Consider the following 42,605-nt stretch of genomic DNA (forward strand, 5'->3'; position numbering starts at 1 on the left):
ACTATGATTGCGGATGAGCGCACGAAATAGCAGGTGAGTTCACCGGACGGTTACGATGCGACTGCTGAACAATATAGAAGTCGGCACCATTAGCGGCTCTGTCGCAGAAAGTGTCCTCAATGACCCGAACTGTTCACCCATTGACGGCAATGGCAGTGTGTATCTTTACGACGGCGACCTGAACGCTGCAGAGCAAACGCCCGACGATTATTATGATCCGGAAGGCAATGGCACTGGGGATGAGTCAACCAACCGGCCGATTGCCAGCGCTGAAGTGCTGCAGAATGACAGCGGCGAATACCGATTCACCATTGGCTTTGTGGCCGAGACCGAGGAAGGGTACAGCGTTGCCTATACCTGCGAACCCGGCAACGACGCTCCTGAGAGTGACGACGATATCGCATTCACTGAAGTGATTGCGGTCGGCGTGATAGCCGGCGAAACCAGCGAGGTCTCGTTTACCGAAGCACCTGCGGCGCCGATCGAGGAGGAACTGCAGGAGACGGTTGAGCAATTGCCCGAGTCTGAGCAAAATCCTGCATAAGCAGATAGTTACCGAGGCAGTGGCGATGGCCGCTGCCTCGGCACTCCCATCGAAGTTAGCCAGACTTTTTCACGTATTTGCTGATAATCACAATACGCGTGCCGTTGACACGACCTTCAATATGCTCGGGGTTATCACTCAGGGAGATATTACGCACGGCAGTTCCACGCTTGGCTGTAAAACTGGTGCCCTTCACGTTCAGGTCTTTGATTAGCGTCACCGTGTCGCCAGCCTGTAAAGCTGCACCGTTTGCGTCCAGCGTAGGCTCCACATCGCCGTCGGCACTGCCCGCATCAGCCCAGGCTTTAAGCTCTTCATCGAGGAACACAATATCCAGCGTATCCTGAGCCCAAGGTTCACCGGCCAGCCGCTTGAGCATGCGGTACGACAGCACTTGTACCGCCGGTTCGGGACTCCAGACACTCTGGCTCAAGCAGTGCCAGCGCGCCGTCTCCAGTGCTTGCGCCTCAGTCACCTGCCCGTAGCAGGTCTCACACAGCGCGACGTCAGCCGCCGCTGCACCGCCATCTACCTCGTATGCCTTTAATGGCTCACTGGCGCCACACAGTTCACACTGGCCCTGACTGCGCGCTTGGAGTTGCTGATCGATTGCCATACTGCCCTCCTGGCAAAACCGACATTATAAACGACCAGGGCACCGCCGCGGGGCATTCTCGCAAATCAAACGGTGGCAGGATTCGAGGCCGGCTCGGTTTCTGCTTCAGTCTCGGCCTTGCCTCCGACTTGCTTCAACTGGGGCGCATCATGTTTTTTCACCTGACTGGCGCCGACAAACTGGCCACCTGACTCAATCACCAGCTCCCGCACCTTAACTTCTCCACTCACCTGCCCCGACGCGACAATCTCCAGGCGGTCCGCATCGACTTTACCGTCCAGCACGCCGCTGACCAGTACACGCTTGGCCTGAACATCGCCTTTAAAGCGACCGCTGCGACCGATGGCGACATCCCCCTGCGAGACCAGCGATCCATCCATCTTGCCGTCCAGATGAAAGTTGTCTTTCAGCTTGATGTCGCCGACAAGTTCGGTACCAGCTGCGACCACCGTCGTTCGGGCAGCGCCGTCTGCTTTCTTAGTGTTTTTGCCAGTGAATCCCATTTAATCCGTTCCTCGCGCGTAAACAACACATCGTAATTTTCGAGAGACCACTCCATAAACGGCCCCGGAGACAGACGCCGATACAAGTGCCGAACTTCGTAGTGCAAATGTGGCCCGCTGGACAGGCCGGTGTTACCGCTATAGGCAATCACATCACCTTGACGAACGTAATCGCCAGCATTGACCAGCGTTTTACTTAAATGACCATACAAGGTGGAAAAGCCAAAATTGTGGCTGAGCTTCACCATCCGCCCCAAACCACTGTCGTGCATACCGGACCATTCCACCACCCCATCGGCCGTGGCATAAACCGGAGTCCCGATGTCGGCACGCAGATCAGCGCCACCGTGCAGAATATTTTTCCCCAACACGGGGTGCTTGCGCATACCAAAGTGGCTGGTCACCGACGCGTCCTCCAGCGGATAGCCACTTGGAATCGCCGTCAGCATGTAGCGCTTTTCCTGTATGGTTTGCGTTGCCGTATCCAGCCGCTCATACAGCGCCTCTTCCGGCGCAGGCTTCAGGCCAATCATCACTTCAATGCTGTCCAGCTCTTCACCCATCACCGCCAGCGCGGTCACTTTTTCCTCAACCGAGGACTGCAGGCGCTCCTGCTCTGCCAGCAGCGCAATATTTTCACTTTTGATCGCATCCTGCAGGCTGCGGAGATCCACCAATTCGCCATTCAGCGAATCCAGTTTGCCGCTCAACAGGTAGATAGAAAGGAAGCCACCGAGAAACAGCAAGGCCAGCAGACCGGCAATACCGGCGAGAAAACGCCGTGCGAGCTGTGTCAGGGTGTAGTGCCGCGATCCCTCGAAGCTTGTAATCGTAATGCGGTAGTGATCGCGCATAAACCAACCGTGCTGCCGTGCCTGTTATGATTGCCGACTATGCAGAAAATGTACCGTTGTCGTCAGGGCGCAACCGCCCGCACAACGGAAGTACATACCGGCAATGTCGAATTAATTATCGCGATACTATACAAGGCAAGGCGGTCGATACAATCTTTACGGCCTCAAGGGCTCACAGGCCACCCCGGAACAATGCCCTTCATTGAGACATCGTCGCAGTCAGCGCACAGCAAAAGAGCAGTCCCCAGCAGGAGAATCACCACAATGCGATTGCCCCCTATGGTCAGCAATCCCGCTTACAGCTATCCCTTTGAGCGGCGACACCGCTTCCCCATGGAGAAATTCGGGCTCCTTAACCAATATTTGAGCGAGCGTTCTTTGCTGACAGAGACAAATCTGTTCCGCCCCGGCCGGGCCAGAGCCGATGTCCTCGCCCAGGCGCATTGCCCTGACTACATCACCGCCATCAGCGAAAACCGTCTCGACCCCAAAGCCGCCCGACGCTTGGGGCTACCGTGGAGTGAGGGGCTGATAAAACGAAGCTGGATATCCCCCAATGGCACCCTGCTGACGGCTCAGCTGGCTCTGCGTCACGGTATTGCCTGCCACCTCGCCGGCGGAACGCATCACGCACACTATGACTTTGGCTCGGGCTTCTGCGTTTTTAATGATCTGGCCGTCGCGGCCAGCACCTTGCTGTCTTCAGGGCAGGTATCACGCGTACTGGTGTTCGACTGCGATGTCCACCAGGGCGATGGTACGGCGACCATTCTTCGCGATACGCCCGGTGCTTACACCTGTTCACTGCACTGCGAGAAAAATTTTCCCGTTCGAAAAGCCGAGAGTGATCTCGACATCAATATCCCCAAGGGCGTCGAGGATGTCCGCTATCTGGAAATACTCGCCGAAGGGCTCGCTCAAGCGATCGCAGCCGCCAAGCCTGAGATTGTGCTCTACGATGCCGGCGTGGACATCTATGCCGGAGATCCTCTCGGATTGTTGAATGTCAGCGAAGGCGGCATTCGCCAACGCGACCGGTATGTATTAACGCAGTGCGCGGAGGCGGGCATCCCCGTTGCAACCGTCATTGGCGGCGGCTATGACGATAACCGCCTGGCGCTGGCGGCACGCCACGCCATTGTTGTCGAAGAAGCCCAGCGCTGCTACGCGCAACTGGGCTAAACGGGGCATAAATAAAAAAGGCGGCCCAAAGGCCGCCTTTTATCGTGAGGGACGTGTCAATCAGCCGGGAAGCAGCAGACCGAGTACAGACTCAATAACGCCAGTCAATGTACCCAGCAGATCACCACCGCCACCAGACGCCACCTGATTTTCGAACTCGCTCACCAGGTCACACAGCGATGACAGGGGGGTATCGGCCAGAGGACAGCTACCAGCACCGCCTTGCAGCAGGTCAGCGATGGGGTCCAGGATCAAATCCAGCGGAGTGCCCGTCAGACCGCCTTCACCACCGCCGCCACCGAGGCCGCCGGTCAGCGCTTCAGCAACGCCTTGCAGCGGGGCCAGCAGGATGTCCAGAGGTGTGCCAGTCGGGCCTGCACCACTGCCGCCACCTGAACTCAGGCCACCAGTAATAGCCTCACCAATCGGCGTCAGCAACATGTTCAAACCACCGATCAATTGCTCGGTCGCCGAGCCAAAGAGTGCGTCAAAGGCAGGATCGAGTACCGCACCCAAACCACTGCCCAGCTGCTCGGTGATCGCCGCAATACCCGCTTCGATCTGACTGCTGAATACGCCGCCCTGACCAGCTTGCTCTTCAATAAAGCCAACTGGCACCACATTGATCAACAGATTGCTCAGCAGGTTATCCAGCGTACCGGCAATCGCACCTGCGGTTGCCGCGCCGTCACCGGCATCCAGTGCCGCGACTGTCGTGTTCAAATCATTGAATGTGGTTTGCAGTGTCACCAGCAGGCCACCCAGCACCGGGGCATCAGCCACTTCAGCAGGCAAGTTGCTCAAGCCGTCGTTAAACGCCGCTGAGAGTTGATCTGTGAGGGCTTGGAGCGCAGTCAGGTCCAGTGTTTGACCGCCTTCGCCACCGAATCCACCGCCGAAACCACTACCGGCTGCAAACAGCGGAGCAAGGGCATCACCCAGCGGAGCCAGCGGCGTACCAGCCAACGGGTTGCTGCCATCGGAAGCACCACCGCCAGTACCCGTGCAATCGCCCTGGCCTGCCAGAGAGGTCAGCAGCACAGGCAAGTCAGCCAGCAGCTCATTAACGGCCGCCTGAATATTCTCAGCAGCGGCAGCAAATGCCACTTGAGGATCATTCATGGACGTCGGATCCACCGCACCCAAAATACTGTCCAGCACGTCGATAGTGTCCTGCACCACCACCTGATCAACACAGCTCACGGCACCTTCAAGAGGCGTGCCCGCAGCGGCTTCACTCAGCGGTGTCAGTACTTGTGTAGACAGCGGCTCTTGCACCGCATCGAGAGGCCCTGCAACGCCCTGATAAGCAGCAGTTTCACCGCCGCCACTGCTGCTACCGCCACCACCGCCGCCACCGCCACCGCAGGCGGTCAACAGAAGTCCCGCGCCCAGCCCGAGTAGGGCTGAACGACCAAAATTGTAGTTATTCAGTCTGAACATGGTGTCACTCCGTTTGCATATTAGGGGTACGTTGGCGGTGAAGGTGAACAACCCAGACCGTCTACGACCATGCCTGCGCGCCTGCAGCGCTTATTTCCCTTCTGAGTCGGCATGTGCTGAACATTGAACCAGCAGTGGGAATTAGGCGAACTAAGGGAAAACCGAAATGACTAAGGCGCGACCATGACATTTTCGTGACATACATCACATCCCACAGATTCTCCTCGCCGTCTTGCGTCACAACGCGCCGTCAGTAGGCAATTAACGTCGCACCACAATCAATTGACCCTTTCGGGAGACTCGTTACACTGCGGTTCCATTGAGTGTGAGGATGAATTTTGACAGTACAGGATTGGGACTATCCGTCGCCGTTTGTCTACCCGGTGGCCATTCAGCAAGAACACATCGACGGCCTCGGCCACGTTAACAATGCGGTCTACGTTAATTGGTGTCAGGACGCGGGCTGGGCGCACTCACTGGCGCTGGGCTTGAACCTGGACGATTACCGCGAACTGGACGCCGCCATGGTGATCCGCCGCGCCGACTACGATTATATTGGCGCAGCCTTTCTCGGCCAGCGCTGTGAAATGGCGACCTGGCTGACCGGCAGCGACCAGCGCCTGACCATGGAGCGCCGCTTCCAGTTGCGCAGGGTCGACGACGGTCAGATTCTGCTGCGTGCCCGCTGGCAACTGGTATGCATACGCCTGAGCAGCGGCAAAGCGCGGCGTATGCCCGAGGTATTTAATGCCCAATACGGTGCGGCGGTTATCGATCCCTGAAGGCCGACATGCCCGGATCAGCAAGAATGTGTAGAATGCAGGCATCAGCCAATAACAGAGAGCCCTGCAGTGAGCCAGAACTACGCTGAACACCCCTCGATGTTTCGCAACAAACCCTTCGGATTCATTCTCAGTCTGCTACTGATTCCCGTGGTGATTGGCGTGATTATTCTGGTGGTCTGGTACCTCAAGTGCCGCAGCACCAAACTGGAAATCAATGGGGACGAAATCATTCTCGAACAAGGGCTGCTCAGTAAGGACCGCACGGAACTCAACACCAGCAGCATCCGCACCGTCAAAATCAGCCAAAGCCTGATGAACCGCCTGTTCGGCGTTGGCACACTCAGTATTTTCACTGCGGGCGACACCCCGGAAATTCAGGTCGACGGCATGCCTCGTCCCGAGGTTTTCAGGGAGCTGGTCAAGGCCCGCCAGGATCAAGCCTGAGTGCCAGCCATAGTCCGCCACTGTAACGCCGATGTTGTCGCTCGCTGATCTGGCATTCCTCGCGCTGCTCTGCGTGTGCTGCTATCACATCTGGCAATCACAGGGCGTAAAAGAACGCAGCAAGCGCGCGGTAGAAAACTACCTCAAAACGCAGCAATTACAGCTGCTGGATGACAATATCGCGCTTCGCGCACTCTGGCTGAAACGCAACTCGCAGGGGCAGTTGTCATGGTGGCGCCGCTATCACTTTGAATTCAGCGCACAGGGCGACGAGCGTTACCAGGGCAGAATCATCACCCTCGGCAACACAATAGAAACGATCCAGCTCCAGGCCCACCGAATGCCCGAAGACAGGCTTCACTGACCATGCACGGCAATACGACCTATAACGAGCAGCAAGCCGTCAACAGCCGAACGCTGCTGGAACTGCTCCCCTACCTCCGACCGCACCTGCCGCGAATCAGTCTTGCCCTGCTCTGCCTGATCGCAGCCAAACTGGCTAGCGTCGGTCTCCCCTTTGCGCTGAAAAAAATCGTCGATTATCTGGATACCAGCAGCGCCAGTGCACTCACCCTGGTGCCAATTGCCCTGCTACTGGCCTACGGCGGCCTGCGCTTTGCCAATGTGCTGTTTGGCGAACTGCGCGACACCCTGTTCGGCCGCGTCACCGAACGGGCAATGCGGGAGATCGGCCTGACCGTCTTTCGCCACCTGCATCAGCTCGATCTGGACTTTCACCTCAATCGCCGCACCGGCGGCCTGTCGCGCGATATCGAGCGCGGCACCAACGGCATCAGTTTTCTGCTGCGCTTCATGGTCTTCAATATCGTCCCCACTTTCATCGAAATCGGCATGGTGCTGGTACTGCTGGGCTGGAAGTACAGTGTTTACTACGCCTTGATCGTGTTTCTGGCGGTACTGGGATATGTGCTGTTTTCCGTGTTCGCCACCGAGTGGCGCACCGGCTTCATCCGCCGCGCCAACGCTGCTGAATCGCGCAGCAGCAGTCGTGCGGTCGACAGCCTGCTGAATTTCGAAACGGTAAAATACTTCGGCAACGAAGAGTACGAGGCCCGCTGCTACGACCAGGAGCTGGCGCAGTGGGAGCAGGCCCGACGCCAGAATCGCCTCAGTTTATTTGCCCTGAACGGCGGGCAGGCACTGATCATCGCCCTATCCATGACCGCCGCCATGCTGCTGGCCGCCCACCATACGCTGAGCGGTGCAATGAGCCTGGGTGACTTTGTCCTGATTAACGCCTTTATGATGCAGATTTTCATGCCACTCAATTTTCTCGGTTTTGTCTACCGTGAAATGAAAGGCTCCATGGCTAACATCGAAGCCATGTTTGGCCTGCTGCGCCAACGCGCCACCGTCAGCGATCACGCCGAAGCACCGGACTTGAAAATCCATCGGGGTGAGTTGGTTTTCGAACAGGTCAGCTTCGCCTACCACGTCGACCGGCAAATTCTCAGTGAGATCAGCTTTACACTGCCGCCCCGCCAGAAACTTGCCATCGTCGGCGGCAGCGGTGCGGGAAAATCCACGCTGCTTAAACTGTTGTTCCGGTTTTACGATGTTGGCAGCGGCCAAATCACCATCGACGGACAGAACATTGCCGAGGTCAGTCAGGCCTCCCTGCGCCATTGCCTGGGTATCGTCCCGCAAGACACAGTGCTGTTTAATCAGAGCATTCGCGACAACATCCGCTACGGACGCGTTGACGCCAGTGACGCCGAGGTCGACGAGGCGATCCGTCTTGCCCACCTCGACCATTTCGTGGCGCGCTTACCCGAAGGCGCCGACACCCTGGTCGGTGAACGCGGCCTGAAACTCTCCGGCGGCGAGAAACAGCGCGTCGCGATCGCCCGGGCACTGTTGAAAGGCGCTCCGATACTGGTATTTGATGAGGCCACCTCATCGCTGGACAGCGCCTCGGAACAGGCCATTCTGGCGGCAATGCGCGATATCGCAAAACAGCACAGCATGCTGGTCATCGCTCACCGGCTGTCGACGGTGGTCGATGCCGACCAGATACTGGTGCTGGATGAGGGAAAAATTGTAGAGCGCGGCAGCCATCAGCAATTACTCGCCCAGCAAGGTCGCTATGCCACCCTGTGGGCCCTGCAACAACGACAGCGAAACGACAACGCATAACAAAAAATCGTCAAGAGGACGCAGTATGCAACAGCTTTCCGGCCAGGACGCCATGTTCATTCACACTGAGGCAGCGGGCATTCCGCAGCACATCAGCAGCCTGAGCATTTACGACCAGTCCACCGCCCCCGGTGGCCTGGTGCGTTTCAAACAGATTATCGATTTGATCAACGCGCGTGCGCCACTCTCACCGATCTTCAACCGGCGACTGCGCAAACTGCCCTGGGGCGTCGACCAGCCTTGGTGGGAGCCCGTGGACCAAGCCGATGTGGAACGGCATATCCACCATATGGCCCTGCCCAAGCCCGGTGACTGGCGGCAGCTTTGTATTCTGGCCGCCCGTCTGCACGCGAGACCGCTGGATATACATCGTCCGCTCTGGGAAATGTATGTCATTGAAGGCCTGGACAAGGTGCCGGGACTGCCAGAGCGTTGCTTTGCGGTAATGATCAAGGTCCATCATGCCGCGATGGACGGCATGACCGGTGCCCGATTCCTGCCCCTGCTGCACGACCTGAGTCCCGAGGTGCGCAGCCTGCCCATACCCGAGGGCAGCGACGAGGAAGTGTTCAAGCGCGGCAAACTGCTGCGCGCCGCGCTCATCAACAATCTGAGCAAGCCGGGCAAAGCCATTAAGCTGACAGGCAAGCTGCTGCCAGCCTGGCAGCGCATTCGACGCGGCAAAAAAGAGCAGGACTTTCGCAGCCTGGACGACAAACAGCGCTCACGTTTTCAGGGTAAATTATCGCCGCACCGGGTGGTCGACTCCGTCAACATGGACTTTGCAGAGGTCCGCGCCATCAAACAGCAGATTCCCGGCGCCACCATTAACGACGTCATGCTGGCTATCGTGTCAGGTGCGCTGCGCCACTACCTTCAAGGCAAAGACCAGTTGCCGGAAAAAACCTTGGTGGCAGGCTGTCCAATTGATGTACGCGGCGGCGAAGCCAGCAGCAGCGGCAATATGGTCGGCTTCATGACCTCCTCGCTGTGCAGCGACATTGCCGACCCGGTCGAGCGCTTGATTGCTATCCAGCAGGCCTCACTGGAAAGCAAGGCCTACGCCGATGCCCTCGGGCCACGGGTGGCCGTTGACGTGACCGACGTTCTTCACGGCGGGGTGCTGCAACTGGCCCTGCGCGCAGCCTCCAGCACCGGCTTGTCGGAAGCTGCGGTGGTCTTCAATACGGTCGTCACCAATGTACCCGGCCCAACGGAGCAACTGTATTTCTGTGGCGCCCAGCGGGTCGATGGCATGAACTTCGGTCCCCTGCTACCCAATGTGGGGCTATTCCATATTGTGTACAGCAGCGTGCAGAACAAGCGCGGCACCATCGCCATTTCCTTCACTGCCTGTCGTGATATGCTGCCCGATCCCGATGTTTACGCGGACTGCCTGCGCCAGTCATACCAGGAATTGCGTGACGCGGTACTGAGCCAATAACGCCAAGAATACCAGCCACGACCTGCGCCTGATCATTGAATCCCATATTCCCATCGTGGTGATAGAAACTTGGGAAGAGCAGCGTGCGCTCACACTGCTCTGCAAGCTTGGCGTGCAATTGGCGCTGCCGGTGCAGGCCTGGTCGGTCACCGAAGGTCTGCGACGGATTGATTTGTCTCATGGTGCAAGCCTGAACCACACCGCCGAACCCGAAGCGGCCCTCAAGCATATTCTCCACAGTGAGCAGGCGGGCTTGTTTGCTCTCTGTGATATTCACCCCTTCCTCGATGAACCCCGCTGCGTGCGGCTCATCAAGGAAATCGCCATGCGCGCAGAGGACAGCGGCCAGCGACTGGTTCTTATCAGCCACGCCCTCAGCATTCCCCCAGAGTTCAAACGTTTCTGCGCTCGCTTCTCACTGTCCATGCCCGAAGACCACAAACTTCTGGCAGCCGTGCACAGAGAGGCTCAGCAGTTCACCAAGGACAAGGGACGCAAAGTCCGCACTGACCGAGACGCGCTCAACAAACTGGTGGCGAATCTTCGCGGCCTGCCGCTGCAGGATGTACGCAAGCTGGCACGAGGTGCGATTTATCAGGATGGCGCCATCACCCACAGTGACATCCCCGCCATCAATAAAGCCAAGTTTGAGCTGCTGGATATGGACGGCCTGCTCAGCTTCGAATACGACACGGAATCCTTTGCCCGTGTTGGCGGCCTGCGCGCGATGAAAAGCTGGCTGGAACAGCGCCGGGATGCTTTTCTCGGCAAGCAGAGCGACTGTCCCAAGGGCATGATGCTGGTGGGCGTGCAAGGCGGCGGCAAAAGCCTGGCCGCCAAAGCAGTTGCCGGGCTATGGGGACTGCCCCTGCTGCGTCTGGATATGGGCGCGCTGTTCAATAAATTCTTCGGGGAGTCTGAACGCAATGTTCGTGAAGCGCTAAAGCTCGCCGATACTATGGCGCCCTGTGTGCTCTGGATCGATGAAATAGAAAAAGGCATCAGTGGCGACAGCCACGACGGCGGCACCGCCCGGCGCGTGCTGGGCAGCCTGCTGACCTGGATGGCAGAACAGCAGAGCGGCGTCTTCGTCGTTGCCACCGCCAACGATATCTCGCGCCTACCACCGGAACTGATTCGCAAAGGCCGTCTCGACGAGATCTTCTTTGTCGACCTGCCCGATGCCGAGGTACGCAGGGAGATTTTCCGTATTCACCTGGAAAAACGCGACCAGGACAGCCAGGCCTTTGAACTGGATGCACTGAGTGAGGCAAGCGACGGGTTTACCGGCGCCGAAATCGAACAGGCGGTGGTCTCTGCCGGCTACAGTGCCCGCGCCCGCGACGAGGCACTGCAAACCGCGCATATTGTTGGAGAACTCGGCAATACCGTGCCGCTGTCCGTGACCATGAGCGAGCATCTGCAAGCCCTGCGGCAGTGGTGCCAAGAGCGAGCCGTTCCGGCAAATTAGGCGGCTATAACCCCGGTTCTTTGGCCGCCACCTCGCGCACCACAGGCATCAGCTCGTAGGCGTCAAACACCGCTTTAATCTGCTCGTCATTGCCGCTGCGCTTGCTTTTGTTGCGGCGCTTCAGCGACACCTCCTGGCTGCCGGCGATGACCGGGAAGCGCTGCATCCACACGCCGCGCCCCTCCAGCATGGTGCACACCGTGCCTTTTTTCAGACTCATGGCCTTCAGCCAGACATCGTCGGCATTGGGCGCCAGGCGCTGAAACGCGTCAACATTGGCAATGTCGTCGTCAAAACAACCGGGGAAATACAATACGCCGCCGACGCCGGTAGGAAAAATCATCAGTGAGCTGTCGCGATCATCGTTGCGACGCCACCACTGTTTGTATGGCAGTAGCTCGCCTTTTTCGTCCAGACGAATACGGTGACCACGGGTGCAGTGAATCTGGTCCGGCGCATTGAGGTGGGCGCGGTAGAGTTGGTCAACCATATCCTGCGGATAAAGAATATCGTCATCCACCGTCAGCAGCAGCGCCTCGGGGTACTTCTGCAAGGCATAGAAAAACTTGGTGTACGGGCCGAGATCCTTCTCCACAAATTCGATGTCCAAGCCGCGCTCACACTGGCGACGCAAAATCGCCGGGATATCTCCCTCGCCAAATTCCTCAGCCGACAGCCACAGCACAATACGATCGGGCGCGTGAGACTGCTGCAACAGACTTTCTATCGTCAGGTAAACATCGTGGATACGCTTGCTGAAGCTGGTCAGCGACACCACCAGTTCACGCGGGGCATTGCGCTGCACACCCGACTCCCGGCGGTGCAGGGCATCGGCCTCGAAACGCTGGGTAAGCGCTTCGACCCGACGATCGATGGCCTCGGCCAGCGCCCGTCGCTGCCGTTTTTCCTGACGAAGTTTTTTAAACATGTGCCGAAATTATCCTTAATGGTACAGGCGTAGCCGATTGATGCCCGGTCGCGTTATGCTGCGCACTGTAACAGACCGCGAGACACCATGCCTTTACTCCCCTTACGCGACCTCCGCTGCCCACTGGACGGCGATGCCATGCAACGGCAATCCAGCCACTGGCAGTGCCCAAAGGGTCACAGCTTTGATATTGCCCGTCAGGGCTACGTTAATTTGCTGCCGGTGCAGCACAAAAAATCCCGCGATCCCGGCGACAGCAAAGCGATGGTGACCGCCCGCAAAGCCTTTCTCGACAGCGGTTTCTACGCCCCTATCGCCACCGCAATCAGCCAGCTATGCACTGACCATCTCGACACGGCTGCTCCGCTGGCAATACTGGATGCAGGCTGCGGCGAGGGCTATTACCTGCAGGCACTCTGCGCGGCACTGGATACACCGGAGCGGGAGATTATCGCCACTGGGCTGGATATTTCCAAGTGGGCGCTGCGCGCCTGCCTGCAACGCAACCGCCAACTGAACGGTATTGTCGCCAGCAATCGTCAAGTGCCGCTACCGGACCACAGTCAGCAACTGCTGCTCTGCGCCTTTGGTTTCCCGGTCTATCGTGAATTCGCTCGCCTATTGGCGCCAGGCGGGCTGTATCTGCAAGTGGATGCCGGCCCCGATCATCTGCTGGAAATGCGCGAGCACCTCTACCCGGAGTTGCGCCGCAGTGAGGCGCCATCTATTCAGGAAGGTATTGATACGATTGGCCCCGTACTCAATGAACAGCGCCTGCAATTTACTATCGACGAACTGACGCGCCAGCCTCTTGAACAGCTGTTAATGATGACGCCACACTACCACCGCGCCAGCCCGACCGCACAGCAGCGTCTGCTGAACAGTGCCCCACTGCCGGTGACAGCCGATCTTGTATTGCGACTATTGCGAGTCGACGGGCCATAAAAGCCTGCCCGCTGAGGAAACATTTTCTCCGCAGCCGGTCTATGCAATGTCATGGGCCACGGCTTGAAAACGCCGGTACGCTCCCCCACTACATAGGGAGACGCGCCTAAAAAATGAAACAGGGAATTCCCGATGAGTGAGATTGAGCAGCTCAGCCAGTTACGCGACTGGTTGAACACCCAGATTATTGGTCAACATACCCTTACCGAACGTCTGCTGCTGGCCCTGCTGGCCGATGGTCACCTGCTGGTAGAAGGCGCTCCCGGACTGGCAAAGACCCGAGCCATCAAAACACTGTCCGACGCCATCGAAGGCAGTTTCCAGCGAATCCAGTTCACGCCCGACCTGCTTCCCGGCGATGTCACCGGCAGCGACATTTACCGGCCCGAAACCGGCGTTTTCGAATTTCAGCGCGGCCCGGTGTTTCACAACCTGCTGCTGGCGGATGAAATCAACCGCGCCCCCGCAAAAGTCCAGTCGGCCCTGCTGGAAGCCATGGCCGAACGCCAGGTCAGCGTCGGCAGCCACAGCTACCCGCTGCCCCAACTGTTCCTGGTTATGGCGACCCAAAACCCGCTGGAACAGGAAGGTACGTATCCGCTGCCGGAGGCGCAGCTCGACCGCTTCTTACTGCACGTTAATGTCGACTATCCTGATGCCGACGCCGAGCTGGCAATCCTGCGCAGCGTTCGCGCCGAAGCCACAGGCGCTTCCAACCCGCCCCCCATCATCAGTCAGGACACGCTGTTTGCGGCTCGTCAGCAAGTCCTCGCCATGCATATGGCCGAGCCTGTGGAGCAGTATCTGGTACAACTGGTCGTCGCAACGCGTAACCCCGGCCAGTGGGACAGTGAACTGAATGAGTGGCTGGACGTCGGCGCCAGCCCCCGAGCCACCATTGCGCTGGACCGCTGCGCCCGCGCCCACGCCTGGCTGCAGGGCCGCGACTTTGTCAGCCCTGACGATGTGCAAGCGGTAGTTCACGATGTCCTCCGTCACCGGCTGATCATGAGCTTTGCCGCTGAGGCCGAGGGCGTCTCCCGCGACCAGCTTATTGATCGCCTGCTGCGCTGCGTGCCGGTAAGCTAATGAGTCGAGCGTCTCGACAACGCAGCAATGATGACTGGCGCGCTCGCGGCGCCAGCATCGAGACTCGCCAGTTGATTGGCCTGCGTCTGGCAGCACGGCAGCTGCGCCTCGCCCAACAACATCGCCACTACGCTCGCCAGAGCGGCAGTCATATCGCACCGTTCAAGGGGCGTGGCCTGAGCTTTCAGCAATTGCGCGCCTATCAGGGCGGCGATGAAATCCGACACATCGACTGGCGCGTTACTGCGCGAACCACGCAGCCTCACACCCGCCTGTTTGAAGAAGAACGTGAACGGCCCGTGGTGCTGTGTGTCGATCAGCGACAATCAATGGCCTTTGGCAGCCGACAGTGTTTTAAATCGGTACTGGCCTGTCACACCGCCGCGCTGCTGGCCTGGAATGCGCTGGAGCACAACGACCGCGTCGGCGGCTTTGTCTTCAGTGATCGGCAACATGCCGAGAGCCGCCCGCGACGCAGTCAGCGCGCGGTGCTGCATTTTTTGCAGCAGCTGACGGATTTCAACCAACAGGCGCTCGCGCCTGCAGGCGACGAACCACCGCAAGCGCTTTCAGCAGTATTTGAAGAATTGCGCCGCATTACCCGTCCTGGTTCCGCCGTGTTTATCCTCAGCGATTTTCACGATATGGACGAGGCCGCCGAACGCCAACTCGCGCTGCTGGCCCGGCACAATGATGTCCTCGCGGTGGAAATCAGCGACCCCATGGAAGCGAAGCTGCCACTGCGTGGACATCTAGCCCTGAGCGACGGGCGTCAGCGACTTGCCGTCGATATCGATGGCAAGCTTCAGCAGCGCTACCAGCAGGGTTACCAACGACGCCAGGAAGCACTGCACAGCACTCTGCGCAAACTGGGTATCGTCAGACTCAGCCTGCAAACCAGCGACGATGTGCAGGCCATACTGGGACGGGAGCTGCGATTGCAATGAATCCGCAAGGCAGCGATCCACTCGCGCAACTCGCCGACATCCACCTACCGCCGCCGGTGCCGAGCTTTCCCTGGGGCTGGGGCGCATTTGTCCTGTTGACGATCGCCCTGCTGCTTCTGGCGCTGGCGGGGGTTCTGATCTGGCGGCATCGCAGCCAGAATGCCTACCGGCGCGCCGCCCTGGCAGAATTGGAACAGATCCGCACTCTGGACGATGACCATGCCTTTGCCACCGCATTGGGGCAATTGCTGCGCCGGGTCGCCCACCACGCCTATGGCAACAGCGGCCTCTCTTCACGTGGCGATGTCTGGCAGGACAATCTGAATCAACATTGCAAACGGCCGGTATTCAGCGAAGGTCGCATCCGGGCGATGGAAGCCGCGATATATCAACCCGCTGGCCGAATCGACGACCGTGAGGCGCTGATCGCCGAGGCCCGCCAGTGGCTGCGCAAGCACCGGAGGGCGACATGATTCATCTCGACTGGCCCTGGTTATTGCTGCTTCTCCCCCTGCCACTGTTAGTCCGGCTGCTGTCCAAGCGACAGACCCGCAGCGCCGGTGCCGCCTTGCGCGTTCCCTTTCTGCAGCAACTGCTTAAGCTGCAGAGCGAACAGACGGCAACGCTGATTACCGGCTCTCGCGCCGCGCTCTGGCTGATGACAGTCGCTTGGCTGGCATTGCTGTTGGCCGCCGCTCGCCCCCAGTGGGTCGGGGAGCCGCAGGCCCTGCCCAGCAGCGGTCGCGACCTGATGCTCGCCGTCGACATTTCCGGCTCAATGGCGCAGCAGGATATGAAAATTCAGGGCAATGCCCTGCCGCGCCTGACGGTGGTCAAAGCCGTGGTCAATGAATTTGTCCAACAGCGCCAGGGCGACAAGCTCGGCCTGATTCTGTTTGGCAGTCGCGCCTATATTCAGTCGCCACTGTCTTTCGATCTGCAAACCCTCGGTGTGCTGATGGACGAAGCTCAGGTGGGCTTTGCCGGCAAGCAAACCGCGATTGGCGATGCCATAGGCTTTGCCATCAAGCGCTTACGACAACGCCCGGAAAACAGCCGAGTGGTGATCCTGCTCACCGATGGCGCCGACACCGCCAGCACCCTGCCGCCGCTGGAAGCGGCATCGGTCGCCACCCGCGAAGGTATTCGCATTTACACCATCGGCGTCGGGGCCACCGAGATGGAGGTGCCCGGACTATTCGGCAGTCGTCTGGGCGCCCGTACCGTCAATCCCTCGGCAGACCTGGACGAAAAAACCCTTCGGGAAATCGCTCACCGCACGGGTGGCGAATACTACCGAGCACGGGATACAGAAGAATTACAGGCCGCCTACGCCGCCATTGCCGCACTGGAACCGGTGGAGCAGGAAGCAGAAAGCATTCGCCCTCGGCGCTCGCTGCTGCACTGGCCACTACTGGCTGCCGCCCTTTTTGCGACGCTGAGCCTGTTGCTGAGAAAACCGGGAGGGAGCACCTGATGTCCGAGCTGCCGTTACTCTCACAGCTTTCTCAACTGCACTGGCTGCGCCCGGAGCTGGTCTGGATCGCTCTGCCAATGCTGCTGGCGCTGCTGTGGCTGGCCCGTCGCCAGCGCCCACAGCGCGGCTGGCAGCAACATATCGACGCCGAACTGCTACCCTACCTGCTGGACGACAGTGAACAGCGTCCCCGGCGACTCTGGCCAGCCGCACTGGCCGCCTTGATCTGCTGGCTGGCGCTGATGGGACCCAGCTGGGAAAAAGTGCCCAGCCCGGTACTGGAAGACCGGTCCGGACTGGTCATCGTACTGGACCTGTCACCCTCCATGCTTGCTCAGGATGTTCAGCCTTCGCGACTGGAGCGTGCCAAGTACACGATTCGCGACCTGCTGCGGCTGCGCGCCGACGGCCAGACCGCGCTGGTCGCCAGCGCGGGTGATGCCTTCGTGGTGGCGCCGCTGACGGACGATGGCAACACCCTCAGCACCCTGCTGCCAGCCCTCCACCCCGGCATGATGCCGCTGCCTGGCAGCAATCCTTTGGCAGGGCTGACGCTGGCGGCAGAATTGCTGGCACGCGGAGGCAGTGCCAACGGTCATATTCTGCTAATCGGCGACGGTTTCTCGGCCAGCCAGCTGACGGGGCTAAAAGACTTTGCCCGCAATAGCCAATACCCAGTCTCCATTCTGGCGGTGGGCAGCGAGCGCGGCGCGCCGATCCCCCTGCCGGAAGGCGGCTTTGTCAAAGACAATCAGGGCAAGACGGTGCTGGCCAGCGTGCCCACAGGCCTGATGAAATCGCTGAGCCGCGACAGTGGAGGGCAGTATGCCCAACTCGACAGTCAACTGAGCGAGCAGACCCTCAGCACCGTGGCCAGCGGCAGCCGCAATTTTGAAGAGGGCCAGCGGCAGCAAACCATGGAACAGTGGCGCGATGGTGGCGTCTGGCTGGTGCTGCTGCTTCTGCCACTGGCGCTGCTGTCTTTCCGTCGCAATGTGCTGCCGCTGATACTGCTGGCAGTCGTCGGTCTGCCGGAAAGCAGTCATGCACTGGACTGGCAAAGTACCCTGAAAACACCAGATCAACGCGGTGCGGCGTTGTTCGACAGCGATCCCGGTTCTGCCGCCACGCAGTTTGTAGACCCCATGTGGCGCGGCAGCGCCCTATACCGTGCCGGTGACTATGCCGCCGCTGCCCAAGCCTTTGCACAACGCGACTCCGCCGATGCTCATTACAACCGGGGCAATGCGCTGGCCAGAGCCGGCAAACTGGACGAGGCCATCGACGCCTACCAACAGGCGCTGGACTGGAACCCCAATATGGCAGATGCCAAGTCCAACAAAGCCCTGCTGGAACAACTGAAGCAGCAGCAGGAACAGCAGGGCGATCAGCAGAATTCCGGCGGCAGCGACGCGCAGGACTCTCAAGACTCAGAGAGCAAGCAAAACAGCGACTCACAGGAAGGCGCCGACGACCAGCAGGGCTCGCCCGGCGATCAGCAACAGGACGGCGACAAGTCGCCCGACGACAGTGACGCCAGCCAGTCTCAGAACGATAGCAATGCCGACGAGCGCGACAGCACTGAGCCGTCGGACGACGCGCAAAGTGAGGCACAGCAGCAGGCCCAGCGCGATGCTGCTGCGGAGCATGCCCGCCAGCAAGAAGCCAGTGATACGGAATCGTCGGTAGCGGAAAAGACAAGCGAGCCCAGTGACGAACAGCTCGACAGCAATGCCGCCGCTGGCAGCAGTCAGGAGCCTCTCTCGGAAGAAGAACAGGCTCAGGAGCAGTGGCTGCGCAATATTCCTGACAGCGCCGACCAACTGCTACGCAACAAATTCCAATACCAGTATATGCAGCGCCGTCAGCGCGGCGAACAGCCGGAAGCCGAGAATTATGCGCCTTACTAATAACGCCTTCCCGACCACCCAGCGGCACTGGCTTACCGCGAGTCTTCTGCTTCTGCTCACGCTATTGAGTACGGCTCTGCATGCCGATACCAATGTGCGCGCCAGCGTCGACCGCAATCGTCTGTCGATGGACGAGACGCTGACGCTGAGTCTGACCGCCGACAGCATGCTATTCAGCGAAGAGCCGGAAGTGGCCGCACTGGAAAACGACTTTCATATTCTCAACCGCCAGCAGAGCAGCCGCACCAATATCATCAACGGCAGCATCAGCAGCAGCCGTCAGTGGGACCTGACGCTGGCGCCCAAACGCGAAGGCGAGATCACCATCCCCGCCATCCGCATGGGCGACAAAAGCACCCGCCCGCTGACGATCACCGTCACCCGCGCGCCGCAGGGCACCGCCAATCGCAGCAGCGACCAACAAGTCTGGCTGGAAGCCGATATCACCCCGCGCCGAGCGTATGTTCAGCAACAACTGGAGTACACCGTCCGACTGTTCAGCTCGGTGAATTTCCTCGATGCCTCGCTGGAACAGCCGGAAATTGATCATGCACTGGTGGAGTCACTCGGCGAAAATCGCTATCGGCAGCGCGTGGACGGCCGCGTATATCAGGTCATCGAACGCCGTTATGCCGTTTTTCCCCAGCGCAGCGGCAGCCTCTCTATTCCCGCCCTCACCTTGCAGGCGAGAGTAGAAAGCTACCGGCCCTCGCTGCTTGACCCTGGCCGCCTCGTCATCAAGCGCAGCCCGCCGATGGAAATTCAGGTACAGGCGCCACCGGCCAGCTTCGATGGTGCACTGTGGCTGCCCGCCAAAAATATTGAGCTGTTCGAAGAATGGAGCGACGACCCGGAGCAACTGCAGGCGGGTCAGTCCATTACCCGCCGCGTCGATATCCGCGCCGAAGGGCTAATGGCTGCCCAGCTTCCCAAGCTGCCCCCGCTGAATCTGCCGGGCATCAAACTCTACCCGGACCAGCCCGGCTTGCAGAATACGAGCGATGAAAGCGGGCTGATCGGGCTGCGCAGTGAATCCACGGCGATGATTCCCACCCAGCCCGGTGACTACACACTGCCCGAGCTGCGCATTGCCTGGTGGAATACCGAGACGAATCAGCCAGAGGTCGCCGTATTGCCTGCCCGCACCCTGCGCATTGCCGCAGCGCCGGGGCAAATACAGGATGAGCCGACTCAGCCGAGCACCGTCGCCGCTCCCCCGACGGCAGATAACGCAGCGGAATTCGCGCCTCGGATACCTGCGGCAACGTCCGCGCAGCTATTCTGGCTATACGGCATTATCGGCGCCCTGCTGTTGAGCAACCTTGTCTGCCTGGGCCTGCTGATTCGCCAGCGACGCAAAAACCATCAGCCTGAGCCCCCAACGCCCGGTCAGCAAGGTTCTGGCGCCCGGGAAAAAGCCGCCTACAATGCACTGAAAAAAGTGGTGAGTCAGCGGGCCGATGTCGCCACGCTGCGGCAGGCCCTGAGCGATTGGGGCGATGCTTGGCAGCCGGGTTGCGGCCAGCTGCCACGGCTGGCGATACAGGCCAAGGCGCTGGCACCGTATATCGACCAGCTTAATCGCGCGCTATACGGGAACAAGGAAGGCGGTGATATCGACGGCAAAGGACTGCTCAGTGCCGTGGAAAACTGCCGCCGCGAATCCAAACGCCGGTCGTCCGACGCGCCCCTGCCCGGGCTGTACGAGCGACCACTCAGGTCTTAGCCGAGTCGCGGCCACTGACCACCAGTACGCCGCCCAAAATGACCAGACTGATCCCGATCACCGTCAGGCGGTCTGGCACCAAGTGCCAGACCAGCCAGTCCAACAGGCCGCCGAAAACCACACCGAAGTAGCTGGTGGGCGACAGCGCCGAAGCGGACACCAGGCGGTAGGCCCAAGTGTAAAGAACGAAGCAGAGATACATCACTACGCCCATATACAACAGCCAGCCATAGGCCTCAGGCGGCACTTCGCCACCCTGCCAGAGAAAGAAGGGAATACTCACTGCCAGGGAGATCGCAAAATAGTAGAACAGTATGCGACTGCCGGGCTCGGTCGAGGCAAGCAGGCGGGTGGAGATCATCGACACCGCCAGACCGATACCGGCAAACAGCCCCACCAAATGCCAAATAGTCAGTGCTGAAAACCCCGGCCGCAAAACCAAAATCACACCGGCAAAGCCCACGACCAAGGGCAGTAAGCTACGCTTTGGCACCCGCTCACGCAGTGTCAGAAAAATAAGCAGTGGCACCATCAGCGGCGCGCTGTTACGCAGCAGCGTCGCTTCCAGCAGCGAAATCTTACTCAGGGCAATGAAGTAACAATAGAAACACACCACACCGCCCAAGCCCCGCAGCAGGTGCATCGCCGGGCGCTGGGTATGCAGACTGCCCAAACCAGTGCGCAACAGGCCCGGCAGGGTAAGTAAAAACGAGATCGCGTACTGAGCCACCACGATGGTGGAAACATGAACGCCCATTCCCGACAGGTGTTTCCCCACCGCCGCGATCGTCGCGGTCATGAAAACCGTGACAAGCGCCAGCCCCACACCCAGCAACAGCCGTTTGCGTTCATCGGAAACTGAGGATAGAAGTCGCGCCAAAATGCCCTGCTCAACCGCAAGTAGAAGAAAATGCGCCCGGGGCGCCGAGGGCACACTATAAAGAGACGCGGGCCGGGTGACCAGTCGCCGCGGTATCAGCGCGGATAGTGGATGCGAAATTCGCTGCCGCTTTCCCCGTCGCTGCGCAAGCTGATTTGCGCACCGTATTCCTCAAGCAGGCGTTTGACTGCCGCCAGCCCCACACCCAGTCCTGAGGAATCGAAGTACTCAAACAGACCGAAGACCCGCCGCTGCCGCGAGCAGGGAATACCCCGGCCATTGTCGCGCACCAACAGCCCCGGCCCCTCGCCGGCAGGCAGTTCGGTGATCTCAATATGGGGCGGCTCCGCACTGCGAAACCGCAGGGCATTGACGATCAGTTCAGTCAGCACATATTCCATGACTTTCGACGGCAGGGGCGATTCGGGTAGCTGCCCGCAGCTTAGCGTGGCTTTCGCAAGCTCGAGTTCATCGCACAGCTTCTCCCGCACTTTCCCGACAAGCTCGGTCACATTCGACGACGCCTCGGACTCTGTCATCGGCAACTGGCAGTAGCGCAGCAAGCCGGCATTGAGCAACGACACCTTGTCGCTGGCTACGCAGATTTTATCCAGCCACTCTCGCTGGTCTGCACGCAAATTATCCGCCTCGCGTGTTTTGAGCCGGTGACCGTATACATTGATCACTCGCAGCGGCTCAATAAAGCCTTCGGTACTGGCCCGCGACATATCCTCCAGCGCCTGATTACTGGTGGTGAGCTTGGCATTCGCCTGCTCGAGCAGCGTCTTGGTCAGACGCGCCTCGGCCAGCTCGGCCGTTCGCTGATCGACCAGTGCACGCAGGTCTGCCGACAATTTCTCAACCTCCGCCTGCTTGCGATGGTTTTCGGCGACTTCCGCCTGCAGCTTCTGATTCAGCTCCCAAAGCTGGGACATACTGGGTAAGGCCAGTGCCTTGGGCAACAGCGGCCACACCACGATCGCCGTGCCCACCGACGCCACTGCGGTAATCGCCTTGATCGTTCCACTGAGCCAGTAAGCGCCGTACCAGACGTTAAGGATATTCACCATATGGGTGGCACCACAGGCAAAAATGAATAACGCAAACATCACAAAGATGTAGTTAAACTTGAGATCGTCGCGGTGGCGAACCAGATAAATCAGCGCAATTGGAATAGTCAGGTAGGAAAGGCTGATGAGCGTATCGCTGGTCACATGCAACCAGACCAGCGAGTCGTTCCACAGATAACAGTGGCCATGGGGCGGCATTTCCGGCCCCAGGATACTCCGCCAGAAGTCATTCATTTCTGTGTTATGTGCGCTGTGATCAGCCAAAAGAAAGCAGCCCCTGGCGTACTGTCATTATTGTTCGCCGCATTTTCTCGTAGTGGGTGGCCGGGCAGTTATTGGGTCAATTACCTACATCAGCTGCGCTTAACGAGAGCTTGGCCGGATGACTGCTGTCGCCCTCCGGATGGCAAGCGGTGACATCAGCATAGCACTGCTGGATGACCGGCATATCCGCATCGAGGTCTCCGCTGGGCTGACAGGGCTCACCAAAACCGACCTCTTTGCGGCCATAATCCAGAAACACCGGCACCACCGGCACCTGCGCCCCCGCAGCAATATGATAGAAACCGCCCTTCCAGCGAGGCACCGCCTTGCGCGTGCCCTCTGGCGCAATGATCAGCACCATATCGTCGGTACCCGCAAAGGTGTCCGTCATCTGCTGAACAACGTTATTCTGGCTGCCGCGATCCACCGAAATCCCGCCCAGCCAGCGCATCAGGCTGCCCAGTGGGCCGACAAATACGCTGTCCTTGACCATGAATCGCGCTTGCCGCCCCAGTGCAGCCCCCAGGCCTACCATCAGGAAAAAGTCCCAATTGCTGGTATGTGGCGCCACAACCATCACATATTTCCGCTCGGCTGGCGGCTGAGTAGAGAACGTCCAGCCTGCCAGTCGGAACCCGCCCTGAAAGAGGACGCGAATTAACCAGAGAATACGAGGGTAACTGCAAACGGTTTTGCGCTGCGCAGGCAAAGCTGAAGATGAGTGCATGATGGACATCATTATTATTGGCTTTTAACACCCCGTGCGGCCACCGGCGACCGTCACAAGTCTCACGCGGCACCCTTGCCCCTTCCGGGTGGCACCGCTATGCTCGCCAAGATAACACATAACAGGCAAGGCGTGACGCAGCACTGTCGACTCACACTCGCCCTTACCGGAGATCTTCGTGTTCAGAATTCGCGCCCTGTTTTACAGCGTTTGCGTCCTGCTGCTTGGCAGCCCGTTTGCAAGCGCTGCCGACGTCAACATCGCCGATCTTACCGTTAACCCTGCCGATGCCGGACACAGCCGCGACAATCGCGAGACATTAAGCTACTTCGGCATGCAGCTTTACTTTGACGACCGTGACGACCTGCTGGACAAGGCGCTGGAGCTCAAAGAGGAAAGCGAGGCCCTGGAAGCGCGCTCGCGAGGCTTTCTGTTAATTCCTGGCGACGAACAGGATCTGGTCGCCGCCCTGGAGAATCTCGACGGCGCGATCACCAGTTTGCGTGGTGAACTGGACTTCGTCTTCGCCGGTAAGAAAGACAGTCCAGTCCACTATGTTATGGGCACAGAATTACGTGGCACCGCGCGCTTCTACTATGATCCGGGCGATGAGCAACGGCTGCGATTCGCAAGCATTACCGGCCTATTCCGCCCTCTGGACCTCGAGTCGTACATGGATGTCGCAGGGGTGATGCACAGCCATTTTGGCCTGAATCTGCATTATCAACTGGAGAACTTCGGCCAACTGGAAATCGGCGTACTCGCCAAGCTTCAAGTCATCAGCCTGCTGGATCGCCGCATTGACTACAACGACTATGAACGCGGCGATGTCTTTGACTGGGGCACCGACATTAAAAATACCGTGCAGCCCAATATCGATCTTGGGCTTCGCAAACAACTGGGACGCGTGGGGCTGCAACTGGTCATCAGTGACCTTTACACCGAAACGCTACGAGGCCACAACGGCCACCGCTATCGCCAGCGCAGCCGTATTCAAGCCGGGTTCGACTACCGCCGCCACTGGGGCAGCCTGCAGATTATGGGCGATGTTGTGCCACGCCCACGTTTTGGTGAAGTTTCTTCTCGCCGGGATATTCGCGTAGATGGCAGCCTGCGACTGACACGCCGCTGGGACCTGCTGCTGGGCTACAACGATGTGCAGGAGCACTACGAACGCAATACCGGCAGCGCCGGGTTGCGCTACACCCTGGGCCGATCGCTGCGTTTTGACATCAGAGGAACCGCCGCGGGTAAACGCGAACTGGGCTTCCAGCTCGGCCTGCAAATGCCGCTGTAGCCCGCGCTGCTCTCAGGCCGCCTCGCGACGACCACTCACCTCAACCGCCTGCGCTTTGGCGGGAATATGACTCATCGCATGCTCGGTCAGGGCAGTGATCGTCAGCGAAGGATTCACACCGAGGTTGGCACCCAGCATCGCGCCGTCGCATACGTAAAGATTTTCATAGCCGAAAATACGATTTCGGTAATCGATGACGCCTTCCTCAGCACTGCGCCCCATCGCCGCACCGCCCATGCAATGGGCCGTGGCGGGGATATTAAACAGCACTTCGGTTAACAGGCTACCCGCCATGCCACCAAGCTTTTCCGCGGCGTGCTGAGCAAAGTCACTGGCCTCGGGAATATACGCGGGAATACGCTCGCCGTGGCTGACCATACGCTTGCTGAACGGCCAATACCAGCGGCGCTGGTAGCGCATATCAATATGTCCTTCCAGGGTCTGCATACACAGAAAAATCATCGTTTGCTTTGCCAAACCAAAGGGTACCAGCATGCGCAGCCCCTGCAGCGGTTTGGTCAGTAGCAGACCGAAGATCGTCTTCAGCCAGACCAGAATTCGGGCCGGGCCTTCCGTGCCGCGCGTCATCGCAGTGACCAGCATACCCATGGCATCGGAACCTTCGGGATAGCGGGTGGCCTCGATATGCGTGTGCTCATTCAGATACACACCCGAACCAATGGCAATGCCCTTGTCCATATCGGCATCTTTCGGCAAGCGCACGCCAATCAGCGATTCGGCATTGGTTCGCACCCGTTTGCCAAGCTGGTCGGAAATCTTCGGCAATGAACCGCTGTCGCGAAGCTTGAAGAGCAAATCCTGTGTCCCCAGCGACGATGCGGCAAAGACCACCGAACGCACCTTCCAGCGGCGACGCTGCCGACGCCACCAACGCGTGCTGGATACTGCTGTCACTTCGTAACCGTCGCGGCCATCCTCGCCCCCCAGCGGCTTAACATCCACCACGCGCATCTCGGGAATAATCTCGGCACCCTGCTTCTCGGCAAAGTACAGGTAGTTTTTGTCCAGCGTATTTTTGGCATCGTAGCGGCAACCCACCATACAGCCCCCACAGCCGATGCAACTGTTGCGATCCGGGCCTTCGCCATCAAAGTAGGGGTCGCTATATCGCTTTCCAGCGGGCTCGCCCTCATCGCCGAAGAACACGCCAACTTGTGTGCGGTAGAAGCTGTCACCACAGCCCCAGTCTTCAGCGATGTCCCTCAAGGCATAATCTGCGGGCCCGAGGATGCGGTTCTCGGTAACCCCCAACATGCGTCGTGCTTCGTCATAATGGCGAGGCATTTCGCGTTGCCAGTCGGCGAGCCCGGCCCAACTGCCTTCTTCCCAGACACTGTGCTTGGGCACCAGCAGGGTATTGGCGTAGGTGACTGAACCGCCGCCCACAGCATTGCCCTGCAAAATCAGCACATGGCGAAACCAGCGGATATTGAAAAAGCCGCGCAACCCGAGCAGCGGGCGCCACAACCAGCGACGGAAGTTCCAGTTACTGCGAGGCAAATCTTCGGCGTGCCAACGTTTACCGGCTTCCACAACCGCTACCGAATAGCCCTTCTGAGTCAGTCGATGCGCCGACACCGAGCCGCCAAAGCCCGAGCCAATTACCAGATAGTCGACGTCAAAGTCTGTCTGCGCCATGTTTTAAACCCTTTTTTCTACGTTCCGCTGCGCGCTCACCTTGCTCGCGGCACAACTCTTGGAGATACCGTTTCGAGATACTGACAACAGTTGCTGTCACTTTACATCTGACAACACGGCATGTCAAAATTCAGCCATGCCAGAATCCGCACCCCAACGCCGCCGCAGCTACCGCGGCCAAAGCTCCGATGCCCGCCGTGCAGAGCGGCGACAACTGCTATTGGAAGCCGCCCTCAATCTGATTGCCGAGCAAGGCTACAGCAACGCGACCGTGCGCAATCTCTGCGCGGCAGCAGGGCTCACCGAACGCTATTTTTACGAGTCCTTCAGCAACCGCGAGGCCCTGCTTGGAGAGTTGTATCAGCAGCAGACGGAGATTCTTCGGGAAGCGATGCTCAGCGCCATTCACCGCAGCAACGGCAGCGCTGAACAAGCGGTGAGAGCGGGACTTCAGGCGTTTTTCGAGACCTTGCAGAACTGCCCCTCACTGGCCAGAGTGATTCTGTTTGAAATTTTTGGCGTGAGTAAAACCATGGACGCGCTGTACTACCAGGCGATGGAGGATTTCGCAGCGCTGCTCGGGGAACTGGCTCAGGTATTAGGCATCGCCCGCATTGTGCCGCCGGCCAGTGATGCCATGCTCTATGCGGGCTTGGTTGGCGCCGCAGTCCAGATGGCGCGCCGCTGGGTGCTCAACGACTACCACGAGAGCCCTGACATACTTGTGGAAAGCAGCCTGCTGCTGTTCATGGCCCTGTCTGAGCAACAGGATGCGCCGCTGTCAGTCGAGCATTAACGCTCTCGTCAGTTCGTCCAGATGCTCGCTGTGCTGCTGCCAGTCTGGCATCAATTCGCTCATCAAGGCATAGAATGCGGGGCTGTGGTTCATTTCCCGCAAGTGGCAAAGCTCGTGAACAATAACCATGTCGATGCACTGCGGCGGCGCCATCATCAGTCGCGTATTCAGGCAGATCGCCCGCTGAGAACAACTTCCCCAGCGCGAGCGCATCCGGCGGAGCCGCAGTGGTGGCAGCGTCGTTACCCAACTGGCCTGCTCGGCCCAAACACTCAGACGCGCCTCCAGATACTGCTCGGCACGCCGGCGATACCAGCGCTGCAATGCCGCCTGAACCGCTTCTGCGCGGCGGTCGCTCACGGCGAGTTCCAGGATACGCGCGGCCTCATCCAGGCGCCCACCGCGCCCCTCTACCAACTGCAAGGTATATGTCTGCCCCAAGTAGAATATGCGATCGCCAGATTGCTGGGGGGCACGAGGCAAGTCCTGCTTGGCGGCGCGCTCGCGGCACTGCCACAGCCAGTCCTCATGACGGCGAAGCAGGGCATCGATATCTGACTGCCGCGCCGCAACAGGCGCCCTCACTTCGACCTCTCCTCGCGGAGAAACCAATAGCGACAAGCGGCGCTGACGTCGTGGATGACGCCTGAGGCAATAGCCTAACGCGCCCGCTTCAAGCAGTATCTGACGCTGTTCCTCAGTGGCTTTCTTTACCGCCACGACTTATACGTCAGCCACACAGGGCGGGAATTCACAGATAAATACCGCACCACCGTCGGGGTTAGCTTCATAGCGGATATCCCCCCCGTGCCCTTGCATGATCGATTGTGACACCGACAGACCGATCCCCATTCCGCCCTCTTTAGAGGTCACAAACGGGCTGAAGAGCTGTTCCTCAACCTCTCTTGCCAGGCCAAGGCCAAAGTCCCTCACCCTGAAACAGACATGCCCGCCAGCGGGAAAGGTACTGACCTCAACCGGACGGTGACTGCCCGCCGCAGCCGTAGACTCCATCGCATTGCGAATGAGGTTCAAGGCTACCTGCTGAATCTGCACCTCGTCGCCGTAAATGCTGGGCAAGTCGCCTGCCGCCTGCAACACCACCCGCGTGCGGTTGACCTTGGAGTCGACTTCGGCAAGGGCCAACACCTCTTTCAGCAGCACATTGAGATTGATTACCGACTTTGCACCCGAGGGCTTCTTCACATAGCTGCGCATGCGCTGGATCACCGCCGACGCCCGTTCAGCCTGAACCCCGATTTTGTTCAACACATCGTCCAGCTTGGCGCGCTTCTCCTCAGGCAAATCGGCCAGCAGGCGGTGTGCGACCCGCGCATAATTGGTCACGGCGGTGAGCGGTTGATTGACCTCATGGGCAATCCCGGCGGCCATTTCACCACCGGTACTCAAACGTTCGATATGGGCAAGATGCTGACGCTGCTGGTCCATTTCATTGCGCGCCTGCTCAAGCGCCCGCTGATTGGCCAGCCACTCACTGATATCACGCAACACCAGCACCGCACCGCCCTCACTGCGCGCGCTGCCACTGAGCGCAACCTGCAGGGGTTTGCCATCCCGGCGCGTCATTTCCGCGTGGTTTTTGCGCAGGCTGACCCCCGCCTCGCAAAGCAGCGACAGGGACTGATTCAGGCCGTCATCGCCGGGAAAAAGGTCCAGACCGAGGAGTGGTTCGCCCAGCGCATCGGCTTGAGGCCAACCCGTTAACTCAGCTGCCCGGGCATTCATAGAGCTGACGCGGCCCTCGGCATCAAGACCGAAAATCCCCTCTTCCACCGCATTCAAGATGCGCTGGTTTTCGTCCTCAAGTTCGGTATTGCGCCGCGCCAGAGCCCGCTCCAAACGCTGGAGCTTGATGTGGGTGCGTACCCGCGCCAACACTTCATCGGCCTGAAAGGGTTTGGCGATGTAATCGACCCCGCCGATCGCCAGACCGTGAACCTTGGACTGGCTGTCGGTCAGCGCCGACAGAAAAATCACCACAATATCTGCCGTATCGGGGTCTGCCTTTAATCGCTCACAGACCTCAAAACCGTCCATCCCCGGCATCATCACATCGAGCAGAATCAGCGATGGCTTGGCACGCTTTGCGGTATACAAGGCCGCCTCGCCGTCGCGGGCCGCCAGCAGCCGATACCCACTCCCTTCAAGGGTTTTAAACAACACCTGAAGGTTCGTCGGATTATCGTCAACCAGCAGAATCTGTTCTCCTCCCTGATCACGCGTCATGCAGGCTGACTCCCTCGTCCAGTCCCTCGAACAGCTGCGCCAGCCGTTCAAAATCAAATTCCCTTAACAGCCGTTCCGCCTCATCGCTCAGGGCGGACTGCTGGGGATAACGCCTGCGCAATTGCCCCAGCAATTCGCGCAATCCGGTCACATCCCCCACATCCACAGCTTCCTTTAGTTGCTGAATAAAGGCTTCCGGCAAATCTATCGCGACGCGTACCGGCGTCACCTCCACGGGCTCGTCTGCGGGCTCGACAGGCTCCGCGCGTATCACCGTTGCTGTCGCTCGGCCGCAGAAACGCACCATGACTTTGTACAGTTCATTCATACTGATCGGCTTCGGCAAGAAATCATCGCAGCCGACCGATCGCGCTTCCGCCACCATGCCTTCATCGGTAGTGGCCGAAGCCATAACAATGTTCACATTCAGCTTCATTTCCTGCTTGATAATGCGGGTTGCCTCCATGCCGTCCATCTCGGGCATACGCAGATCCATCAGCACAATATCCGCCGGGCGCTCCTTCAGCAGCTCAATGACTTCCAGTCCATTGGCGGCCTCGCGAACATCGCTGGTAATGTCATCCAACATGCCGAGCAGTACCTGGCGGTTCACCATCACGTCATCGGCCACGATCACTGCCGGATTGCCTGCGATCATGTCACTGCTGAGTTCCTCGCTGCGGCGGCCCGCATCGCCATCAGGCAGGCTCCCGACGCGTTCAACAACAATCAGCGGAATGTGGAAGTAGAAGCAGCTACCCACGCCGACTTTACTGCGCAAGTTCAAACTGCCGCCCATCGCCTCCACCAGTCGCCGACAGATCGACAGACCGAGCCCGGTCCCCTTGCCGTCCTGCGGATTGACCTGTTTGAAGGGTTCGAATACATCGTGCAGCTTCGACTCGGGAATGCCGATACCGGAGTCCGTGACCTCGAAGTCCAGCGTATCCCGCTCATCGCGGACGAATATTTTGAGACTGACCTTGCCCTTATTGGTGAACTTGACCGCATTGTCGAGCAAGTTCACCAGCACCTGCCGCAGCTTCACCGCATCAAATTCCAGTTCCTGCGGCACGCTGGTATCGATATCGATAATAAACTCCAGGCCTTTTGACTTGGCCCGGTGCCCGACGATATCGCCCACACTGGCAATCACATCGTCCAGCTTATTGGCTTCGGGCAAGATATTAATGTTGCCGCTCTCGATCTTGGCGAGATCCAGCACATCATTAATCAGATTGAGCAGGTGCTTGCCGCAACTCTCGATGGCGCGCAAATATTCCTGACTTTCTCCCGGCAGTCCCACCTCTTTCTGCAACAGCTGGGCATAACCCAATACGCCATTCAGCGGCGTGCGCAGCTCGTGGCTGACACTGGACAGGAACTGGCTTTTCGCGTGCAGGGCATCCTCTGCAGAAATGCGTGCATCGACCAGATCCTGCTCCATCCGCTTGCGATCAGTGATATCAATCATAATGCCCATCGCACGCAACGGCTGGTCGCGGTCATCGTTTTCCACCACATCGCCACGGCTGTATATCCAGCGGTAGTTCCCGGCGCTGTCGCGCACGCGAAATTCGACACTGTTGCCCGTGGCCAGCCCTAACCAGCTATCGACCGCCGAGGCAATAATCTGCAGATCATCCGGGCAGGCCACTTCTTTATAAGAGCCAACGGGATGGGGTTTAGAGAGCGGCCGGTATCCCAGCGAGCGGAAAAAGCTGGGGCTCACCATGACGAGGCCAGTACTCAGATCAAGATCCCAGAGGTGATTCTGCGCCGCATCCAACGCCAACTGAAAACGGCGCTCACTCAGCTTCAGCGCGCGCTCAGTCTGCGTACGCTTGTCGACCATGAAATTCGCGTCTTCTGCCAGGCGCTGAAATTCGGCGAATGGCAGACGGTTGACGTCGATAAAGGTCGAGCGCTTGCTGGCGTCGGCAAAAAACTGCTGAAAGATACTGAAGCCATGAGCGCTGCGCTGCGCCAGCCAGCGAGCGGCAATCATCGAGAACAGCATCAGCCCGAAGGCGATCAGCATAATAGACAGGATATGTTCTTCGACTCGCGCCTGCAGTGCAGAGCGCTCATCCAGCAGCTTGGCATTCAGCTCGTCCAGGAAGACGGCCGACCCCAGAACCCAGCCCCAGGGTTCGTAACGACGCAGATAGGAGACCACCGGCTGCGGCTGGTCCGGCTGTTCGTTATTCGGCCAGCTCAACTCGGTGAACAGGCTGTTCTCCTTGCTGTCCATGCGCCGCGCGGCTTCCAGCACACCGGGCATCGTCGTGCCGACGGCTTCGGGGTGATAGCCGTTCACCAATTGCCGCCCCGCGGCATCGACCACAAACAGAATAGAGTTGTCGGTGTCGACCGGCACCGCCGCAATGCGCTCAATCACTTCCTGTTGCACACGGCCAATTTCCGCATGCAGGTAGACACTGGCGCCGATGTAGACATTCAACGGCTCGTAGTAATACACAAAACTGAAGTTGCGCTCACTACCACCACGACTGCTGTCGTTGACCCGATATTCGACGAAGTCGTAATTTTTCTCTTTGGTCACCGACTTGATCTGAGCGGCAAAAGCCTTGAGCACTTTGGCATCACTCAGCCGCTTGCTGCCATCGGGATGCATCGGGGGCAGAATATCCTGCCCATCGCCGCCGAATAGAAAGAAGAAGCCGTTATTGTCGTGAAAGCTGAGGGCACCCATGGTGGTGCGAAGACGATTGAGCAGCTCGTTGCGACTTTCCCCTTGAGACTCTTTGCGGGTGTTTTCCAGCAGCGACAGTCCCACCGCCAGTTGCTGGCGCAGGTCGTTGTAGAGCTGGCGGTTCAACTGCGTGCGCCGAAACTCAAGGTATTCGACGGCTTTGTCCACCTCCCGGCGCAGCAGTTCGCGGCGCGTCTCAATATAGTTATTGCGCCAATCTTCACTCTGCTCGGTATACTGCTCGTATTCTTTGGCGATCCAAATATAGCCGAGAATTGCCAGCGGAATCGCCGACAGCGCGACCAGGCTGAGCAGGTAGATCTGTACTAAACTGCGCTTCGGTTTCATGCGCACCCTATGCTGTTGTTTTAAGCCGCCATCTGGCGCATATCGCCAAAGCTTATCGGCTCAATTGGCAGTCCGCCAGTATCGGGGGGCTAAATTCGCAAATAGGCTGGTCAATGGCCCTGCGTTTCCGCTAATCTGAAAGCAATAACATCGAACGAGCAAGGACGGAATAATGACCAAAGAAGCTACTGTCTACTTGGTAGAAGACGACGACGCGGTTCGCGACTCGCTGCAGATGGTGCTGGAGTCCGTAGGCTACCACGTAGCGGCCTACTCCCGTGCTGACAGCTTCCTTGAAGAATTTTCTACCGATATGGCCGGCTGTCTCGTGCTGGACATCCGTATGCCCGGTATGAATGGTATGGAGCTGCAGCGTCAGCTGAACATGCGAAACTCGATTCTGCCCATCATTTTTGTGACTGGCCACGGTGATGTGCCGATGGCTGTCGAAGCCATGCAGCGCGGCGCGGTAGACTTTGTTCAGAAGCCCTACCGTGAAGAAGAACTGCTGGGCAAAATTCAGCAGGCCATTGCCGCGGATACCGAAAACCGCGCCGAACTCGATGCCAAACACAAAATCATTGAGCGCTTGGCCGAACTGACGCCACGGGAAAAGCAGGTCATGGAGCTGATGATCGAAGGTAAAGCCAATAAGGTGATTGCCTACGATCTGGATATCAGCCAGCGTACCGTCGAGATTCACCGCGCGCGCGTTATGGAGAAAATGGGTGTGCGCTCACTGGCTCACCTGGTGCGCATGGTCATGGCCGCTGAAGATAACGGCAGCGCTCAGTAATCTAACTCAGCCACTCCCTCTCAAGCATCCCGGCTCAGCCATCCCCACTTAGCAAGGCATCGATGCGCGCCAGCGCATCGAGCAAGCCCGCGACTGGCAAGCGCTGTCCTCGATAAAACTCTTCCGCCATAGGCGTAATACTGCAGGCACCAGGCAGTGCTTCCTCCTGCTCGATCAGAAAGCGAATGCGGGGGATAAAAATGAACTGCAGCCACTGATTAAACCGCAAGGTATCCACCGCAAATGGCTGCTCACTGCGCAGCGCTTCGACGGGGGGTGAGACCCGATCCCAGTGGCCGATGCCACGCAACTCCGCTTCAATATCTATCAGGGTGGCGGCAATTAATGCGTCGTGTTCCATCGCTATTCAATACGCTGCTGGTAGGGCGGCATTGAGTCCAGCATCTGGCGCCCGTAGCGCCGGGTCACAATGCGCCGATCAAGAATGGTGATGCGGCCGCGATCCGATTCACTGCGCAGCAGGCGGCCGCTGGCCTGTACCAGCTTGACCGCCGCATCAGGCACAGTGATTTCCACAAAGGGGTTGCCGTTGTTGCGACTGATCCACTCTGCCAACGCCTCTTCCACGGGGTCTTCCGGCACCGCAAAGGGGATTTTGGCAATCACCACATGGCTGCAATACTTGCCGGGCAAATCCACACCTTCGGCAAAGCTGGCCAGACCGAAAATCACACTGCCCTTGCCCTCATCCACGCGCTGACGATGCTGGCTGAGAATTTCGTGCTTGGGTAACTCCCCCTGCGCCAGAATCAGTCGCCGCAAAGACAGCGGCACGCCTTCCAGCACTGCATTCAGCTGGCGCCGGGAAGCGAACAGGACGAGACTGCCCTCATCCTTATTCAGCAGTTCGGGGAGCATCTCAATCAGTGCCTCGGTGTGGGCCTCGGCATCCCCCGCATCGCAGGCCATGGCGGGAATGTATAACTCGCCCGCCTCGGCATGCTGGAAGGGACTGGGCACCACCTCAAAACTGGCATCCTCATACAGCCCCGCCCGCATACTGAAACGCTTGAAACTGCCCAGCGCGGTCAAGGTGGCCGACGTCAGCACCGCGCCATAACAGCGAGACCACAGGGACGATTGCAAGGTTTTCGCGGCCAGAATCGGACTGCTGTTCAGCTCCATATCCATCAGGCCTTGCCCCGCTTCAACCAACGTCAGCCAGCGGGCAATGGGGGGCTTCTCCTTGCTGGTATCACTGGCGTAAGACTGCCACAGCGCCAGTATGGTCTGGCAACGAAAGCGCATGGCAGAAACATCGGCCAGCCACTGCTCCAGCTCATCGCGTCGCTGCTCTAGCGTCCCCTTGTCCAACCCTTCCTGCAGCGTTTCAATCAATCCTTCCGTATGCTGAACCAGCGCACCAAATGCCGCTCGCAGCTCGCGCGCCAGCGCGGCCAGCTCAGCGGGAACCTGACCATCTTCAAACCGACGCAGTTTTTTCCCCTGCCGCTCTCCGGCATCGTCGAGCAAATCCACCAATTGGCTGCGCAACGGCTGCATGCCCTCGCGCGCAGCAATAAGCAGATTAAGTAACGATTCAAACTGCCCCCGCAGCGATTTTTGCATGGCAGGCAAGGCCAGGATCGGCGCTATTGAACGCTCCGCCTGCTCCAGCCAGCGCTCACTGGCACCCAGCCGGAAGCTGGCACTGAAATGGTTAATGACTTTATCCGGCAGGTGGTGCGCCTCATCAAATACGTAGATGCACTCTTCCGGCGGCGGCAGAATCGCCCCCCCTCCCAGCGCCAGATCCGCGAGTACGAGGTCATGGTTTGCCACAACCACCTCAGCCTGCGTCATCGCTTCCCGCGCTTTGAAAAAGCTGCACTGTTTAACGTGGCTGCAACGTCGCCCGCCACACTGTGCGTGGTCAGTGGTAACGCGCTGCCACTGCTCCTCTGGCAGCACCGCTTCCCAGTTGTCGCGATCGCCGTCCCATTTACCCTGAGCCAGGTTTTCAGCAAAGTGCTTGTAGAGAGTCAGTGCGTCATTGTCCGGCGCCGCGCTGCGCTCATCGGGATACAGGGGCAACACCTGTGTGTCACCACCGCTTAATAGCTGATCAAGTTTTGAAAGACACAGATAACGTCGGCGCCCTTTTGACAGGCTCAGCGTGAACGACAGACCACTGTGCTGGAGAATATCCGGCAAGTCACGCTGCAAGATCTGCTCCTGCAGAGCGACAGTCGCCGTCGCGATAACCAGTGTCTTGTTCGCCTCGCGGGCAATGGGTATCGCTGCCAGGGCATAGGCCAGCGTCTTGCCCGTTCCGGTGCCCGCCTCCACCACACAGAGGTGGTCGCCGCCACTGCGTAAATGCTCCTGATTGCGCTTGATGCCACCCAGCACCCGAGCAATATGTGCAATCATCAGGCGCTGGCCAAGCCGGGGTTTCAGCGACTTGCTGTTCAGAAACTGGCGGTAAGCCCCCTGAATCTGCGATTTCAGATCATCACTGAGCACCGACAACTCCCGGCGCGCCGGCACTAGGCATTTGCTGCCTCCTGAGCCACGTCTTTCAGACGCAACTGATTGACCAGCGGCTGTGCGTAAATTTCCAAGGCTCGACGGCGGTAATCCGGCGGCATTTTGGTGAAATGCTCATCAAACTCCGCCACCTGCTTGTCCGAAATCTCTGGCAGATCCAGCGCCCGCCAGCGTGCGTCGTCGTGCAGTCGCATATAGGCCAGCACATTACTGCTATGCAGTGGATAATTGCCGATAATCTCGCGATCCAGCGCGGCAGCCAGCGCCGCCGCGTCGGCGTAATCGCCCTGCATACGCGGACCAAAGTGCACATGGACACGGCCCTTGTTACCGACAATGCCAGTGCCAATGCTTTTCAGATCTTCGTGTTCCGCCTTCTGGTAAGCGCCGTCGCGTTCAATCTGTACCAACTCGCGCGCCTTGGCCGCATCCAATGGATCCCATTCATAGGAAATCGACACCGGCACCACATTCATGGCCGCCACAAATTCGGCAAAGCTCTCGCTGCCCTTGTCCTGCGACATACCAATCATTTTGATCAGCGCCACTTCCGTCGCGTCATTGCCGTCCTTTGCCCGCCCCTCTCGCTGGGCGATCCAGATAGAGGCACGCTCTTCCAGCAGAGAATGGCGTATGTAATTGGACAGCTTGCGGAAGGCCGCCAGCATCTGCCGCGGCCCCTTGGCGCTGCGCTGTACAATAAAGCTCTTGTTAATCCGCATCAGATCCGCGGCAAAGGGCTTCGACAGCAAGTTATCCCCAATCGCAATCCGCACGGTGTCCAGGCCATTGTGGTAGAGCGCGTAGTTGACGAACGCCGGGTCCAGGGCGATGTCGCGATGATTACTGATAAACAGATAGGCTTTCCCGGGCGACAGATGCTCGACGCCCGACACCACAAATTCTCTCGTACTGCCCTCGATCATCTGGTCCATGTAGACCTTAACGACCGACTGAAAGGCCGCAACAGAGTCCACACCGGTGAGCTGTCGGCGCAGAATCCGGGAAACCAGCGGGCGTAACAGCCCCGGGAACCAACGATTAAGACGGGGCATGCGCAAGCTGGCCACCGCGGCGATCAACTCCGGGTCAATCAGCAAACGGTCAAGAACGTCTCGAACCTCGTTATCGTGATAGGGTCGGATATCGGCAAATTCATCCATTATTCTTCATACTCAGCACACCAGAGGCCCGGCCGGGGCCACACAAACCAGCCGGGATTCTACCCCAATTACCTCCCTGATGCGTGTTCCCCATGTCAGTAGCCGCCACCGATTGCCGCAACACGCCCGCACTGCCAACTAGACATGCAAAGTCCTTCCTCTAAGCGGCCAAAATCGCTTTAATCGGGCAACCTAACGAGAAAACTACGATAACGAGGACACCCATGAGCCTGGACAACTTCTCACTTAAAGGCCGACGCGCACTCATTACCGGCGCCTCCTCCGGCCTCGGTCATGGCATCGCCAAGGGACTTGCTGCCGCCGGCGCCGAAATCATTGCCTGTGCCCGACGCGTGGATCGACTGGAAGCACTGGTTGCCGACATTCGCCAGTCTGGCGGCAAAGCCTGCGCCGTTGCCATGGATGTCGCCAACCGTGACAGCGTCAACGCCGCTTACGACCAAGCCATCGCCGAGTTGGGGGTGCCCGACATCATCATCAACAACGCCGGCGTGGCCGACCCGAAAAACTTCCTGAAAGCCGACGAAGCCTCACGCGACTTTGTGATGAACACGAACTTCAACGGCGTGTGGAACGTCGCCCAGGAAGGCGCCCGTCGCATGGTAGAGGCGAACCTGCCCGGCAGCATCATCAACATCGCCTCTGTGCTGGCCGTCATGGCACAGACCGGCCAGGCAACGTACTGCGCCTCCAAGGCCGCCGTCGCCCATCTGACCAATGTGATGTCGCTGGATTTAATGCGCCACAACATCCGCGTTAATGCTATCGCGCCGGGCTGGTTTCTGACTGAGATGAACGAAGATTTCTTCGCGACGCAGGCGGGGAAAGACTACATCAGCACCATGCCGGCTCGTCGCCTCGGGAGCATCGACGAGCTGATCGGCCCCGTCATTCTGCTTGCCAGCGAAGCCGGCTCCTTCATCAACGGCACCCTGCTGCCTGTCGATGGCGCCATTCGTCACAGCGCCTGAGCACTTTTCTCGAGAAAATAAGCCTTTGCACAAACAAAGGCTTGCAAGACCCAAAGGTCGTCCCTATAATGCGCGACCTGTCTTGAGGAACAAGACAACCAGTCAATTGCGGGGTGGAGCAGTCTGGTAGCTCGTCGGGCTCATAACCCGAAGGTCGTTGGTTCGAATCCAGCCCCCGCTACCAAAAAAAAAAGGCGAATCATGCACTTAGCAGATTCGCCTTTTTTGTCGCCTAAGTAAAAGTCTCTCTGTGCCCATTCTGTGCCCACAGTGTGCCCATTTCCAAATTTAGCTTGCAGCAAACACAACGCACCATGACCTTCGGGCACCCTATTCGGCCAAAAGAAATTGCTGTAAAACTTCAGGCATGACACTGGCGATACAGCGCAACTAGCGGAGACGATAATTTTGGAAGAAGAACAGAACATCAAGTTTTCAGAACTGACCCAGGAGGTAGCGGCTGGCAACACGTCCGTCAATATCGAAATATATCGACTCGAAGGTCAGCAAGGTTGGTGCTTAGAGATTGTAGATGAGCACGGCAACTCTACTGCCTGGGACGAGGCATTTACTACCGACACAGAAGCACTTAACGAAGCTAAAAAAACTATAGCCACGGACGGCATACAGTCTTTTATAGGCCCAGAGGGTGGCGAGAAATTAGAGGGCTGGATATAAGCAAGGCAATCTAACAAAGGACCGCCTAACTCCTCACGAAAAATCCTGTCTAGGCACCACGACTACCGAAAACTACTCACTATCCTTTATGTGAGTCACCAAGCTATTGATTTGGCAATCGAAGTAAGTACAGAGGCGATCCAAAGCCTCTGACTTCACGCTAGCGCCCGGGTGATTGATCATCTTTGATAGAGTCATCCTGTTCAAACCCGTCTCATCTGCGACCTCACCTATCGTGATTCGCCTCTTTTCACTGAATTCCTTCTCAGCAATCAGTTCTTTCAAGTGATATCGAAGCACCGAACACCCTTTGATCATTTAAATAATCAATTAATGCTTGCAACATGCCTTACTTTTGATTATTTTGATAATCAAGTGATTGCAGCAGTAATCATTTGCCCAGATTTAGACAGAGGATTTTCGCATGAGCATGACATACCTGACAACTGAGGAGCTGTCCTCAAAAATCAAATATGATCCTAGAACCATCCGCCAACAACTCAAAGATAGCGTGCTTTTAGAAGGCCGCCATTACATTCGGCCCTTCGGCGGCAGAAAGATTCTCTACTTATGGGAAACTATCGAAAAAGACATGCTCGAAGGATCAGAGTCGAACTTAGCAATCCCCTTTGCAAATGGAGGGGTCTCACATGGCTAAGATCAGAACTCGCAAAGAGACCAATAAACTCTTCATCGACTTTAGAATCAACGGAAAGCGTTTTCGCGAACAAACGCTGCTGGAGGATAGCCCACGAAACCGGAAGAAACTCGAAGTCTATGTCCAAAAGATGGAGGCTAAAATCCTCCTCGGGGAATTCAATTACTCTGAGTTTTTCCCAAATAGCTCAAACACTCAGAAATTCCTCTCATTGACCACGGGAGCTTTGTCCGCATCAAACCACAACCATACTGGCCAACGTCTTAATGACCACGGGCACATATTCAGCGAGTTCGCATACCAATGGCAGCAAGAGAAGCAAGTGGAGTGGCGCGCTTCTCATGCACGCAACATTGAATGTGTTCTCAACAGTTCACTGATCCCGTTCTTTGGACAAAAGTCGCTCCAAGAGATAACCAAGGCTGAAATACTGACATTTCGCTCAGAGCTTGCCAGTAAACCCGGTCGAGGTGCCCCGTTCCGCTCACCCAAGACGATCAACTCCCACATGACGATCCTGAAGTCGATTCTTGAGGAAGCATCAGACCGTTATGGCTTTGAAAGCCCTTACAAGAATATCAAGCCACTGAAGCTGCAACGCAGTCATGTTGAGCCGTTTTCACTTGCCGAAGTAAATCAAATCATCGGTGCGGTGAGGAAGGACTTCAAGCACTACTACACGGTGCGCTTTTATTCGGGGATGCGTACCGGAGAGATCGATGGCCTGCGCTGGGAGCATGTGGATTTTGATCGCGGGCTTATTGCGGTGCGCGAAACGCTTGTTGCCGGCAAAACGGAATACACCAAGACTGATGGAAGTCAGCGGGATATCCCCATGCTAGGGCCGGTGCGAGAGGCTCTCCAGGCGCAGTTTGTCGCAACAGGTAAGCTCAGCGCTTACGTGTTCTGCAATACTGAAGGTAAGCCCCTTGACCATAATAATGTAACCAAGCGCGTTTGGTACCCGCTCCTGAGGCATCTGGGCCTTAAGAAACGGCGCCCCTACCAAACCCGTCACACTGCAGCGACGTTGTTGCTCGCAGCAGGCGAAAACCCTGAGTGGGTTGCCCGATTTCTCGGCCATGCCAGCACCGAGATGCTCTTCAAAGTGTATTCCCGGTATATCCCTAACCTTACAAGAATGGATGGCTCTGCTTTCGAGAAACTACTAACAATCCAGACAGCCCCTGACCTTACCCCCAAAATGGAGGATCGAGACCATGTCTAAGTCTTGGACTAATGCCCCTGTAAACGCATCAAGCAAAAAAGACGGCATCCGCCTTCTACAGACCCGTCGCCTAGACCATTGTCAGTTCCGCGTGCTAGGGCGACATGACCGATTGGGTGAACACGGCGATCCTCGATGTTCGCTTCGACTGGGGAATCTCGCTGGCACTGCCCTTATTCACATAGACCCACTGTCTTCGCCTCAGTGGTGGCAAAGCCTCAAACATGGCGATGTGATTTCAATCTCTGGTGAGCTGCGCGCCTTCCCCAGTCAGTGGGAAATCTTGGCAGAATCGGCATATACACCATGCGAGTCTGAACTGAGACCCACCGCACTTTTCCCATGCGACTGGGTGTTACCCGCATTCAAGCCGCAACTGAAGGCTGTGGTTCGCCACTGGAACAATATCAAAGATGATAGATTAAGAGCTTTTCTCGCTAACATTTTCAGCGATGCAGCCAACGCAATGGGCTTTCTGAATGTACCGGGAAGCCTAATACACCATCATGCTTACCAGGGCGGATTGCTCGACCACACTGCTGACATGCTTATTCGATTCGGGGGCTGTCACCCAAAAGCAAACGGAAACTTGGAACGAGACTTGGTTACCACCCTTATCCTGACACACGATATCGGTAAGACCGCAACGCTAGTTGGAGAAGGTCGAGGAAAGCATCAGCCTCATGATATGGCTGCGCTTGAGCTAATGGCTCAGCCGCTAGTGGAACTCGAGGCGCGCTCACCTGTATTAGCGAATATCATTCGAGGGTATTTCCGGCCTAGGAGCTGGCTTCCAAAAACTCATCATCGAGCTTATGTCATTGTATCTGGATTGGACCGGAGCAGCGGAGCGAGTAATGATCTTAATGCCCAGCAGTACTCTTAAGATAGTTGTTATAGGTGGACTGGCGTCTAACGTAGCCAAGGATCGGCATTCAGCGTCGCCTCGACAGCGGTCTTTGTCAGCATCTGACTGAACATGTTGAGATCTTTTTCAGTCTTAAGGGTCTTGGCGTCCTCGCGTGTGAAGGCTTCCACTTCTTTCTTGTTCACATTGCTTATCCTCACCCTGTAAGAGTTCATTCTTAGGCGGTCTACTCAGTTTTATTTACTGGCTCTATGCGGTTAACGACTGCCCTTATTCAGAGTCGCCTCAGCACTTGAAGCTCTCGTACTCTGTCGCTAGGGCGCACGTCTGTGTCTCACCCGGCCAGCCCCGCGGGTGCGGGGAACGCCATTGCGCAAGCACATGGCTCTAATCCAATGTCGGTTCAGCCGCGCGGGTGCGGGGAACGCCTGATTTACAATGGCTGGCTTATTGATTCACCCGTAATTTGTCCGAAGATGTTTACCAATAGCTGGCCATTTTGATGGGTTTTTGATCTATTCTTGCGGTTCTTCCGCCTCATTTTAGCTAATGTTCACTAATAATATGGCCGAGTATTGATGCATAAGAAAGCCAAAAATGTCTATAAATAACAGTTGGTTATGAATTTGTAGTCGCTGGTGCTCACGTGTCAGGAGAAAACTCGCTTTCGCTGCTTCAATCAACAACATCGCTACCGCAGAAGACTTAGACATAACACTCCTATCCTATATCTGCAAACAACTCAGCGAGCTCGCCAAGCTCACCGTTATCTCGCATTAGCCATCCTCGAATGCGATGGATTTCTTCCGGCTCAACGGGTGTCGTATGCATGAGACAGTTTCGTAACTCACCAATCGATCGCAATTGAGATATGCCTTCCCAATTCAGTATTTGATTCAAGCCAGGGCTCTGCTTTCTTAAAAATGCGACCAACTGATGCTCCGGAGATGTGCTGGAACCCGGTCGAATACCGATAGAGAGAGTCTTCACCATCGCCCCTAAATTCATTTTGTCTCGGGCGCCTTCAATGAAAGCTGAGAAAGGTGTCTCACGCGTAAATCGGCACTCTGTTTGATAGCGCACTTTGAACTCATCGAACGATTGGTTGACCGCGTCTTCGAACCATTTCATGAGATAAACTACAGACGCTTCTTCGTGCTCTGATACAAGTAATTGAAAGGCTTTTGCTAAGGAAGGTCTGCACAACCTCTCCCTTTTATAAAATATCGCCAAATTTCCGCG

The 42,605-nt window shown here is 57.8% G+C and carries 41 protein-coding genes and 1 tRNA gene; 24 read left to right on the forward strand and 18 right to left on the reverse strand.

The window, feature by feature from the left end; translation table 11 throughout:
• Positions 1–55: 55 nt before the first annotated feature.
• Positions 56–544: a hypothetical protein gene (locus AC5DB9_RS11660; protein ID WP_273009124.1), complete on the forward strand. Its 489-nt coding sequence runs from the start codon at positions 56–58 to the stop codon at positions 542–544.
• Positions 545–599: 55 nt separating this feature from the next.
• Here the strand turns inward: AC5DB9_RS11660 and AC5DB9_RS11665 are convergent, their stop codons facing one another.
• The 3 genes from AC5DB9_RS11665 to AC5DB9_RS11675 form a co-directional block, all read right to left on the reverse strand.
• Positions 600–1,160 (reverse strand): PhnA domain-containing protein, encoded by a 561-nt coding sequence (locus AC5DB9_RS11665; protein WP_273009122.1) that lies wholly within the window; start codon positions 1,158–1,160, stop codon positions 600–602.
• A gap of 65 nt (positions 1,161–1,225) precedes the next feature.
• Entirely contained in the window at positions 1,226–1,609 is a 384-nt protein-coding gene (locus AC5DB9_RS11670) for a bactofilin family protein (RefSeq protein ID WP_273035673.1), read from the reverse strand.
• Positions 1,567–2,517 (reverse strand): M23 family metallopeptidase, encoded by a 951-nt coding sequence (locus AC5DB9_RS11675; protein ID WP_273009118.1) that lies wholly within the window; start codon positions 2,515–2,517, stop codon positions 1,567–1,569. The genes AC5DB9_RS11670 and AC5DB9_RS11675 overlap by 43 nt, the downstream gene beginning before the upstream one ends.
• Positions 2,518–2,781: 264 nt before the next feature.
• On the opposite strand from AC5DB9_RS11675, the gene AC5DB9_RS11680 reads away from it, so the two are divergent.
• Positions 2,782–3,699 (forward strand): histone deacetylase family protein, encoded by a 918-nt coding sequence (locus AC5DB9_RS11680; protein ID WP_273009116.1) that lies wholly within the window; start codon positions 2,782–2,784, stop codon positions 3,697–3,699.
• 60 nt (positions 3,700–3,759) lie between these two features.
• Here the strand turns inward: AC5DB9_RS11680 and AC5DB9_RS11685 are convergent, their stop codons facing one another.
• The gene (locus AC5DB9_RS11685) at positions 3,760–5,142 is read right to left on the reverse strand and encodes a hypothetical protein (protein WP_273009114.1); all 1,383 of its coding nucleotides are present in this window, start codon (positions 5,140–5,142) and stop codon (positions 3,760–3,762) included.
• Between the two features lie 338 nt (positions 5,143–5,480).
• Between AC5DB9_RS11685 and AC5DB9_RS11690 the strand changes: the two genes are divergently transcribed.
• The 6 genes from AC5DB9_RS11690 to AC5DB9_RS11715 all read left to right on the forward strand — a co-directional run bounded on the left by AC5DB9_RS11690 (position 5,481) and on the right by AC5DB9_RS11715 (position 11,443).
• A complete protein-coding gene (locus tag AC5DB9_RS11690) occupies positions 5,481–5,924 on the forward strand; it encodes an acyl-CoA thioesterase (RefSeq protein WP_022958254.1) in 444 nt (147 codons plus the stop codon).
• Between the two features lie 69 nt (positions 5,925–5,993).
• A complete protein-coding gene (locus tag AC5DB9_RS11695; protein WP_273009112.1) occupies positions 5,994–6,371 on the forward strand; it encodes a PH domain-containing protein in 378 nt (125 codons plus the stop codon).
• 31 nt (positions 6,372–6,402) lie between these two features.
• Positions 6,403–6,735 carry a DUF3301 domain-containing protein gene (locus tag AC5DB9_RS11700; protein WP_022958256.1) on the forward strand — a complete coding sequence of 111 codons (333 nt, stop codon included), beginning with the start codon at positions 6,403–6,405 and terminating at the stop codon, positions 6,733–6,735.
• Positions 6,736–6,737: 2 nt separating this feature from the next.
• The gene (locus AC5DB9_RS11705) at positions 6,738–8,528 is read left to right on the forward strand and encodes an ABCB family ABC transporter ATP-binding protein/permease (RefSeq protein ID WP_273009110.1); all 1,791 of its coding nucleotides are present in this window, start codon (positions 6,738–6,740) and stop codon (positions 8,526–8,528) included.
• 25 nt (positions 8,529–8,553) lie between these two features.
• The gene (locus AC5DB9_RS11710; RefSeq protein WP_273009109.1) at positions 8,554–9,972 is read left to right on the forward strand and encodes a wax ester/triacylglycerol synthase family O-acyltransferase; all 1,419 of its coding nucleotides are present in this window, start codon (positions 8,554–8,556) and stop codon (positions 9,970–9,972) included.
• A 22-nt stretch (positions 9,973–9,994) separates the two neighbouring features.
• Positions 9,995–11,443, forward strand: coding sequence for an AAA family ATPase (locus AC5DB9_RS11715; RefSeq protein WP_491732054.1), 1,449 nt, complete (start codon positions 9,995–9,997; stop codon positions 11,441–11,443).
• 4 nt (positions 11,444–11,447) lie between these two features.
• Here the strand turns inward: AC5DB9_RS11715 and AC5DB9_RS11720 are convergent, their stop codons facing one another.
• Complete coding sequence (locus tag AC5DB9_RS11720) at positions 11,448–12,371, reverse strand: hypothetical protein (RefSeq protein ID WP_022958260.1); 924 nt, start codon at positions 12,369–12,371, stop codon at positions 11,448–11,450.
• A gap of 87 nt (positions 12,372–12,458) precedes the next feature.
• On the opposite strand from AC5DB9_RS11720, the gene AC5DB9_RS11725 reads away from it, so the two are divergent.
• The 7 genes from AC5DB9_RS11725 (at position 12,459) to AC5DB9_RS11755 (ending at position 20,465) form a co-directional block, all read left to right on the forward strand.
• The gene (locus AC5DB9_RS11725) at positions 12,459–13,316 is read left to right on the forward strand and encodes a putative RNA methyltransferase (protein WP_273009102.1); all 858 of its coding nucleotides are present in this window, start codon (positions 12,459–12,461) and stop codon (positions 13,314–13,316) included.
• A gap of 132 nt (positions 13,317–13,448) precedes the next feature.
• Positions 13,449–14,405, forward strand: a complete 957-nt coding sequence (locus AC5DB9_RS11730; RefSeq protein ID WP_273009100.1) for an AAA family ATPase — start codon at positions 13,449–13,451, stop codon at positions 14,403–14,405.
• Positions 14,405–15,352, forward strand: coding sequence for a DUF58 domain-containing protein (locus AC5DB9_RS11735; RefSeq protein ID WP_273009099.1), 948 nt, complete (start codon positions 14,405–14,407; stop codon positions 15,350–15,352). Before AC5DB9_RS11730 ends, AC5DB9_RS11735 begins: the two co-directional genes overlap by 1 nt.
• Complete coding sequence (locus AC5DB9_RS11740) at positions 15,349–15,825, forward strand: DUF4381 domain-containing protein (protein ID WP_273009097.1); 477 nt, start codon at positions 15,349–15,351, stop codon at positions 15,823–15,825. Before AC5DB9_RS11735 ends, AC5DB9_RS11740 begins: the two co-directional genes overlap by 4 nt.
• Positions 15,822–16,829 (forward strand): VWA domain-containing protein, encoded by a 1,008-nt coding sequence (locus AC5DB9_RS11745; RefSeq protein ID WP_273009095.1) that lies wholly within the window; start codon positions 15,822–15,824, stop codon positions 16,827–16,829. The genes AC5DB9_RS11740 and AC5DB9_RS11745 overlap by 4 nt, the downstream gene beginning before the upstream one ends.
• The gene (locus tag AC5DB9_RS11750; protein ID WP_273009093.1) at positions 16,829–18,739 is read left to right on the forward strand and encodes a VWA domain-containing protein; all 1,911 of its coding nucleotides are present in this window, start codon (positions 16,829–16,831) and stop codon (positions 18,737–18,739) included. Before AC5DB9_RS11745 ends, AC5DB9_RS11750 begins: the two co-directional genes overlap by 1 nt.
• The gene (locus AC5DB9_RS11755) at positions 18,726–20,465 is read left to right on the forward strand and encodes a BatD family protein (RefSeq protein WP_273009091.1); all 1,740 of its coding nucleotides are present in this window, start codon (positions 18,726–18,728) and stop codon (positions 20,463–20,465) included. Before AC5DB9_RS11750 ends, AC5DB9_RS11755 begins: the two co-directional genes overlap by 14 nt.
• Here AC5DB9_RS11755 and AC5DB9_RS11760 read toward each other — a convergent pair.
• From AC5DB9_RS11760 to AC5DB9_RS11770, 3 genes are all read right to left on the reverse strand, one after another.
• Positions 20,455–21,345 carry a DMT family transporter gene (locus tag AC5DB9_RS11760; RefSeq protein WP_273009089.1) on the reverse strand — a complete coding sequence of 297 codons (891 nt, stop codon included), beginning with the start codon at positions 21,343–21,345 and terminating at the stop codon, positions 20,455–20,457. The two genes, AC5DB9_RS11755 and AC5DB9_RS11760, sit on opposite strands and share 11 nt — an antisense overlap.
• Positions 21,346–21,440: 95 nt before the next feature.
• A complete protein-coding gene (locus AC5DB9_RS11765; RefSeq protein ID WP_286855458.1) occupies positions 21,441–22,679 on the reverse strand; it encodes a sensor histidine kinase in 1,239 nt (412 codons plus the stop codon).
• A gap of 76 nt (positions 22,680–22,755) precedes the next feature.
• Entirely contained in the window at positions 22,756–23,406 is a 651-nt protein-coding gene (locus AC5DB9_RS11770; RefSeq protein WP_273009086.1) for a lysophospholipid acyltransferase family protein, read from the reverse strand.
• Positions 23,407–23,584: 178 nt separating this feature from the next.
• Between AC5DB9_RS11770 and traF the strand changes: the two genes are divergently transcribed.
• Positions 23,585–24,703 carry a conjugal transfer protein TraF gene (traF, locus tag AC5DB9_RS11775; protein ID WP_273009084.1) on the forward strand — a complete coding sequence of 373 codons (1,119 nt, stop codon included), beginning with the start codon at positions 23,585–23,587 and terminating at the stop codon, positions 24,701–24,703.
• A gap of 12 nt (positions 24,704–24,715) precedes the next feature.
• On the opposite strand, the gene AC5DB9_RS11780 is transcribed toward traF, so the two are convergent.
• A complete protein-coding gene (locus AC5DB9_RS11780) occupies positions 24,716–26,362 on the reverse strand; it encodes a cholesterol oxidase (protein WP_272991046.1) in 1,647 nt (548 codons plus the stop codon).
• Positions 26,363–26,498: 136 nt separating this feature from the next.
• Between AC5DB9_RS11780 and AC5DB9_RS11785 the strand changes: the two genes are divergently transcribed.
• Complete coding sequence (locus tag AC5DB9_RS11785; RefSeq protein WP_272991043.1) at positions 26,499–27,158, forward strand: TetR/AcrR family transcriptional regulator; 660 nt, start codon at positions 26,499–26,501, stop codon at positions 27,156–27,158.
• Here the strand turns inward: AC5DB9_RS11785 and AC5DB9_RS11790 are convergent.
• From AC5DB9_RS11790 to AC5DB9_RS11800, 3 genes are read right to left on the reverse strand one after another with little or no spacing between them, the layout of a single operon-like run.
• A complete protein-coding gene (locus AC5DB9_RS11790) occupies positions 27,144–27,878 on the reverse strand; it encodes a M48 family metallopeptidase (RefSeq protein WP_272991039.1) in 735 nt (244 codons plus the stop codon). The two genes, AC5DB9_RS11785 and AC5DB9_RS11790, sit on opposite strands and share 15 nt — an antisense overlap.
• Before the next feature lie 3 nt (positions 27,879–27,881).
• Positions 27,882–29,405, reverse strand: a complete 1,524-nt coding sequence (locus tag AC5DB9_RS11795; RefSeq protein ID WP_272991037.1) for an ATP-binding response regulator — start codon at positions 29,403–29,405, stop codon at positions 27,882–27,884.
• Complete coding sequence (locus AC5DB9_RS11800) at positions 29,395–32,469, reverse strand: cache domain-containing protein (protein ID WP_272991034.1); 3,075 nt, start codon at positions 32,467–32,469, stop codon at positions 29,395–29,397. The genes AC5DB9_RS11795 and AC5DB9_RS11800 overlap by 11 nt, the downstream gene beginning before the upstream one ends.
• A 172-nt stretch (positions 32,470–32,641) precedes the next feature.
• Here AC5DB9_RS11800 and fixJ point away from each other — a divergent pair, with 172 nt between their 5' ends.
• Positions 32,642–33,265 carry a response regulator FixJ gene (gene fixJ / locus AC5DB9_RS11805; protein WP_022958277.1) on the forward strand — a complete coding sequence of 208 codons (624 nt, stop codon included), beginning with the start codon at positions 32,642–32,644 and terminating at the stop codon, positions 33,263–33,265.
• Between the two features lie 34 nt (positions 33,266–33,299).
• On the opposite strand, the gene AC5DB9_RS11810 is transcribed toward fixJ, so the two are convergent.
• From AC5DB9_RS11810 to AC5DB9_RS11820, 3 genes are read right to left on the reverse strand one after another with little or no spacing between them, the layout of a single operon-like run.
• The gene (locus AC5DB9_RS11810; RefSeq protein WP_272991031.1) at positions 33,300–33,626 is read right to left on the reverse strand and encodes a YqcC family protein; all 327 of its coding nucleotides are present in this window, start codon (positions 33,624–33,626) and stop codon (positions 33,300–33,302) included.
• 2 nt (positions 33,627–33,628) lie between these two features.
• Positions 33,629–35,752, reverse strand: coding sequence for an ATP-dependent DNA helicase DinG (dinG, locus tag AC5DB9_RS11815; protein ID WP_272991029.1), 2,124 nt, complete (start codon positions 35,750–35,752; stop codon positions 33,629–33,631).
• Between the two features lie 23 nt (positions 35,753–35,775).
• Positions 35,776–36,939 carry a 1-acyl-sn-glycerol-3-phosphate acyltransferase gene (locus AC5DB9_RS11820; RefSeq protein WP_491732053.1) on the reverse strand — a complete coding sequence of 388 codons (1,164 nt, stop codon included), beginning with the start codon at positions 36,937–36,939 and terminating at the stop codon, positions 35,776–35,778.
• 224 nt (positions 36,940–37,163) lie between these two features.
• On the opposite strand from AC5DB9_RS11820, the gene AC5DB9_RS11825 reads away from it, so the two are divergent.
• From AC5DB9_RS11825 to AC5DB9_RS11835, 3 genes are all read left to right on the forward strand, one after another.
• Entirely contained in the window at positions 37,164–37,931 is a 768-nt protein-coding gene (locus AC5DB9_RS11825) for an SDR family NAD(P)-dependent oxidoreductase (RefSeq protein ID WP_272991025.1), read from the forward strand.
• Positions 37,932–38,038: 107 nt separating this feature from the next.
• Positions 38,039–38,115: transfer RNA gene (locus AC5DB9_RS11830), tRNA-Met, on the forward strand.
• 224 nt (positions 38,116–38,339) lie between these two features.
• Positions 38,340–38,609, forward strand: a complete 270-nt coding sequence (locus AC5DB9_RS11835; protein ID WP_272991024.1) for a hypothetical protein — start codon at positions 38,340–38,342, stop codon at positions 38,607–38,609.
• A 72-nt stretch (positions 38,610–38,681) separates the two neighbouring features.
• Here the strand turns inward: AC5DB9_RS11835 and AC5DB9_RS11840 are convergent, their stop codons facing one another.
• Positions 38,682–38,927: a helix-turn-helix domain-containing protein gene (locus tag AC5DB9_RS11840; RefSeq protein WP_353744105.1), complete on the reverse strand. Its 246-nt coding sequence runs from the start codon at positions 38,925–38,927 to the stop codon at positions 38,682–38,684.
• A 106-nt stretch (positions 38,928–39,033) separates the two neighbouring features.
• Between AC5DB9_RS11840 and AC5DB9_RS11845 the strand changes: the two genes are divergently transcribed.
• From AC5DB9_RS11845 to AC5DB9_RS11855, 3 genes are read left to right on the forward strand one after another with little or no spacing between them, the layout of a single operon-like run.
• A complete protein-coding gene (locus AC5DB9_RS11845) occupies positions 39,034–39,267 on the forward strand; it encodes a hypothetical protein (RefSeq protein WP_272991021.1) in 234 nt (77 codons plus the stop codon).
• Positions 39,260–40,495, forward strand: a complete 1,236-nt coding sequence (locus AC5DB9_RS11850; protein WP_272991018.1) for a tyrosine-type recombinase/integrase — start codon at positions 39,260–39,262, stop codon at positions 40,493–40,495. The genes AC5DB9_RS11845 and AC5DB9_RS11850 overlap by 8 nt, the downstream gene beginning before the upstream one ends.
• A complete protein-coding gene (locus AC5DB9_RS11855) occupies positions 40,488–41,381 on the forward strand; it encodes a TraI domain-containing protein (protein WP_272991015.1) in 894 nt (297 codons plus the stop codon). Before AC5DB9_RS11850 ends, AC5DB9_RS11855 begins: the two co-directional genes overlap by 8 nt.
• 26 nt (positions 41,382–41,407) lie before the next feature.
• Here the strand turns inward: AC5DB9_RS11855 and AC5DB9_RS11860 are convergent, their stop codons facing one another.
• Both AC5DB9_RS11860 and AC5DB9_RS11865 read right to left on the reverse strand, forming a co-directional pair.
• Positions 41,408–41,548: a hypothetical protein gene (locus tag AC5DB9_RS11860; RefSeq protein ID WP_272991012.1), complete on the reverse strand. Its 141-nt coding sequence runs from the start codon at positions 41,546–41,548 to the stop codon at positions 41,408–41,410.
• Between the two features lie 535 nt (positions 41,549–42,083).
• Positions 42,084–42,605, reverse strand: a 522-nt coding sequence (locus AC5DB9_RS11865) for a hypothetical protein (protein ID WP_348657756.1), incomplete at its 5' end; no start/stop codon positions are given.

It is taken from the genome of Spongiibacter sp. (assembly GCF_984394615.1).

Excerpts from the sequence above, each read along its gene's own strand:
- AC5DB9_RS11660 (WP_273009124.1), top strand. The coding sequence starts at position 56 with ATGCGACTGCTGAACAATATAGAAGTCGGCACCATTAGCGGCTCTGTC.
- AC5DB9_RS11665 (WP_273009122.1), bottom strand. The coding sequence starts at position 1,160 with ATGGCAATCGATCAGCAACTCCAAGCGCGCAGTCAGGGCCAGTGTGAA.
- AC5DB9_RS11675 (WP_273009118.1), bottom strand. The coding sequence starts at position 2,517 with ATGCGCGATCACTACCGCATTACGATTACAAGCTTCGAGGGATCGCGG.
- AC5DB9_RS11680 (WP_273009116.1), top strand. The coding sequence starts at position 2,782 with ATGCGATTGCCCCCTATGGTCAGCAATCCCGCTTACAGCTATCCCTTT.
- AC5DB9_RS11685 (WP_273009114.1), bottom strand. The coding sequence starts at position 5,142 with ATGTTCAGACTGAATAACTACAATTTTGGTCGTTCAGCCCTACTCGGG.
- AC5DB9_RS11700 (WP_022958256.1), top strand. The coding sequence starts at position 6,403 with ATGTTGTCGCTCGCTGATCTGGCATTCCTCGCGCTGCTCTGCGTGTGC.
- AC5DB9_RS11705 (WP_273009110.1), top strand. The coding sequence starts at position 6,738 with ATGCACGGCAATACGACCTATAACGAGCAGCAAGCCGTCAACAGCCGA.
- AC5DB9_RS11710 (WP_273009109.1), top strand. The coding sequence starts at position 8,554 with ATGCAACAGCTTTCCGGCCAGGACGCCATGTTCATTCACACTGAGGCA.
- AC5DB9_RS11720 (WP_022958260.1), bottom strand. The coding sequence starts at position 12,371 with ATGTTTAAAAAACTTCGTCAGGAAAAACGGCAGCGACGGGCGCTGGCC.
- AC5DB9_RS11725 (WP_273009102.1), top strand. The coding sequence starts at position 12,459 with ATGCCTTTACTCCCCTTACGCGACCTCCGCTGCCCACTGGACGGCGAT.
- AC5DB9_RS11730 (WP_273009100.1), top strand. The coding sequence starts at position 13,449 with ATGAGTGAGATTGAGCAGCTCAGCCAGTTACGCGACTGGTTGAACACC.
- AC5DB9_RS11735 (WP_273009099.1), top strand. The coding sequence starts at position 14,405 with ATGAGTCGAGCGTCTCGACAACGCAGCAATGATGACTGGCGCGCTCGC.
- AC5DB9_RS11740 (WP_273009097.1), top strand. The coding sequence starts at position 15,349 with ATGAATCCGCAAGGCAGCGATCCACTCGCGCAACTCGCCGACATCCAC.
- AC5DB9_RS11745 (WP_273009095.1), top strand. The coding sequence starts at position 15,822 with ATGATTCATCTCGACTGGCCCTGGTTATTGCTGCTTCTCCCCCTGCCA.
- AC5DB9_RS11750 (WP_273009093.1), top strand. The coding sequence starts at position 16,829 with ATGTCCGAGCTGCCGTTACTCTCACAGCTTTCTCAACTGCACTGGCTG.
- AC5DB9_RS11755 (WP_273009091.1), top strand. The coding sequence starts at position 18,726 with ATGCGCCTTACTAATAACGCCTTCCCGACCACCCAGCGGCACTGGCTT.
- AC5DB9_RS11770 (WP_273009086.1), bottom strand. The coding sequence starts at position 23,406 with ATGCACTCATCTTCAGCTTTGCCTGCGCAGCGCAAAACCGTTTGCAGT.
- AC5DB9_RS11780 (WP_272991046.1), bottom strand. The coding sequence starts at position 26,362 with ATGGCGCAGACAGACTTTGACGTCGACTATCTGGTAATTGGCTCGGGC.
- AC5DB9_RS11785 (WP_272991043.1), top strand. The coding sequence starts at position 26,499 with ATGCCAGAATCCGCACCCCAACGCCGCCGCAGCTACCGCGGCCAAAGC.
- AC5DB9_RS11795 (WP_272991037.1), bottom strand. The coding sequence starts at position 29,405 with ATGACGCGTGATCAGGGAGGAGAACAGATTCTGCTGGTTGACGATAAT.
- AC5DB9_RS11800 (WP_272991034.1), bottom strand. The coding sequence starts at position 32,469 with ATGAAACCGAAGCGCAGTTTAGTACAGATCTACCTGCTCAGCCTGGTC.
- fixJ (WP_022958277.1), top strand. The coding sequence starts at position 32,642 with ATGACCAAAGAAGCTACTGTCTACTTGGTAGAAGACGACGACGCGGTT.
- AC5DB9_RS11810 (WP_272991031.1), bottom strand. The coding sequence starts at position 33,626 with ATGGAACACGACGCATTAATTGCCGCCACCCTGATAGATATTGAAGCG.
- AC5DB9_RS11820 (WP_491732053.1), bottom strand. The coding sequence starts at position 36,939 with ATGGATGAATTTGCCGATATCCGACCCTATCACGATAACGAGGTTCGA.
- AC5DB9_RS11825 (WP_272991025.1), top strand. The coding sequence starts at position 37,164 with ATGAGCCTGGACAACTTCTCACTTAAAGGCCGACGCGCACTCATTACC.
- AC5DB9_RS11840 (WP_353744105.1), bottom strand. The coding sequence starts at position 38,927 with ATGATCAAAGGGTGTTCGGTGCTTCGATATCACTTGAAAGAACTGATT.
- AC5DB9_RS11845 (WP_272991021.1), top strand. The coding sequence starts at position 39,034 with ATGAGCATGACATACCTGACAACTGAGGAGCTGTCCTCAAAAATCAAA.
- AC5DB9_RS11850 (WP_272991018.1), top strand. The coding sequence starts at position 39,260 with ATGGCTAAGATCAGAACTCGCAAAGAGACCAATAAACTCTTCATCGAC.
- AC5DB9_RS11855 (WP_272991015.1), top strand. The coding sequence starts at position 40,488 with ATGTCTAAGTCTTGGACTAATGCCCCTGTAAACGCATCAAGCAAAAAA.